This window comes from Oleomonas cavernae (assembly GCF_003590945.1).
Lineage (GTDB): Bacteria > Pseudomonadota > Alphaproteobacteria > Zavarziniales > Zavarziniaceae > Zavarzinia > Zavarzinia cavernae.
Genome location: NZ_QYUK01000016.1, coordinates 1 through 55572, shown reverse-complemented (window position 1 = coordinate 55572; position 55572 = coordinate 1). Strand labels below are relative to the sequence as shown.

The following is a 55572-nucleotide window of genomic DNA, read 5'->3' as shown; positions in this document are numbered from 1 at the left end:
TGGAAGACCTTCTTCGTCGGCGTGATCAAGGCGCCGTTCTTCGCGGTCACGATCGCGGTGGTGGGCTGCATGGAGGGCCTGCTGGTGGAAGGCAGTTCCGAGGCCGTCGGCCGCCGCACCACGGAATCGGTGGTGAAGGCTATTTTCCTGGTGATCGTGCTGGACGCCGTCTTCTCCATCTTCTTTGCGACGATCGGGATTTGACGCCGTGGCCAGCACCTCCACCGATCCGATCATCCGCCTGCGCGGCATCCGCAATGCCTTCGGCCCTCAGGTCGTTCACGACAAGCTCGACCTCGACGTCCGCCGGGGCGAGATCCTGGCGCTGGTCGGCGGCTCGGGTACCGGCAAATCGGTTCTCCTGCGCACCATCGTGGGCCTCAACCGCCCGGCTGCCGGCTCGATCGAGGTGTTTGGCCAGGATATCCTGAACCTGCCCGACGTGCAGCGCCGCGCGGCCGAGCAGCGCTGGGGCATCCTGTTCCAGAATGGCGCCCTGTTCTCCTCGCTGACCGTGGCGCAGAACGTCCAGGTGCCGCTGAAGGAGCACCTGGGCCTCAAGGGGCCGATCCTGGACGAGATCGCGGCGCTCAAGATCGCCCTGGCCGGCCTGCCCGCCGACGCGGGGGCCAAGTACCCATCCGAACTCTCGGGCGGGATGCGCAAGCGGGCGGGCCTGGCCCGCGCCCTGGCGCTCGATCCCGAGATCGTCTTCCTGGACGAGCCGACCGCGGGCCTCGACCCGATCGGGGCGGCGGCGTTCGATCAACTGATCGCCGACCTGCGCGATGCCGTGGGCTTTACCGTGTTCCTGGTGACCCACGATCTCGATACGCTCGCGACCGTCTGCGACCGGATCGGCGTGCTGGGGCAAAAGCGTGTTATGGTTGTCGGCACGATGGACGAGATGCTGCAGCAGACTGATCCCTGGATTGTCGAGTATTTCCATGGGCCACGCGGCCGTGCGGCGCTGGATGCGCAGGCGCGCAACGCCGCCGCCCATAGTGACGGAGCGGCCTGAGTCATGGAAACCAAGGCCAACTACCTGTTTATCGGGACCTTGACGCTGCTGCTGCTGATCGGCGGCTTCGTCTTCACCCTGTGGCTCAGCGGGGCCGGCCGGGCCCCCGTCTTCGACCGTTACCTGGTCTATTTTTCCGGTGCGGTCGACGGCCTGGGCGAGGGCTCGGACGTCCGCTACAACGGCATCAAGGTCGGGACGGTCGGCAAGATCACCCTGGACAGCAACGACCCCTCGCGGGTGAAGGTGGAAATCGACGTCGCCCGCGGCACCCCGGTGCGCGAGGACACGGTCGCCGCCCTCGAATCACAGGGCATCACCGGCGTTGCCTATGTCCAGATGACCGCCGGCCCCGGTGCCAGTCCGTTGCTCGACCCCAGTACCGAAAGCGGCCCGCCGGTCATCCCCAGCAAGACGGGCGGCCTCGCCCAGGTGATCGCCACCCTGCCCGAAGTATTGCGCAACAGTGCCGAAATCCTGGCCGAGGCCAAGAAGTTCGTCGGGCCGGAAAACCAGGAATCGGTGGCGCGCACGCTTGCCAACCTCGAGACGGTGACCGGGGCGGTCGCCGCCAAGTCGGAAGAGATCAAGCAGATCATCGACAATTTCAACACCGCCTCCAGTGCCGTGGCGGACGCCGCCCGTGCCATCCAGAGCATTACCGCCGATGCGCGGAAGGCGATGGATTCGATCGAGCAGTTCGCCCAGTCCCTGCGCGACCTCGTGGTCAGCAACCGCCGCTCGATCGATGAGTTCGCCTCCGAAGGCCTGACCCAGTTTGCCAAGTTCATCACCGAGGCGCGCAAGCTGGTCGCCACCCTGGAGCGGGTCGGCGAACGCCTCGACAGCGACCCCTCACGTTTCCTGCTTGGCACCCAGCGGCCGGAGTATGCGCCCAAATGATCGTGTCATCGCGTTCCCCGGCTTCCTCCAAGCTCAATCGACGTCATCTCCTCTCCGGGGCCGCCCTAGGGCCGTCGCGCTGGGGCTGGGCGGCTGCGGCGGGCTGTTCAAGGCGGCGACGACGACGCCCAATCTCTACGCCCTGACCCCAAGAATACTTTCGCCCCGGGGCCGGCGGTGAATTGGCAACTGGTGGTCGAGGAACCGCTGGCATCGCGCGCGCTCGACACCGACTACATCGCCTTGATGCCGTCGACGACCGAGGTCAAGTATTTCGACAGCGCCCGCTGGGCCGAACGGGCACCCCGCATGGTGCAGACCCTGCTGGTCGAATCCTTCGAGAACAGCGGCCGGATCATTGCCGTCGGCCGCCAGGCCGTGGGCCTGCGGGCCGATTTCAATGTCATCTCGGAACTGCGTGAGTTCCAGGCCGAGTACAAGCAGGGCCTGTCGGCGAACCCCACGGTCCATGTCCGCCTGAATGCCAAGCTGATCGTGCAGCCGCAGCAGGTCATCGTCGCTTCCAAGACCTTCGACGTCGAACAGGCGGTTGCGACCAACAAGATGCCGGAAATCATCACGGCCTTCGACGACGCCCTGGGCAAGACCATGAAGCAGCTCGTCGAATGGGTGCTGTCGCAGAACAACCCCAACCAGGGCAAGCAGCTTTGATGCTGGCATAGACCTGGACGGCCTTGGTTGCGTGGTTCGGCAGGCTCACCATGAAGATGGTCCTACCGCCATAGAGCTTCTCCACCCACAATCGTCATGGCCGGGACAAGCCCATGGCTGTCCGGTTAAGGAAATCGGGTTGTTTTTGAATGTTCTGACACCACTCTCAATCGTCATGACCGGGCTTGTCCCGGTTATCCACGTCGGGACGAGCCACCTTCGTTGAAGAAGGAGGCAGCTTGACGACGTGGATGGCCGGGACTTCGCCCGGCCATGACGATTGAGAGTGGTGAGGGTGGAAGGAAAACCACCCGAAGGAAGTGGCCTTCCACGCCCCTTTTCCTTAACCGGACAGCCGTAGGACAGGCCCGGTCATGACGACACTTACGGGTTACAGTGCGCTGTATGATGCACGAGGGTGGGCTGGTCTATTGGCAGGGCGGCATGTCGGCCTTGCCGATGCCGCCCATGCGGCCCTGGATGCGCGAGGCGTAACGGTTGATGTAGCCCGACGGCCGGGACGCCGAAAAGCGGATGGGGTTGGGCAGCACCGCCGCCAGCAGGGCCGCCTCGTGCGTGGTCAGATCGGCGGCGCTCTTGTTGAAATGGAAGCGGGCCGCGGCCTCGACGCCGTAGACGCCGGGGCCGAATTCGACCGAGTTGAGATAGACCTCGAGGATCCGCCGCTTGCTCCACAAAGCCTCGATCAACACGGTCAGATAGGCTTCCAGGCCCTTGCGCAGCCATGATCGTCCAGGCCACAGGAAGACGTTCTTGGCCGTCTGCTGGCTGATGGTCGAGCCGCCGCGAACGCGCCGGCCATCCTCGTTCGCCTCGATGGCGTCGTCGATCGCCGCCCAGTCGAAGCCGTGATGCTGGCAGAATTTGGCATCCTCGGCCGCGATCACCGCGCGCATGATGGCGGGGTCGATGCTGTCCCAGCCCACCCAATCGCGGGACCAGCCATGGCCCTCGACCAGGCGCAGGATCATCAGCGGGGTGGCCGGCGGCGGCAGCACCCGGTAAAGCAGAACCAGTGAAACCGGCACGATGGCGATGGCGATCAGAAGCGATGCGGTGAAACGCCGCCAGATGCGCCGGCGCCTTGCCCGTCCGGGGTCCATGCCGGATCGGCTCAGCGGTCACGCCCAAGGGCCGCGACCAGCAACCGATGCAGCTTGCCGATATCCGACGACCGCAGGGCGGCGGACAGGACATCCTCGTCGTCGACCTCGGTCGACAGGCGCATCAACTCGTCGAACTGGCGCATGTAGCGGTCGACATAGGTGCGGAATTCGCCGTCGTCGCGGTACTTGACGGCGATCTCGTTATGGCCTTCGCGGTTGCGGTTGCCGCCCAGCAGGCGGCGGGTGAAGACACCCTTCTCGCCGCCCAGATAGCGCCGCCACATATCGTCGGGCACGTCTTCCTCGAGCGTGCGGGCGAGGTCGACCGACAACCCGTTCAGGCCTTCGACCACGGCGGCCGAGGCCTTCACCGCGGCGCTGCGGCGCTGGCGCCGATCGGTGTCCTCCAGGCCCTGGCGGCGGCTCTCGATTTCGCCGGCGGTGACGCCCAGGGTTTCGACCTCGCGCGCCATGGCCTGGACCAGGTCGCCCATCAGGCGCCGGGCCTCGTCGGCCCGGCCTGACAGAATCTGGGTTTCGGCCGACAGGTTGCGCGCGATCTGGCCCAGCGACCCGGCGGTCTCGTCCGACAGGGCCTTGAGTTCGCTGCCGCGCTTGGTCGCCATGACGATGGCGGTTTCCAGCTCCTCGCGGCTCTTGGCCGAGGAGTCGACCATCGCCTGGCGCTCGGCGGCGATGGCGGCGGCCATCTCGCGCAGCTTGGCGGTGCTTTCGCCGGCCTGGGCCGCCAGGGTGGAATCGTCGCGTTCCAGGGTCTCGATCAGCAGGTTCAGGTTGCCGACGGCCCCTTGCGCTGCGGCATCCAGGCGGCTGGCGAAGGTGCCCAGCCGGCGTTCGGCATCGGCGACGCTCTCGCGCGCCCTTGTGATGCGCTCGTCGACGGCCATGCTGATGTTGTCCAGGTTCTGGCCGGCACGGCTGGCTTCCAGGGTCGCCCGCTCGGCAATGCCGGTGATCACTTCACCCTGGCGCTGCATGCCGCCCACCGCGGCGTCGATGCGGGCGCTGGCGCGCTCGGCGGCGCTCTCCAGGTCGCGGCCGCGGCGTTCGATCACGTCGGCGGCCTGCTCCACCCGGACCCCGGCGGCATCGGCCGTGACCGCCAGTTCGCGCGCCCGGCCGTCCAGCGAGGCGGCGGATTCGTTCAGGCGCCGCTCGGCGGTGGTGGCGCTTTCGCCCAGGGCGTCGGCGCGCTGGCGAAAGCCCGTGACCACGGTCGCCAGGCGTTGCACGGCGTTGTCGGCGGCGGCGATGACGTCGGTGCCCTGGCGCTGCAGGGCCTTGACGGCACCGTCGATGGTGGCGACGGAGCGGGCGGACTGCTCGTCGAGATCGCCGGCCTGGCCATCGAAGCGGCGGCCGGCTTCCTCGACGGTGCTGGCGGCCCGGGCGGCGGCCGTCTCGAGGGTGCGGGCGTGCTCGTCGATGGCACTCTCCATGCCCTTCAATTCGTCCTTCAGCTTCTCGCCGGCACGGGCCAGTTCGCGCGCCGTCTCGGCGGCGACGCGCCCGGCCTCGCCGCCACGGGCCTGGGCGTCGTCGACCGCCGTGCGCAGGCGCGCGGCCAGGGCGTCGAAGCCCTTGCCGACGTCGCCTAGCTTGGCCAGGGCGTTTTCGGCATTGGTCGACAGGGCGGTGGCGCTGGTCCGCAGGGCGTCGCCGGCGGCATGGCTGCGCGACGAGGCTTCGTTGCCGGCGGCGACGATTTCCTCGGCGACGCGGCGCAACTGGTCGCGGGCCGTCTGCGCCTTCTGGGTCGCGGCATTGGTGATTTCCGCATGTTCGCTGGCGCTGCGCCTCAAGGTCTCGCCCAGGGTGGCGAAATCACTGACGGCACGGCCGACCTCGCTCTGCATTGAGGTGATCAGGGCGCGCAGGTTGCGCTCGGTCTGCTGCAATTTGCTCAGCGCGGTATCGCTGGCCTCGCCCACCGCCTGGCCGGCCCGGGCGGTCGAGCCGGCCGCCATGGTGATGGCGGCCTGGCTGGCCTCGGCCAGATCCTTGAGGCGCAGGCCCTCGGTCGCAAGCTGGTCGGTGGCGCTGCCCAGGCGCCGGGCGATGCCGCCGGCGGCGTCTTCCAGGCTGATCATGCCGCCGCGGGTGGCATCGATGCTCTGGTCCAGGGTCTGGTTGATTTCGCCGACGCGCTGCAAGGCCTGCTCGATCGCCTCGATGCGCCGGTCCTGGGTGGCAAAGGCCTCCTCGGCGGCGCTCGCGACCCGGGTGGAGGCGAGGTCGAGATCGGTCGCCGTCTGGCGCAGGCGGGCGGTGGCGGCATCCGAGGTCTCGGCCGCGCGGTCGCCGGCGACCAGCATCGACTCGGCCTGGCGCTGCAGGTCGGCCGAGGCGGCGGCGGTGGTCGCGGCGGCCGAGCGGGCCGCATCGGCGACGCGTACCAGCCGCTGGTCCAGTTGCTGTTCGATGGCCGCCAGCGCGCCCGACAAGGTGTCCGAGGTCGAACGGGTGGCGCTGGACAGGGCATCGAGGGCGCCGCCGATGGTGCTGCGGGTCTCGCGCGCGTCCTGGGTCGCCTTGCGCAGATCCTCGATCCGCGCCGTCAGCAGCGAGACCAGGTCGCGGGTGGCCTCGCGGGTTTCCAGGCTGGCCAGGCGGATCGCATCGACCTCGGCCTTCAGGCGGGCACTGGTTTCCGGGTGCAGGGCAGCACTCGCCGCCGCCCCGGCCAGATCGAAGGCCTTGGCGGTGGGGCCGGGGCGGGCGCCCAGGGCCCGCATCACCGCGGCGCGCTGGTCGATCACCAGGGCGACCAGCCACAGCATGGCCACCGGGCCCAGCACGCCGGTCAGCACGGCGGCCAGTTCGTGCGGTGCCAGAGTGCCCAGGGCGCTCCAGCCGACCAGCCGCGACAGGTAGAAGCCCGCAGCCGCCAGCCAGCCGACCGAGAGTGCCACGACAAAGGCCCAGCCGATCAGGCCGGCCAACGAGCCGTCGGGCACCGGCGAGGGCCGGCTTGGCGACGGGGGCGTCTCGGTCGGGACGGGCAGATTGCTTTCGCGTGCGTTCGACATCGGTCTCTCTTAAGCGAATCAGGCCGTTTGCCTCTGCCCCGACTGTATCGCCAGGACTTGGCCCTGAGTAGGGCAGGGGTGGCCCCGGGAGTGCTATCATCGGCGAAACTGATCGGGAGAATCGGCATGAACGGGACGGTTGGCTTGGTGGTGTCGGTGATTTTCTTTGTCGGCATCCATCTGGGCCTGGCGGGGACGGGCCTGCGCGGCCGCCTGATCGGCGCCATCGGCGAGGGCCCCTACCGGGGCCTGTTCTCCCTGCTTTCGGCTATCGGCCTGGCCGGCATCATCTGGTTCTTCGACCCCTACGGCGCGGACAATGTCGCTTTCTGGGGGCCGATGATGGTGACTCGCTGGCTGGCCGTCGTCCTGATGCTGCCTGCCTTCATCCTGTTCGTCTGTGCCTTCACCATGAAGAGTCCCACGGTGATCGGCCAGGAGGGGGCGGCCGATGCCGGCGCCGCGGCGGCGGTCGGTATCCTGCGTGTGACCCGTCACCCCTTCCTGTGGGCGGTGGTGCTGTGGGCAACGGTGCATGTGCTGAACAACGGCGATGTGGTCTCGCTCGTGCTGTTCCTCGGCATGCTGGTCCTGGCGCTGACGGGGCCCGCCCAGATCGACCGGCGCAAGGCCGAGGCCAAGGGGGCGGGCTGGATCAGCTTCGCCGCCGTCACCTCGAACGTGCCTTTCGGCGCCATCCTCGATGGCCGCAACAATTTCAGCCTGCGCGAGATCGGCTGGTGGCGCATCGCCGTGGGCGTGCTGCTGTGGGCCGGCCTGCTGCATGCCCATGGCAAGGTCTTCGGCGTTCCCGCCCTGGTGTTCGGCTGAACGGGATTGCCGGCGCCTGCAGGTTCAGCGTTGCTGGGCCGGTTTCTGCGCCTCCAGCGCCTGAACCCCCAGCGTGGTCGTGAATCCGATCGCGAACAGAAGCTTGGCGCCCTGCTGGACGAAGCCGCCGGTGCAATTTTCGAGGCAATAGGCCTCCTGGATCACGCAATCCGTGATGCCCGTGTAGCCCAGCGTGTCGAGTTCGGCGAAAGATCGAAAGATCTTGCCGGTGGCCTCCGATTCGCGATCGATGAGGTACACCGTTCCGGCCGGGTCTTTCCATGCCACCAGCGCATGGGCCGCCGATTTGGTCTTTCCGCCGGTCTTCATGACCCACTGCACCGAAAACACAACCACGGTGCCCGCCGGCGTGTGCTTCATCAGGTCGAAGACCTCGTGCCCCTTCGTGGCCAGGCGCCTTACGCCGTTCAACTCGCACATGAAAACGCCGAATGACTGGAGGAAGGTCTTCACTTCGTGCAGCCAGGTGCCGAGCAGTTCGGGATTGAGCGCCTTCATGGCCCAGAAATTGTCGCCGTGCAGCCGTTCGAACAACTTGCCCACGGGCATCCAGAATTTGCCGCGCAATACCTGCATCGCGTTCACGGTGGCGACGGCCCAGCAGACGCCGCCGCCCGGATCTTTCGCCAACGGCCCGGGGAGGCTCGGCGCGACCCGCGGAGCCACGGGTGCCGGCGGACGCGGCATCGGCATCGGAGCGGGCACGGGCGCAAAGGGGCGCCTGCCGATTTCCGCCGTCGGCCGAACCAGGCCGGCCTCGGCAGCCGCGGTTTCCACCGCCGGCGCCACCCTGTTGGTTCCGCGCAGGGCCGAGATTCTGTTGGCCAGGGGCCGAACATTTTTGAACGCCGGCAGGAAATTCAGTGCCCGCAAAGCGTCTTTCCCGATTCCCCAGCCGCCCTCGTAGCAGCCCTCGCCCAGCCGCAGCGTGTCGACGAATGCCTGTCCCTGGTGCGCGACCACTGAATAGAGATCTCTCGCCGTATTGACCATGCCCACGGCAACCCAGGAGTCGGGATTGCGCCGGGCGAAATTGTTGCACAGCGACGTCAGCTCATGTTCGTTTTCCATGACCAGGCCGTCGAACCAGCGGGCAATGTCTCCGGCGCAATGGATCTGGCACCCGGCGGCGACGTCCTGGGCATTGACCGGCGCGCTCGGCACGCCTTCGAGCAAGCCTCGTACCGAGATCAATTGACCGTCGCAGGTTGTCTCGACGGTCCCGCCGCTGAACTCGACCTTCAGGCTTTGATCGCTTTGATAGGTCGCCTCCAACATGCCGTGGTGCGCGCCGACCTTGTATCGGGCCAGGAACACGCTGTCGCCGGGGCGGACCAGTACTTGCAGCAGGGGGAACGACTGGGTGTTCAGCGCCGCCGCGCCGCTCTTGTTGCGCAGGTCCACTTCGAGGATCGGGAAGGGGGATTGTCGCCGAACAGCGGGTGTTTCAGGCGCCATTTTCCATATTCAGGCAGTGGCATGTCCCTCTCCGATCGCCCCGCCGGGCGAGCCCAGGCCACGCGGCATCGTTGGGTGCTGGCTTCTCGTCCAGACCAAGAGGTGTCGTCAGCCGAAAGATGTTGGCACGGTGAGCAACGCAACGACCAAAGCCGGTCCCGCACGGCTTCGCCCCGATCGGGTCGCGTCCTTCAGTTCAGGCTACCACGATCCCGCATTTTGCGCCACGGCCGGGTCGGCACACAGCGGCGCCCCCGCGGCCTAGCTCGCCCAGGTCGCGGTGGTTCCCGACGCGAGGTCCACCAGCATCAGCGCGTGGTTGTTAGTGTCGGCCAGGATGAAGCGGCCGTCACCCTTGGGGCACAGGCCCGCCGCCTGGCCCGAGGGCAGGCACACGGGATCGGTGCACTCCAGCGCCAGGGTCGATACCTGCGCTGTTTCCCGGTCCAGGCGGCGCAGGGTGCCGTTGTAGCTGTCGGCGACCAGCAGGTGGCGGTCGTCTTCCCAGGCCAGGGCCAGCGGATGTTGCAGCAGGGCCTCGGCGAAGCCGCCGTCAAGGGCGCCGAAATCGAACAGGCCCTGGCCCGCCAGGGTCGTCACCGCACCGGTCGCCGGGTCGGCCAGGCGCACGGCCGAGGTTTCGGCGTCCAGGAAGGCAAGGCGGCGGCGATCGGGGCTGAAGGCGAGGGCGCTGGGCTGGGCCAGCACCGCGTTGAAGCCGGCGCCGTCGACCAGGCCTTCCGCGCCATTGCCGGCCCAAGGCGCCACCATGCCGGCGGCGAGGTCATAGGCCAGGATCTGGTGGGTGCCGGCATTGGCGATGTAGAGGCGGCGGCCGTCGATCTCCAGGTCGAGGGGCGAGGCCAGGACAGCGATCGGGCCGGGCAGGGGATCGTTCGCGATCGGCCCGCGCCGGCCCACACCCGCCACCGTGGTGACGGTGAAACCGCCAAGGTCGATGCGCCGGATCAGGTGGTTGCCGGTATCGGCGACCCAGATGGCGCCGGCATCGGCGATCACCCCTTGCGGCGAATGGAACCGCGCGCCGCCCCAGGGCCCGTCGCCCGGGCCGGCCTCGCCCGAACCGATGCGCGCGACCTCGCCCCCGGCCTCGTCCAGCAGCACGATCTGGTGATGCCCGGTGTCGGCGAGGACATGGCGCGCCCGGCCCAGGGGCAGGGGCAGGGGCTTGATCTTGGCTGGGAAGGCGAAGCGGCCGCCGGGTGTTGGCGCCGGCGCGAGGGGCAAGGCCGCGGGCACCAGGGTCCCGCCGGTGCGTGCCGCATTGACGATCTCAGCCACCGCGGCCAGCAGCCTGGCCGGGTCGGGTTCGCCCGATTGGGTGGCGATCACCCGGCCCTCGGGGCCGATGAAGACCAGGGTCGGCCAGGCCCGCACCGCATATTGGCGCCACAGGTGCATGCCGGGGTCATGCAACACCGGGTGGCGGATGCCCAGCCGGGCGATGGCGGCGGCGACAGTGGCCGGGTCGCGCTCGGCCGGGAACTTGGGGCTGTGGATGCCGATCACCGCGACCTCGCCGGGGAAACGCGCCTCGACCGCGGCCAGGCTGGGCTGCACGTGCAGGCAGTTGATGCAGCACTGGGTCCAGAAATCGAGAATGACCAGGCGCCCGCGCAGATCGGCCAGCCGCAGCGGCCCCGGCGTGTTCAGCCATACCCCGCCCGGTGCCTCCAGGGCAGGCGCCCGGGTGACGCCGAAGGGCGCGGGGGCTGGCTGGCGCGTCATCGCCGGAAGACGGGGCCGCCGTCGCCCAGGTGCCAATGGCTCAGGGTCCGGTCCATCAGGGCCATGCGCCAGGACAGCATCTTGCGGGCATAGCGGGCGGCGACCGGCGCCAGCGCCGGCTCGGCTGAAATGTCGTGGAACTCGTGGGGATCCGCCGCCCGGTCGAACAGCAGCGGCGGCAAGCCGGCGAAGTGGACATACTTGAAATGCTCGTCCGCCAGCACGGCGAGGTTCGAGGTCTCGACCGTCAGGCCCAGTTCGGTCTCGGGCGCGGCGCCGCGGATATCGCGGAAGTCGTATTCCCAGTGGACCGCGTCGCGCCATCCCGCGGGCGGACGGCCCGCCAGGAAGGGCATCAGGCTGGCGCCGTCGCACTGCATGGGGCTGTCGAGGCCCAGCCACGCCAGGATGGTCGGCATCACGTCCACCGCCTCGGTGTAATGCCTGACGATCATGCCGCGCGCGGCCTCGGCGCGGGGGTCGCGGATGATCAGCGGAATGTGGAAGCTCTGGTCGAAATAACCCGACTTGCCCAGCAGCCAGTGATCGCCCATCTGCTCGCCGTGATCGCTGGTGAAGACGATCAGGGTGCGTTCCCACTGGCCGCTGGCCTTCAGCCACGCGACGATGCGGCCCAGGTGATGGTCGACCTCGGTCATCAGGCCGTAGTAGGTCGCCTTGAACTGGCGCATGACCAGTTCCGATCCCGGTGCGCGATAGCCGGCGCGGCCGGCCTGGAAGGCCAGCCAGGGATGTTGCCGGCCCTCCTCCTCGCGGCTGTCGCGGCGGATGAAGCCGGGGACCGCGTCGGCATCGTAAAGCGTGTTGTAGGGCTCGGGCGCCACCCATGGCGGGTGCGGGCGCAGCCACGATAGGTGCGCGAACCACGGCCTGTCGCCCTGCTCGTCCAGGTGGGTGAGGAGTTCGTTGGTCAGGAAGGCGGTGTCGGAATGCTCGGCCGGGTAGACCGGCGGCGGGTAGCTGGGGCCCTTGCCCTCGGCACCCGGATAGCCGTCGACGGGGAAATAGATCCCCAGGTCCGGCGGCACGTCGTAGCCGATCGAGCGCAACCATTTCAGCCAGTTGCCCTCGTGACCCGGCAGGTGGCAGACGGGATCGAAGCCCCGCATGATCCCTTCATAGGTTTCCAGCGCCGGGTCCGTCAGGGCGAGCTCGCGCGGATCGGCCGAGGTATCGGTGTAACCGAACAGGCCCGGGGCATAGCCCAGCTTGCGCGCTTCGAGCGCGATATTGGTGAAACGCGCGTCGAGCGGCGTGCCGTTGGTGCCCGAGCGATGGTTCATCAGGTACATGCCGGTCAGCAGGCAGGCCCGGCTGGGCCCGCAGGGCGCGGCGTTGGCATAGTGCCGGGCAAACAGCGCGCCGTCGGCGGCCAGGGCATCGAGGTTGGGCGTCCGCACCATATGCCCCAAGACGCCGAGGCATTCACCCCGCCACTGGTCGGCCGTGATCAGCAGGACATTGGGGCGGTGGGGCAGGGTCATGGAGGCGCCGGTCTGCAACGGTCGTGGGGTACAGGTCGCCAGGAGTTGGCGATGGCGGGACTGTGCTCGTCAACCGCTATGATGTGCCCGGCAGGCCGGCATGCGCCCTACTTCTCGACGAAGGCCTTTTCGATGGCGTAGTGGCCGGCCTTGGAATGGCTGGCTTCGGTGAAGCCGCGCTCGTGGAAAATCTTGACCATGTCGCCCAGCATCTGCGGGCTGCCGCACAGCATCAGGCGGTCGTCGTCGAGGTCGAGCGGGGGCAGGCCGATATCGTCGAACAGCTTGCCCGAGGTGATCAGGTCGGTCAGGCGGCCCTGGTTGCGGAACGGCTCGCGCGTGACCGTCGGGTAGTAGATCAGCTTTTCCTTCACGAAATCGCCGAAGAATTCGTTCTGCGGCAGCTCGTGCTGGATCAGTTCCTCATAGGCCAGTTCGGCGACTTCGCGCACGCCGTGCACCAGGATCAGCTTGTCGAACTTCTCGTAGACCTCGGGGTCCTTGATGATCGACATGAAGGGGGCGAGGCCGGTGCCGGTCGAGAGCAGGTAGAGGTTCTTGCCCGGCAGCAGGTTGTCGGCGATCAGCGTCCCCGTGGGCTTGCGCCCGACCAGGATCGTATCGCCCACCTTGACGTGCTGCAGCCTCGAGGTCAGCGGCCCCTCCTGCACCTTGATCGACAGGAATTCGAGGTGCTCCTCGTAGTTGGCGCTGACCAGGCTGTAGGCCCGCAGCAGCGGGCGGCCGTTCACCTCGAGGCCGATCATGGTGAACTGCCCGTTCAGGAAGCGCAGCGAGGGGTCGCGGGTGGTGGTGAAGCTGAACAGCCGGTCCGTCCAATGGTGGACGCTGAGGACCCGTTCCTGATTGAGATTGCTCATGATGCTCGGCTCTCGGTCGCACGGCATCTAGGCATCAGCCCGCCCGCCGCCGCAAAGGGTGACATGGCATAGCCAGATCCGCGCCGCACCGCAACCTCGGCGCGGCCCGGGGGCGCCGCGTGCGACAACATAATCATCGCGGCGTGGTGCCCGGAGGGCCGTGATTCATCCCGGCGATGTCCAGTTTCACAGAAAAAAATCCTGCCATAAAATATACGATCAACAATTTTTATTGATTTTGCGCGTCCTTTCGGGAAGGTTGCGGATTGTCCGTATTCGTGGTGGATAAATGCTCGACGCAATTGATCATGCGCTGATTGCACGGCTGCAGGAGGATGGCCGCCTGGGCGTTGCCGAGTTGGGGCAGGCGGTCGGCCTGTCGCCCTCGGCCGCGAACGAGCGGGTGCGCAAGCTGATGGCCAAGGGCGCCATCCGCGCCGTGGTCGCGCTGGCCGATCCGGCGGCGCTGGGCCTGGGGATCACCGGCTTCGTCACCGTGACCCTGGTGCATGGCGCCGACGAGGCGGTTTTCGTCGCCGCCATCCAGGCCGATCCCTCGGTGCAGGAATGCCACCATGTGACCGGCGCGGCGAACTACCTGCTGAAGGTGCGCCTCGCCGATGTTGCCGGGCTGGAAGCGCTGCTCAAGCGCCTGAAGGCGACCGGCGTCGTCGCCCGGACCGAGACCATGCTGGCCCTGTCGACGCCCAAGGAGACGACCGCGCTGCCGGTCGGCGCGGTGCCATGACGGCGCAATACCTCGCCTTGTTCGCCAAGGCCTACATCCTGGGCTTCGTGATCGCCATGCCGGTTGGGCCGATCACCGCGCTGATCCTGCGCCGGACCATCACCGGCGGCCTGCCCGTCGGCGTCGCTACCGGCCTGGGCGCCGCCGTCGCCGATGCGCTCTATGGCGGCTGTGCCGCCTTCGGCCTGTCCGCCGTCACCACCTTTCTGGAGGGTGAGGCGCGCCTTCTGGGCTTGATCGGCGGCGCCATCCTGCTGTGGCTGGGGATCAGGGGCTTCGTCTCGGCCGGCCGGCGTGGTGGCGATGCCGGGGTGCCCCCGGTGCCGGCCGGCGACGGACGCGAGATAGGTGGCGTGGCCCCGGCCTTCGTCTCGTCGGTCGCGCTCACCTTGACCAACCCGCTCACCATCCTGTCCTACGCCGCCGCCTTCGCCGGCATTGGCCTGGCGGCCGCAGGCAGTGTCGGGGCGGCGACGGCGACGACCCTGGGCTTGGGCCTGGGCTCCGCCACCTGGCAGCTCGTGATCGTTGCCGCCGCCGGCGGCGCGCGCCGTTGGTTGAAGGGGCGGGTGCTGGCGACGGTCGATCGGCTCTCGGGCGTGGTGCTGGTGGGGTTCGGCATGGTGGCGCTGGTTCGTGCCGCCTATGGCTGATCACCGCTCCAGATGAGCCAGTTGCCGTGGGCGTGACAGCGCCCCAGCATCCGTTCCTCGCCGCCCGGCCACAAGGTCAGGCGCAGGTCGCAGGCGGCGCCGTCAGGGGCCAGTTCCATGCGTAGCCAGCCCAGCGGCGAGACGGCATCGGCCATCGCCCCCTGGGCCGCGATCAGGCGGGTCAGGGCTTCCTGCTCGGCGGCGGCGATATAGGGCCAGACATAGGAATGATAGACGATCGCGGTCACCCCCTTCGGCCGGGCGGCGAGTTGCCGGGGCAGCCAGTCGATGGCGCGCGCGGCGGTCAGGGACGGCGCCGGGCTTGCCAGCGCCGCGTCGATCGCCTGGCGCAGCCGGGCGATCCGGGCCGCCTGATCCGGCCAGACATAGGATAGCAGCCGTTGCCGCGCGGCGCGGTCGGCCAGGTCGATCGGGTGCGGGTCGCAGCCCGCCCGGGCAATGATCTCGACACCATCGGGCAGGGCCGGCTGCCGGCCGGTCCATTCCGCCGCCAGGGCAACCGGCGCGCCGTCGCGGCCCCATCGCCGCCAGCCCCAGTCATAGCGATAGGCGTCCCAGGCCAGGTTCAGGCCGGCGCTGGCGCCGATCTCGTAAAGCGCCAGGGGCCGGCCGGTCAACGCCGTCGCGGCCAGCAAGGCGGGGGCCAGCACGGCGGCGCGCTGAACCTCGTTGGTCTGCACCGCCCGGTCGAGATAGTCGGCCAGCAGATCGGGATGCTCGCCCAGTACTGCCAGGCCCCGGGGACAAGCCGCGGCCGCGTCGCCTGGGCCGCCGCCCGACGGCCAATGGGCGGCCAGCAGCGGGTCCAGATCGTCCAGCACGGCCCGGTGCAGGGCCCCCAGAACGCGCAGGGGCAGCAGTGCCTCCTTGGGATCCTGGCTGAAGCCTTCGACCATGCCGGCCAAGGCCCCGCCGGCCTCGATGTCGTCGGCCAGACAGCTGGCAAGGTCGGCATAGAAGGGGGATTCGAGGGCCCGGCTGGCAACGGCCTGCCAGCGGAAGGCGTGGATCTTGGCTGACTGGTCGTAGCTCGGGGCCATGCTATCGTCACCGTGTGAGGCAAGGTAAATGAATGATAGGGCGGACCTGCGTGCCGCGCGACTGGATGGGTGTCGAATGCGTCGGCTGGCTGTCGTTCTCCTGGTGCTGATCGTCGCCGTGCCGGTTCTGGGGGTCGGCCTGGGGCCTTTGGCCCTGCTGGCCGCGTTCCGCAAGGAGGTGCTGCCGCCGCCCCGCGACCTGCCCGTCAAGACGGTCAATTTCCGCTCGAGCGACGGCGTCGACCTGGTCGCCTGGTACGTCGAGGCGGAGGCGCCCAAGGCCACCGTCATCCTGGTGCACGGTGCCAGCGGCACCAGGGGGGATCCCTTCGTCGACCTGCCGGGCATGATGCGCGACCTGGTCGGGCGCAATTACGCTGTCTTGGCGCCGGACCTGCGCAACCACGGCGATTCGGCCGCCGGTCCGCGGCCGCCGCAATTCGGGCCTGACGAGGCCCAGGACGTGATCGCCGCGGTGAACTGGGTCAAGGAGCGCGATCCGACCCGCCGGGTTGCGGTCTACGGCATCTCGATGGGCGGCAACGCCGCGATCTATGCCGCGGTCGCCGATCCGCGGATCGAGGCGGTGATCACCCAGGAAACCTTCACCCAGGGCGCGCCGGTGATGCGCCGCGGGCTGCAGGCCGAGACAGGTTACCCCGATTTCGTGATCGACGGCCTGCTGTGGGGTGCGCGCCACCTCTGGGGACTGGGCGACAGCAATGGCCGGGCGATCGAGGTGGTCGGGCAACTGGGCACGCGACCCTACCTGATCATCCATTCCAGGAGCGATCCCATCGTGCCCTTCGCTGATGCTGAGGCCCTGGCCGCGGCCGATCCGGCGGCGCGCCTGTGGGCGACGCCGGCCCCGGATCCGGCCGACCCGCGCCTGCTCGAGGCCGGGGCCTGGGGTTCACACGGCCAGTCCTATGTGTTCTACCGGGAACTCTGGATCGACACGGTCGGGGGCTTCCTCGACAGTGTCTTTGCCACCATGTTCGGGTGATGCCCATGGCCGACGATTTCCTGCCCCCAGCCCTTGCCCGCGAACTGCCAGTCGCGCTGGGTTCCGTTGCCTTGGCGTCCAGGCGGTTCGGCCTGGTCGTCGTCGACGAGGTCAACGGCTTCGCCACGGTGGGCGCCGGCCCGCTCGCCCCGGCCGCGCCCAATGCCCAGGTAACGCAAATGGTGGCCGAAACCGATCGCCTGGCCAGGGCCTTCCTGAACCGCGGTGCGCCGGTCCTGGCCTTCCTCGACAGCCACGACGCCGACCGGCCCGAGCCGCCCTACCCGCCCCATTGCGTGATCGGCACGGGGCAGGAGGAACTGGTGCCGGCCCTGGCCTGGCTCGAGGGTGCGGCAGGGGTTACCTTGATGCGCAAGGATTGCATCAACGGCTTCGTCGGCGGCATCGGGGCCGACGGCCGCAACAAGGTGGTGGACTGGGTGAATGCCGCGCGGCTCGATACCGTGGTGGTGGTCGGCATCTGTACCGACATCTGCGTCATGGATTTCGTGTTGACCCTTCTGTCGGCCCGCAACCACGGCCTGATGCCGCCCCTGCGCGACATCGTCGTCTACGAGCCGGGCTGCGCCACCTATGATCTGCCGGCCAACGCCGTCGCCGGACTGGGGCTGCCGCCGACGGCGGCGCATCCGCAGGGGCCGGCCCACCACATGGGCCTGTACTTCATGGCATCACGCGGGGCCGTGCTCGCAAACCAGTTGAGCGGCCTGTGACAGCCATGCCGGCGACCGTCGCCCATGTCACGCTGTCGACGGGATTTGCCTCGCGCATCTTGGATGTCGACGAGGCTTTCGCGGCGATGACCGGGTGGCGGCCCGAGGAGGCGAACGGCCAGACCCTGGGCATCCTGTTCGGCCCCTGGAGCAACCAGCAGATGGTGGACCGCCTGCTGCGTGCGCTGGAACGGGGCGAGGGGACCGACCATCTCGCGCTCAAGCTCTACCGTCACGACGGGGCGACCTTCGACGCGGCGGTTTCGCTCGATGTCGCCGAGGGCGAGCCGGGCCAGCCCAGGCCTGCGACCTGCACCATCCGCAATCAAGGCGATGCCGTCGATGTCGCGGCACCGGCGCCGCGGGGCAGGCAGCCCTGGCCGCCGATCGCCTGCTGCCCGTCCTGCTGGGGACGTTGCGCGATGCGATCATCGTCATCGACGATCAGGATCGGATCTTGACGACCAACCGGGCCTTTCAGGAACTGCTGACCGACGAGGATACGCCGGTCGGCCGCCCGCTCGCCGAGTTTGTCGAGGTTCGCGCCGCGCAGGGGCTGGACGAGGACTCGATCGGGGCCGCGGCCATCCTGCAAGCGAACGGCCGTCATCGCCCCGCCAGCATGACCGTTGCCCGCGGTGTCGACCAGTTGGGCCGGATGTTTCGCGTGCTGACCCTGCGGCCGTCGCCCGCCGGCGCCGGCCGGCAGCCCGGCGTCCGCCTGGACACCCCGGCGGATGTATTCGAGCGCACCCTGCTCAAGCGCGTGGACGACGACCGCGCCCAGGTGGCGATCGGGCTGATCGAGATCATGGCCGATGATCTGCTCGAGGCAGACCTGGGATCGATCTGGGTTGAAACATTGGCGCGGGCCCGGACGGCGGCGGCGGCGGCGTTGGCGCCGGAACTGCAACCCGGCGAGTTGTTCATGATCGTCGAGGACGCCGCCTTTGCGGTGCTGGTCCTCGATGCTGCCACGACCGAGGATGCCGTCGGCCGCATTCAGGGCATTACCCAGGTGGTGCGTCAGCGCCTGGCCGCCGAAGGCGGCGCTCTGTCCGCGCTCGAAGCCTTCGGTGTCGCCATGCTGGTCGATCGGCGGGCGCCCGCCATCGCCCTGCCGCGCCCCAACCCGCCCGGCGAACTCACCCGTCGCCTGATCGGCGACGTGCGCCGAAGCCAGGATCCCGGCCATCAGATCGCCAGCATCGTTGCCGATCTGATCGATCGCGCGAGCGTCGCGATGCAGCCCGTGCGGGGCCGCGATCTGGCGCAGGCCCGCTTCGGCATCGCCGGCTTCGACAGTCGCTCGCGCCGCTGGCTGGCCTGGGCCGATCATCGCCGGGCGCTCGATCAGCGGCGCCTGGATGAACTCGATATCGCCCTGCTGGGCCGCGTGGTCGAACGCAGCTTCGGCGGGGGCGACTTTGTCTCGCTGATCGTGCCGCTGCGCTACGAAACCCTGGTGCATGCCGCCACGGCCGACCGGATGTCCGCCCTGGTGCGCGGGCTCGGCCAGGGCATAAAGGCGCGGCTCCAGGCCATGCTTCACGGTTCGCCGGCCGATCTGCGGGGCGAGCGCCTGCTGTCCTTCGTTCGCCGTCTCGCAGGCTTTGGCCGCGGCGTATGGCTGGTGCTCGACGGCTTCGATGCCCGCGGCATCGAAGGGCGCCACGAGGGCCTGGCCGGCGTCGCCTTCGACTATGCGCGGCTGGCGCCGCTGATCGACCGCGATCCCCTGGCGGTCAGGCAATTTGTCGAGCGCCTGCGCGCCAGCAACCAGCCGGTGCTGGTCTTCGGCGTCGAGGAGGCGGCACAGGCCACCCTCCTGTTCAACACCATCGGCGTTACCCTGACTGCCGGTGCGGGAGTCGAACGCCTGGCGAGCGTCAGCCGGGAATCGTGACCGTTGCCGTGGTGCCCTTGTCGGGCCCGGCGCTGCGGAATTCCACCTTGCCCTTGAGCTGGGTGGCGAGGCCGCGGATCAGGCGCATGCCCAGGCTCTTGGCCTTTTCGGGTGGCTCCGGGTCGCCGTCCAGGCCCTTGCCGTCATCGGCGATGGTCAGGGTGATCAGGCCGGCCTGGTGGGCCAGCGAGATGCGCACGGTACCGCTGCGTCCCTCGGGGAAACCGTGCTTGAGGGTATTGGTCAGCAATTCGTTGGTGATCAGGGCCAGCGGCACGGCGCGGTCCATCGGCATGCTGACGCTGGTCAGGTCGAGTTCCAGCGCAATGCGCCCGCGGTTGGTGCCCTCCCCGGTCAGGCTTTCGCCGATCGACTTCAAGAAGGCGCCGCAATCGACCATGGCGAATTCGCCGCCCTGGTAGAGCTGCTCGTGCAATTGCGCCATGGCCCGGATGCGGCTGACGGTATCGGTGAAGCCCTGGCGCAATTGCGGATCGCCATACTGCCCGGCCTGAAGCGACAAGAGACTGGAGACGATCTGCAGGTTGTTCTTGGTGCGGTGGTGCATTTCCTTGAACAGCAGGGTGCGCGAGGCGAGTGCCTCCTCCAGTTCCACGGTGCGGCCCGCCAGCTCGTTCTTGGTCATCTCCTCGCGGCCGATGGCGCGCAGGCCGAACACGGTCAGGCCGCCGATCAGGGCGGCGGCGAAGAGGACGAAGATCAGGCCGGTGCCGGCGTTCTCGCGCCAGTCCTGCAAGGCGGCGCTGCGATCGATCGAGGCCAGCGTCACCAGCGGCAAGCCGGCGATGCGGCGATAGGCGATGATCGCGGGTGTTTCGTCGACGATGGCCGGCGCTTCGACCGCGCCTTCCTCGCGCCCGCCCGACAGGTATTCGTGGAAAAACGGGGTGTAGAGGAAATCGCGCCCGACCATGTCGTCGTTGATCGGCCAGCGCACCACCAGGCGGCCGTCGGTGCGGAACAGTTCCAGCGCGGTGGTCGAGGGGACGCGCAGGCCGCCATGGAACTTGGCGAAATAGCGCATGTCGATCGCCGCCAGGACCACGCCGGCGAAACGCCCGCCGCGTTCCAACCGGCGGCTGACGCTGAAGTAGACCGAGTCGGTCAGCCGGCTGCGATTGGCCGGGGTGATGAAGAATTCCTCGCCGTTCTGGTGGCCCACGAAAAAGTCGCGATCGGCGAATTCGGCCGGCGGCGTGCGGCCCTGGCTGGTCGAATAGACCACGCGGCCCTTCTCGTCGAAGAACCACAGCGAGCCGATCTGGGGCAGCAGGCGGGCCATCCCGATCAGGCGCAGGCGCTTGCTTTCAGTCGAAAACAGCGCGTCGAGGCCGTCGTCGGTGACCATTTCCACGGCCTGGCGCAGCACGAGGTCCGAGCCCTTGATGGTCCACTGGAAATGCTCGTCGATGACCCGGCTCAGCAGGCGGGCCTCTCCTTGCGCTTGGGCCAGGGCCCGATTGTAGCTGGCCCAGGTCAGCGACAGCCAAGTCAGCAGGCCGGCGGCCAGGAACAGGATCACCAGCGACAGCAGGATGGTGCGCGGCTTGCGCCCCGCCTGTTCGAGATCGTCGAGCAGGGCCTGGCCGCGGCGAGCCACGCCATCGCGCAAACGTACCGGCTCGGGACCCTGATCGCCGGCAGGAGATATGCTCAATGTTCCTGTCCTTGCCGGTCTAGCTGACGACGATGCGCGGGGCGGGGCGTCGGGCGTCGGCTGCCCCGTCCAGGCGGGCGGCCACCGCGACCGCCAGGTTGAGATAGGCGGTCGATTGCGGGCTCTCCGGCGCCACGGCGACGATCGGCCGACCGGCATCGGAATGTTCGCGGATGGCGATATGCAGCGGGATTTCGCCCAGGAAGTCGACCCGCAGCGTGTTCGCGGTCTCGCGCGCGCCGCCATGGCTGAAGATGTCCGACCGACCGCCGCAATGGGGGCACAGGAAGTAGCTCATGTTCTCGACGATGCCGAGCACCGGCACCGCCACCTTCTCGAACATGGCAAGACCCTTGCGGGCATCGATCAGGGCGATGTCCTGGGGTGTCGAGACGATGACGGCGCCGGCCAGCGGGGCCCGCTGGCACAGGGTCAACTGGGCATCGCCGGTGCCCGGCGGTAGGTCGATCACCAGGATGTCGAGGGGCGCCCAGTCGACTTCCATCAAGAGTTGGCCGATCGCGCTCATCACCATGGGGCCGCGCCAGATCACCGCCTGCTCCTCGGGCACCAGGAAGCCGATCGACATGGTCTTGATGCCGTAAGCCTCCATCGGCACCAGTTTCTTCTGGGGCGTGGTGGTCGGCTTGCCCGAGAGGCCCAGCATGCGCGGGATCGACGGGCCGTAGATATCGGCATCCAGCAGGCCGACCTTCTTGCCCAGGCGGGCCAGCCCCAGGGCCAGGTTGACCGCTGTGGTCGACTTGCCCACCCCGCCCTTGCCGCTGGCGACCGCGATGACGCTGGCGACACCGGGAATCTCGGGCGGGCTGGCCTGGGTCTTGGGGGCGGGCCGGGCGGCGGCCGGCGCGCCGCGATGGGCGGTGAGAACGGCGGTGACCGACAGGGCGTCGGGCAGGGCCATCACCGCGCGCTCGCAAGCCAGGCGCAGGCTTTCCCGTTCGACCGCCTTTTCCGGCTCGACCGCGATCGAGAAGGCGACATGGCCGTCGCGCAGGACCAGGCCCTCGATTCGCCCCGTAGCGACGACATCGGTGCCGGAATCCGGGTCGGGCACATGGGCAAGGGCGGCCAGAACCTGTTCGCGGGAGATGGTTGTCATCGCTTCGTCCTTGAATTACCCGGCTTTTCGCCCACATTGCGGAGGGCAATCACCAACCGGCGGCCACAGGCTTCGCTTTGGCCGATCGTCCATATAACGTATCGCAGCCCGGCACCCAACCGTCGGGCTGGTTGTATCTTGCGGGGAGATCACGACAGCATGCCGTGGCAGAACAATGGCGGCCCTTGGGGTGGCGGGGGCAGCGGTGGCGGCGGCGGGCGCGGCCCGTGGGGTCAGGGCCCGCGGGGACCCGGCGGTCAGCCGCCGAATCTCGAGGATTTGCTGCGTCGCGGCCAGGACCGGTTCAAGGAAATCATTCCCGGCGGCGGCTGGGGCAAGCGCGGCGTCCTGCTCGCGGTGCTCGTCGTTGTCGGCCTGTGGCTGTTTACCGGCTTCTACCGGGTCGAGCCCGACGAGCTGGGCATTGTCACGCGCTTTGGCAAGTGGGTCGAGACGACCCAGCCCGGGCTGCACTACCACCTGCCGGCGCCGATCGAAAGCGCCGAGACTCCCTCGGTCACGACGCAGAACCGCGTCGATGTCGGCCTGCCTACGACCGACGTCGGCCGGCCGGTGCGCCGGGAATCGGCGGACGAGAGCCTGATCCTCACCGGTGACGAAAACATCGCCGATGTCGCCTTCTCGGTGTTCTGGGTCATCGACGATGCCGGCAAGTACCTGTTCAACATCCAGGACCCGGACGAAACCGTGCGCGACGTGGCCGTCTCGGCCATGCGCGAGGTGATCGGCCGCTCCCGCCTCCAGGATGCGCAGACCGAAGGCCGCGGCAAGATCGCCCAGGAAGCCCGCGACCTGATCCAGCAGGTGCTGAATTCCTACGGCGCCGGCATCCTGGTCACGCAGCTGCAGCTCCATCGGGTCGATCCGCCCAGCGCGGTCATCGACGCCTATCGCGACGTGCAGGCCGCCCGCGCGAACCAGGAGCAGTACCGCAACGAGGCCGAGGCCTATTACAACGACAAGGTGCCCCAGGCCCGCGGCCAGGCCCAGAAGATCCTCCAGGACGCTGAAGGCTACCGCCAGCAGGTGGTCGCCGACGCGCAAGGCCAGGCCTCGCGCTTCCTGGCGGTGCTGACGGCCTACAACGCGGCCAAGGACGTTACCGTCCAGCGCATCTATATCGAGACCATGGAAACCATCCTGCGCAACGTGAACAAGATGATCCTGGACGGCGGCAATACTCAGGGCGTGCTGCCCTACCTGCCGCTGCCCGAACTGGGCCGGGCGCCCGGCGCGCCTATCGAGGGAGGCCGGCCATGAACCGCCTCGTTGCCGGCGCCGTCGTCGCCGTCGTCCTGCTGATCGCCGCCCTGTCGTCCATGTTCACGGTCTCGATGACCCAGCAGGCGATGGTGCTGCAACTCGGCGATCCCAAGAAGATCATCACCGAGCCGGGCCTCTACTTCAAAATCCCGCTGTTCCAGAACGTGGTCTATATCGACAAGCGCGTGCTGCTGGTCAAAACCTCGGCCGAGGAATTGATCGCGGCCGACCAGAAGCGCGTGGTGATCGATGCCTTCGCGCGCTGGCGCATCATCGATCCGCTGCGCTACTACCAGCGCCTGCGGACCGAAGACATCGCCCAGCGCCAGCTTTCGGCCTTCATCTCGTCGACCTTGCGCGACGTGGTCGGCCGCGAGAAGCTGACCGCTCTGCTGCTGGACCCGCGCGAAGCCCAGGGCAGCAGCAAGCGCGCCCTGCTGATGCGCCGCATCAGCGAGCTGGTGAACGAAAAGGCCAAGGAAAACGGCATCGAAATCGTCGACGTCCGCATCCGCCGGGCCGACCTGCCCGAGGCCAACAGCCAGGCGATCTTCCAGCGCATGCGCACCGAGCGCGAGCAGGAAGCCAAGCTGATCCGCGCGACCGGCCAGGAAGCGGCCCAGAAGCGCCGGGCCGAGGCTGACCGCGATGTCACCGTGATCATCGCCAATGCCCAGCGTGACAGCCAGATCAAGCGCGGCGAAGGCGACAGCGACGCGATCAAGATCTTCGCCGATGCCTTCGGCAAGGATCCGGGCTTCTTCTCCTTCTACCGCTCGATGCAGGCCTATCGCGAAGCGCTGAACGACAAGACCACGACCATGGTGCTGTCGCCCGACAGCGATTTCTTCCGCTACCTCGACAATGTTGCCGGGGCCGTGGCGGGGCAGGCGCCGGCCAAGTGATCGGGTGCCCCATGCCGCCCGGCGGCGTGGGGCATTTCCCCCGGTCTCGCGGGCGCTCGGTCACAATGCCTCCACAATCCGCGCCTAAATCCCACTCGCCAGGCGGTTTCAAGCGCCGCCCCCGCGAATCGATTGCAGGAATTCGTTCGGCGGCCAATGCTTTGCGCCGCACTTCATGGAGCCGTCACAAGATGGACCTCGATCAATCGTCACTCCGGTCGCGCCGGACGGGCCAGGGCGGACCGGTCGCCGTTTCCGTCGCGCGCCAAGATGCGCTGCATCGCCGGCTGTTCATTTTCGTCACCGCCTTGCTGCTGCTCGCCGTCATGCTGGGCAGCCACGCCGCCCATGCCCGCGGTGCGCCCGAGAGCTTCGCCGATCTGGCCGAGAAGCTGAGCCCGGCCGTCGTCAACATCTCGACCACGCAGACCGTGAGCGGCGGCGAGGGCGAGGAAGGCGGCGAAGTGCCGATGCCGCAGTTCCCGCCCGGCTCGCCCTTCGAGGAGTTCTTCAAGGACTTCTTCGACCGCCAGGGCCGCGGCCAGGGCGGGGCCGAACCGCGCAAGGTGACCTCGCTGGGTTCGGGCTTCATCATCGATCCATCGGGCATCATCGTGACCAACAATCACGTCATCGCCGATGCCGAGGAAATCACCGTGACCCTGGCCGACGGTACCAAGCTGGCGGCCGAACTGCGCGGCAAGGATCCCAAGACCGACGTCGCCGTGCTGATCGTCAAGCCCTCCAAGCCGCTGCCCTATGTTAACTTCGGCGATTCCGACAAGGCGCGGGTCGGCGACTGGGTGATGGCCGTCGGCAACCCGTTCGGCCTGGGCGGTTCGGTGACCGCCGGCATCATCTCGGCGCGCAACCGCGACATCAACGCCGGCCCCTACGACGATTTCATCCAGACCGACGCCGCCATCAACCGCGGCAATTCCGGCGGCCCGCTGTTCAACATGGACGGCGAAGTCATCGGCATCAACACGGCGATCTACTCGCCCTCGGGCGGGTCGGTCGGCATCGGCTTCTCCGTGCCCTCGGCCCTGGCGGCCCAGGTGGTCGCCCAGTTGCGTGAATTCGGCGAGACCCGTCGCGGCTGGCTCGGCGTGCGCATCCAGAGCGTGACCGACGAGATCGCCGAAAGCCTCAACCTCGACCGGGCGCGCGGCGCCTTGGTGGCCGGGGTCGACGAAAAGGGCCCGGCGGCGGCGGCGGGCATTGCCGCCGGCGACATCATCCTGACCTTCGACGGCAAGCCGGTTAACGACATGCGCAGCCTGCCCCGCGTGGTGGCCGAGACCAAGATCGGCGAAACCGTGCCGGTGGTGATCTGGCACGACGGCAAGGAGAAGACCGTCGAGGTCAAGGTCGGCCAGCTCGACGAGGCCGAAGTGGCCGCGAGCGAGGGCGAGGGCGGCAAGGGCACCACGACGCCGGGCAAGGCCCAGGTGGTCTTGGGCATGGGCGTTGTCCCCCTGACCGACGAGTTGCGCGGCCGCTATTCGATCCCCGACGACGTCAACGGCGTGATCGTCAACGAAGTCGCCGGCACCAGCCAGGCGGCCGAGAAGGGCGTGAAGCCCGGCGACGTGATCGTCGAGGTGGCCCAGTCGAAGGTCGAGAACCCGGCCCAGGTCGCCGAAAAGGTGAAGGCCGAGAAGGAAGCCGGCAAGAAGTCGGTGCTGTTCCTGATCAGCCGCGCCGGCGACCTGCGCTTCGTCGCCCTGCGCGTCGACAAGTAGGCCGATAATCCCCTCTCCGCCGCTTGGCGGGGGAGAGGGAGGGGCCCGTCGCGTGAGCGACGGGCGGGTGAGGTGGTCGACGGGACAGATCCCGCTCTACGCCGACCACCCACCTCACCCCACCCTCTCCCCCTGAAGGGCGGAGAGGGCTTATCGTGACAACCCCAAGAACGTTGACAGAACAAGGCACTGCCTATTTACTCTCCCGCTTTCCAACGCCGGGAGCGATCCCGGCGTGCTCTGTCATTATCGGGAGCGTGGCCGTGACTTCTGCTGTTTTGCCGACCTATGCGCGTGCCGACCTTGCCTTCGAGAAGGGTGAAGGGGCTTGGCTGGTGTCGACCGACGGCCGACGGTTCCTCGACTTTGCCGCCGGCATCGCCGTCAACGCCCTGGGCCATGCCCATCCGCATCTGGTGAAGGCACTGACCGAGCAGGCGGGCAAGCTCTGGCACACGTCCAACATGTTCCGCATCCCGGGGCAGGAGCGGCTGGCCGAGCGCCTGACCCAGGCAACCTTCGCCGATCTCGCCTTCTTTACCAATTCGGGGGCGGAAGCGGTCGAATGCGCGATCAAGATGGCGCGCAAGTATCATTCCGCCACCGGCAACCCGCAGCGCTACCGCCTGATCACTTTCGAGGGCGCCTTCCACGGCCGCACCCTGGCGACCATCGCCGCGGGCGGCCAGAAGAAGCACCTCGACGGCTTCGGCCCGCCGGTCGACGGCTTCGACCAGGTGCCCTTCGGCGATCTCGAGGCGGTGAAGGCGGCGATCGGGCCACAGACCGCCGGCCTCCTGTTCGAGCCCATCCAGGGCGAGGGCGGCATCAACCCGATTCCCGACACGACCCTGCGCGCCCTGCGCCAGATCTGCGATGAGCACGGCATCCTCATGGTGCTGGACGAGGTCCAGTGCGGCATGGGCCGCACCGGCAAATTGTTCGCCCATGAATGGGCGGGCGAAGGTGCTGCGCCCGACATCATGGCGGTGGCCAAGGCGATCGGCGGCGGCTTCCCGCTGGGCGCCTGCCTCGCCACGGCCAAGGCCGCGGTCGGCATGGTGGCGGGCAGCCACGGCTCGACCTATGGCGGCAATCCGCTGGCCATGGCGGTGGGCAATGCCGTGCTGGACGTGATGCTGGCGCCTGATTTCCTGCCGCGCGTGAACGAGATCGCCGGCCGCCTGCGCCAGTCGCTGGCCATGATCGTCGACAGCCACCCCGATGTGGTCGAGGGCATCCGCGGCAAGGGCCTGATGCTGGGCCTCAAGGTGCGCGACGGCATCGAGAACCGCCTGCTGCTGAACGCCATGCGCGATGCGGGCTTGCTGGGCGTTGCCGGCGGCGACAATACGATCCGCCTGCTGCCGCCCCTGATCATCACCGACGAGGACGTGGCCGAGGCCACCAAGCTCCTCGACAGCGCCTGCGCGGCCGTCAGTGCCCAGGTGAAGGTAAAGGCTGCATCATGAGTGTTGCCGGTTCGAAGTCGCCACGGCATTTTCTCGATCTCGACGTTCTCGACAAGTCCACCCTGCGCGGCATTCTCGACCGGGCCAAACTCCTGAAGACCGCGCGCCGGGGCCTGCCCAAGGGCGTGCCGGACCAGGGCAAGCCGCTGGACGGCCGCATCCTGGCGATGATCTTCGAGAAGCAGTCGACCCGCACCCGCGTCTCCTTCGATGTCGGCATGCGCCAGTTGGGCGGCCAGACCCTGCTGCTGCTGGGCACCGAGCTGCAGCTCAACCGGGAAGAGACCATCGCCGATACGGCGCGGGTCCTCTCGCGTTACGTCGATGCCATCATGCTGCGCACCTCCGACCATTCGAACCTGACCGAGATGGCGGAAGCCGCGACCGTGCCGGTGATCAACGGCCTGACCCGCTGGTCGCACCCGTGCCAGATCATGGCCGACATCATGACCTACGAGGAACACCGCGGCTCGATCGCGGGGCGCACCGTGACCTGGCTGGGCGACGGCAACAATGTTGCGCGCAGCTTCATCCACGCCGCCGCCCGCTTCGACTTCTCGCTGCGCCTGGCCTGCCCCAAGGAGTTGGAGCCGCCGCGCAAGATTCTCGACTGGGCCAAGGCGCAGGGCGCCGACGTGGTCCTGACCAGCGACCCGGACGCGGCGACGCGCGGGGCCGACGCCATCGTCACCGACACCTGGGTCTCGATGGGCGATACCGAGGCCGAACGCCGCCACAACCTGCTGGCACCCTACCGCGTCGATACGCGGCGCATGAGCCTGGCGCACAAGGACGCCGTGTTCATGCACTGCCTGCCCGCCCACCGCGGCGAGGAGGTAACGTCGGAAGTCATCGACGGGCCGCAGTCGGTGGTGTGGGACGAGGCCGAGAACCGCCTGCATGCCCAGAAGGGCATCCTGGCTTGGTGTTTCTCGACGCCAGAGTGATGATAAGCTCGGACACGGTCATCCGTCCAAGGGCCATTGAGGCCCCGCGTAGCGCCAGCGAAGCGAGCCCAGGCCGCGGACGCGGCCGCCCGGCGTTTGAGGGCTTGCGTAGATGAATGACAACCAGAAGGGGCAGAACCGGGTTCTGCCGTTCCAGATCGACCGGCTCGATGTCCGCGGGCGCATCGTGCGCCTGGGCTCGGTCGTCGACACCATCCTGTCGCGCCACGACTATCCCGACGTGGTTTCCCAGCATCTGGCCGAACTGATCCTGGTCGCCACCCTGCTGGGCAACTCGGTGAAGTTCGACGGCACCTTCACGGTGCAGACCAAGGGCGACGGCCCGGTTTCCATGATGGTTTCCGACTTTGCCACGCCGGGCGCCTTGCGCGGTTTTGCCCAGGTCGATCGGGCGGCACTGGCGGCCCTGGGCCCCGACCGGCGCGGCGTGCGCGACGTGCTGGGCAAGGGCTATCTGGCGCTGACCATCGACCAGGGCCCGGATACCGACCGCTACCAGGGGATCGTCGCCCTGGAAGGCGACAGCCTGGCCGAATGCGCCGAGGCCTACTTCCGCGATTCCGAGCAGATCCCGACCCTGGTGCGCCTGGCCGCCAAGCGCGCCTGGCCGGGCGGGCCGTGGCTGGCCGGCGGGCTGATGATCCAGCACCTGCCCCATGGCGAGACCGGCCCGCGCGCCGACCGGGCCGGCCACCTGCCCGATGCGGTGGCCGAGGATCGCTGGACCACCGCCAAGGCCAAGGCATCGACGGTGACGGTCGACGAACTGGTCGGCCCCGACCTGCGGGCCGAGGAAGTGGCCTGGCGCCTGTTCCACGAGGATGGCGTGCGCGTCTATCCCACCCTGGCGCTGGCGGTGGGCTGCCGCTGCAACCGCGAGCGCATCGCCACGGTCCTGGCCCAGTTCCCGGCACAGGACCGCGCCGACATGGCGGTGGACGGCCGCATCGTCGTCACGTGCGAATTCTGCAACGCGGGCTTCGCCTTCGATCCCGACACGGTCGCCGTCTAGCAACCGTTCGGCCGGTGGTGGGTTTCCTTTCCGGGGAGAATCGGTCTCCACTCGACGTGATCATCGCAAGGACCCGCGTGCCATGCTCTCTCGCCGTCATTTCCTGGGGATCGGTGCCGCCGGCCTGGTGAGCGCCTGCGCCGGCAGCCGCGACCCGGCGCCGACCTTCCCGGCGTTCAGCTTCAAGGAGCGGCCGATCCTGCTCAATGTCGAGGAGATCACGGTCGACAACCGCTACACGCCGCTGGGCGAGGGGCATCTCGAGGTCGACTTCGACGTGCCGCCGGCCCAGGCCCTGGCGGATTGGGCCGGCGACCGGCTCCAGGCCGCCGGCACCTCGGGCCGGGCCAGCGTGCTGATCACGGAAGCCTCGGCGGTCCAGGAGTCGCTTGCCACCACCGGCGGCATCAGCGGCGCCTTCCAGACCGACCAGGCCTGGCGCATCATCGTGCGCCTGGCGGCCGAAATCGTCGCGCAAAGTGCCGACGGCCTCAACACCGCCCGCGCCAGCGCCCAGGTGGAACGCAGCACCACGCTGCCCGAGGACGTAACCTTCACCGAACGGCGACAGGCCTATTACACCCTGACCGGCGATGCGATCCGCGAGTTCGACAGGCTCGCCCAGGCCTCGATCGACCGCTACATGGGCGCCTTCCGGACGTAAGGCCCGGCGCAGGGTTTGGCCCAAGCGGCGCGTTAAGGGCAGATGAACCGAAAGCCTCGCCGATGACCAGGATCTACAGCCGCCGCCAGGCCTTTTCCCTGATCGCCGCCGCCGCAGCGGCACCCGTCCTGCTGCCGGGGGCCGCTGTGGCGCAGGCCGGCGATGTCTGCCGCTTGACGCCGCAGGTGACGGAGGGGCCGTTCTATACCGACCCCAGGCTGGTTCGCGCCGACATGCGCGAGGGGCGTCCCGGCGTGCCGCTTGCCTTGCGGCTCCAGGTCGTCGATGCCCGGTGCCAGGCGCTGGCAAAGGCCCGGGTCGATGTCTGGCATTGCGATGCCCTGGGCCTCTATTCCGGCTATCCCGGCCAGGGCGACGGCCGGGACATTTCGACCGTGGGCGAAACCTTCCTGCGCGCCACGCAGATCGCCGGCGCCGACGGCACGGTGCAGTTCACCACGCTCTATCCCGGCTGGTATCGCGGCCGCACCCCGCATATCCATTTCAAGGCCTTCATCGACCGGGCCAATGTCCTCACCGGCCAGATCTTCTTTCCCGACGCGCTCAGCGAGGCGGTCTACAGCAGCACGGCCCCCTATTCGGCCCGGGGCAGCAAGCCCGACACCACCAATGCCCAAGACGGCATCGCCCGCCGCGCCGGCGAGGCCTCCGTGGCCAGCATCAAGCAAGTGTCCGACGGCTATGAGGCGGCAATGGTGATCGGCATCGACCCGGCGGCGTCATAGGGGCAGGCTTCAAGTCGGCTTCCGTCAGGCCTGGAAATAGAGGCGGATCATTTCTTCGCGCTCGCTTTCGTCAAATTTGGCGGCGATACGGGCGAGTCCGCTTAGGCCTTTGCTCATGGCCATGACAGCGAGAATGCACGAGACGATTTCAAGCTTGTCCGTAAGCGGCAGGTCCCTCAGGGCAAGCTCGGCCAATTGCCGCCAGGCGGCTTCGTAGGGCTCGCGGAGATAGTCCGGCAGCGGCGGGTTATTGCCAGCGAGGCGGCATTCCTCGACCACTTCCACGATGGCGTAAGTGTCGTACCTCGCGGCACCGCCGGCGGCATAGATCCGGACAAGATGCGGGACAGCGGCATAGGAAGCTTCCCCCACGTCGCCTTGGTGATGCAACTCGTTCCAGAGTTCATCCCAGGCAGCGGCGACATTCTCGCCCCGTTCCAGCGCCAGCAGCGCCGGTCGCGGGTCGTATACAACCCGGTAGCCGCCCTCGAGCGTTTCCCAGATCGGGCTCTCCAGGTCCAGCATGGCGGCTCCCCCTAGCGGATCATCACCCCGGCACGTGGGCGACGATCTTGCCGAACAGGTCGCGGCTCTGCATCCGGCGCAGGGCGGTGCCGATGTCGCCCAGCTCGATTTCGCTGTCGATCACCGGCAGGACCGACTTGTCGGCCATCTTGGCCAGGCCCGAGCGGATGTTGCCGAAATTGGCGCCGAACGAGCCGAAGATGCGGATCTGGTTCTGGAACAGGGCGAACAGGTTGGTCTCGGCCGAGACGCCGGTGGTGGAACCGCAGGTGACCAGGCGGCCGCCGCGCTTGAGGCAGAACAGGGACTTGGCCCAGGTGTCGGGGCCGACATGCTCGAACACCACGTCGACGCCCTTCTTGTCGGTCTGGCGCCGGACGATCGATTCGAAGCGGTCCTTGTTGTAGTTGATCGCCACGTCGGCGCCCAAGGCCTTCACCTTGTCGATCTTCTCGTCCGAGCCGACGGTGGTGAAGATATAGGCGCCGGCCTTCTTGGCCATGCGGATCGCGGTGGTGCCTATCCCTGAGCCACCGGCCTGGATCAGGATGGTCTCGCCGGGTTCCAGCCTGGCATTCTCAAACAGCATGTGCTCGACCGTGCCGAAGGTGGTGGTGGCGCAGGCGGCGTCGACGTCGTTCACCCCGTCGGGGATGTGAATCGCCTGGCGCGGGTCGAGGTTCACATATTGCGCGGCCAGGCCGTCGATGTGGAAGCCCATGATCCCGGCGATGTTCTCGCACAGGTTCTCCTGGCCCCTCAGGCAGCGCTTGCAATGGCCGCAGGTGACGCCGGCATAGAGCGCCACGCGGTCGCCCACCTTGTGGCTGGTGACGCCGGCGCCGACCTCGACCACCACGCCGGCGCCTTCCACGGCGACGGTCAAGGGCAGCTTGCGCTTGGCGAAAGCCATGCCGCGCAGGCCCCAGACGTCGATGTGGTTGAGCGCCACGGTCTTCATCTGGACCTTGACCTGGCCGGCCGGCGGGGCCGGCGGGGTCTCCATCTCGACCAGTTCGGTACGGCCTTCCGCGATCAGGCGCAGCGCCAGCATGGGATTATCCTTCTTCAGTTCTTGGGCGCGGCGAGCATGCTGCCCAGGCCGCCGTCGACGGTCACCACCGTCCCGTTGATGTAACCGGCTTCTTCACGCAACAGGAAGGCGACGATGGCGGCGACATCCTCCGCCTTGCCCAGCCGCTGGGCCGGGATGGTTTTGGCCAGGGCGGCGCGGGCCTCGGCGGGCGCCGTAACCATGGCAGTATCGATCCAGCCCGGTGCCACCACATTGGCGGTGACGCCGCGGCGGGCGACCTCGGCCATCAAGGTCTTGATATAGGCTTCCAGCGCCGCCTTGGAGGCGGCATAGGCGGCATTGCCGGCCACGGCGCGCCGGGCCGCCAGGGCGCCGATGGCGACGATGCGGCCCCGGCGGGCCGCGGTCATGGCGCGCACGGCGCCGCGCACCAGGGCCATCAGCGAGAACAGGTTGACCTCGAACAGGGCGGCGGCAGCCTCGACATCGATGGTCGCGGCCAGGGCGTCATAGGTGCTGCCGGCATTGTGGACGAGGCCGTAGAGCGGCGCCTCGGCCGCGGCCAGGAAATCCGCGAACCCGGCGACGGCGAGACGGTCGGCCAGGTCGAGTTGCACCGACTGGGCGCCGGTCTCGGCGGCCAGGGCGGCCGCCGCGGCGGCATCGCCGCGCCAGGTGAAGGTCACCTTATGGCCGTCGGCGACCAGGCGGCGGACGATCGCGCCGCCGATGCCGCCGGTGCCGCCGGTGACGAGTACCGCCCCGGTCATCACGCCGGGTTGCGGCCGATCACGAGGCAGACATTCTGCCCGCCGAAGCCGAACGACGACGACAGGATCGTGTCGACCTTGGCCGGCCGGGCCACATTGGGCACCAGGTCGAGCGAGATCGTGGGATCGGGGACATCGCAATTGATGGTCGGCGGCAGGATCTGGTGCTGCAGGGTGAGGATCGAGATCGCCGCCTCGACCGCGCCGGCGGCGGTCAGGGTGTGGCCGATCATCGACTTGTTCGAGGAGGCGGGGACCTTGCTGGCGCGTTCACCGAATACCGCCTGGATGCCGAACGATTCCATCTTGTCGTTCTCAGGGGTCGAGGTGCCGTGGGCGTTGATGTAGTCGATGTCGGCGGGGGTGACGCCGGCATCGGCCAAGGCATTGTTCATCGCCCGGATGATCGCCTCGCCATTGGGGTTGGAGCGGGTGCGATGGAAGGTGTCCGCCGCCTCGCCCACGCCGCGGATGTAGCCCAGGATGGTTGCGCCGCGGGCCTGTGCCGCTTCCGCATCTTCCAGCACCAGGGCGCCGGCACCCTCGGCCATGATGAAGCCGTCGCGGCCCTTGGCGAAGGGGCGGGCGGCCTTAGTCGGGTCTTCGTTGTTGGTCGACAGGGCCGAGAGCAGGGTGAAGCGGATCAGCGCTTCCATGTGGATCGAGCCGTCGGTGCCGATCGCCAGGGCGGCCTTGGTCTGGCCCCGGCGGATCGCCTCGACGCCCAACTGGATCGCGGTGGCGCCGCTGGCGCAGGCGGTGGTCAGGGTGATCGGGCTGCCCTTGGTGCCGAACTCGTCGGCCAGCCGGTCGGCGATGGTGCCGTTCACGAAGTCGACATGCAGGTCCTCGCCCGCCTGGGCGGCGGCGGCCAGCATGCCCTTGTAGGTGTGAGGCGTGCCCGGCGCCTGGTTATCCAGGCGCTGGCGTTGCGGCCATTCATGCTCGACCGGGGGTGCTGCCAGGAACAACTCGCCGGGGAAGTCGCCGGGCCCGCCCAGGCCGGCCATCTCGACGGCTTCCGCCGCCGCCGTATGGGCCAGGGCGAAGGTCAGTTGGGTGGCCGAGAACGGCTCCTCCAGCAGGAAGTCGACCGAGCCGCCGATGGTGGTGCGCAGCTTGTCCGTGGGGAAACGGGTCAGGCGGTGGATGCCGGACTGGCCGGCCACCAACTTATCCCAGTTTACCGAGGCGCCTTTGCCCAGCGAGGTGACGATGCCGATACCGGTAACGGCGACGGGACGAGAGGCCATGGCTCCTACTCCGCTGTCAGGCGCGCTCGACGAGGGCCATTCCCTCGCCGCGACGGTGGCCCCAGGTGGTGATGACCGCCTGGTCGAATTCGCTGCCCGGCGCCTGTTCGATCGCATCGTCGGTCAGGGCCGGGAACAGTTTGCCCGCCTGCACGGCCGCGACCGAGAGGGCGAGATTGGTCAGGAAGGTGCATTCCATGCCGGAGCCCAGGGCCACCGCCGTCGGGCGAACCTGGGGGCGGGCCTCACCCTGCACCAGTTCATGCAGGAAGGCATGCTCCTCGGCGGTGATCGGGCCGATACCGGTGGCACCCGACAGCAGGGCAGCCCCCGGCCGGGGCGCCAGGGCCTGCCATTCACGCCGGGCATTCGCCGCCGCTTGGCCTGGTTCGCGGCGGCACCGGTCGTTGACCACGCCGGCCAGCCGGGCAAGGGGGTAACGCCACGCGCTTGCGCATGCTCCCGCGATTCCAGCACGACGAAGGCCCCGGCCGAGCCCAGGGCCATGCCGGCCCGCGGCCGGCGCCAGAAGGGCAGCCCGGGGTCTTGCAGCAGATAGCCGCCGGCATGATAGAGCAGCGAAATATCCTGGCGCACGGCATTGAAGGCACTGCCCACCAGGAACAGGTCGGCCTGGCCGCTGGCGATCCGCTCGTAGGCGACGCGCACGGCATCGATGCCGGCCGATTCCTCGCCCATGAAGGTGCGGCTGGAGCCTGAGACGCCCAGCACGATCGAGATATTGCCGGCGAACAGGTTGGGCAGTTGCGCCAGGAACAGGGTGGGGCGCAGTTCGGTCTGCAACTGTTCGGCCAGCAGGTTGCCGTCGCTGGCGCCGTTCAAGGCGGCCAGGATCGCCTCGTCGACCGCCTCGTCACGCTCGCCACCACCCACGCCGACCATCAGGTTGATCTGCTTGAGCAGGTCCTGGTTGCCCAGCAGGCCGGCCTGTTCCATGGCCATGCCGGCGGCAACGCAGCCTTGCAGCATGAAGGGGCCCATGGCCCGCTGGTCGCCACGCTTGGGCACGTATTTGTCGACCGGCGGCGGCGCCATCGGATAGACGGTGAAGGGCGGCATGACATCGGTCCGGGCAGCGGCGGCCACCGCGGCTGGATCGTGGAGGCCGGCCCAGGTCGCCGACAGATCCTGGCCCAGCGGCGACAGAAGGCCCTGGCCGGTGATCACAACCTCGCGCGTCATGCTGTTTTCCAATTCCAGGCGGGTGTCAGGCGACGTCGGGATGACCCAGGGTGCGCACAAAACCCAGCATTTGTTCTTTGAGCTCAAGGCTCGGGAAGGGCACGACCCGGTAGCGGATCTCGGCGTCCGCCACCGTCTTGCCGTCTTTCAGCAACCGGGCCTCGCACACGGCATAGCCGGATCCCTCGTGGGTCAGTTTGCTGTGCGCTTCGAGCACGTCGCCCGGCACGATGAAGCTGCGGAACTTCGCCCGGTCGGCCTGGGCGAGGAAGGCCATCTTCTCGTAGCCGTTGCGCGCCAGGATCAGGTGGCCGCCGGTCTGCGCCATGCACTCCAGCAGCAGGACGCCCGGCATCAGCGGGTGGCCAGGGAAATGCCCCTCGAACACCGGCGACTGCATAGGGACCACCGCCCGGCAGGTGATGGTCCCGGCGTCGAGATCCATCGCCTCGATCCGGTCGACCATCTGGAAATATTCAAGGCGCATGGCGAAGGGCCAGGCCCGCTCAGGCCTTGGCGGCGCGCAGTTCGTCGATGCGGGCGGCGAGGTTGGCCATGATGAAATAGTCGTCGGTCGTGGCGCGGCCCTCGTTGACTTCCTTCATCCAGGCTTCGACCGGCATCTTGATGCCGAATTTCTTGTCGATGCCGAAGGTGACGTCGAGGAAATCGAGGCTGTCGATGCCCAGATCGTCGATGGCGTGGCTCTCAGGGGTGATGGTCTCGCGCTCGATATTGCAGGTCTCGGCAATGATATCGGCGATCGAGTCGAAGGTATCGGACATGGAACGGGGGCCCTCAGGGGTCGAAAATCACGGCGCAAATTACGGATTGCGCCATGATAAAGCAATCATGCTCGGTGCAAGGCCGGATTGCGTGGGCTCAACGCCTGGGGGAAGTGGGCTTGATCCGGATCGCCATGGGGTGGCCGGCGGGCTTGGGACCGGCCTTGGCCAGGCGCATGGCCAGGGTTACCGCCCCGCCGCAATGGGGGCAGGTGGCATGCTTGCGGATCTCGACGAGGGGGAACTGGGCGCCCAATTGCCGGCACAGGCTGTCCAGATCGACATCGGCGCCGCGCCCGCACGGCGCACAGTCCAGCCGCGCGGCATAGCCATGCTCCATGAGCTGGCCAACGGTATTCAGACGAATGGCCGCAATAGTCTCAGTCATGGCTGGTTCCGATTGCCTATGGCATCCTCCGGCGCGACTCTACCGGCTGCTCCCTAGCGAAAGATTAATGATGGTCGGCGCGCAATGTATGGCCGCATAAAGTCGGTCGTGTTCGACCTGTTGCCCGGTGGTACCGAAGCCGGGCAGATCTATCTGGGGCTCCTGCTGTTTGCCCTCGTCCTGGTGGCCCTGCGCCGCGGCCTGTCGGATCTGGCGGCGATCGCGGTGCTGCTGCTGCTCGGGCTGGGCCTCGAGGTCGCGGACGTCATGTTCCTGGGGCAATCGGCCCGGGGTGCCCTGCCGGACCTGTTTCACTTCATGCTGGCGCCGGCCTTCCTGTTCGGCCTGGCCCGGGCCCGGCTGCTGAGGCCCTAGATGGAATTCCTGGCCAGCCCCGAGATCCTGGGCCTTCTGTTCCTGGTCGCCATTTTTGCCGGCTGTATCGATACCATCGCGGGCGGTGGCGGCCTGATCACGGTGCCGACCCTGCTGGCCGTGGGCCTGCCGCCGGCCGCGGCCCTGGCCACCAACAAGCTGCAGGGCAGCTTCGGCACGCTGACCGCGTCGGTCGCCTTCATCCGGCGGGGCGAGATCGACCTTGGCGCCTTTTGGCCGTTCATCCTGGCGACGCTGGTCGGCGCGGCCCTGGGCACCGTCGGCGTGCGCATGATCGATGCCTCGGCCCTAGCCGAGCTGATCCCGGTCTTGCTGATCGGGGTGGCCCTTTATGTCCTGCTGTCGCCCCGGGCCGGCGATCTCGAAGCCCACCAGCGGGTCTCCTTCGCCTTCTTCATCGGCGCGGTGGCGCCGGTGATCGGGGCCTATGACGGTTTCTTCGGGCCGGGCACCGGTTCGTTCTTCGCCATCGGCTTCGTCGCCCTGCTGGGTTTTTCCCTGCGCCGGGCGACCGCCCATGCCAAGGTCCTGAACTTCACCTCCAACGTCACCTCGCTCGCGGTCTTCGTCAGCGGCGGCCACGTGATCTGGCTGGTGGGCGGGGTGATGGCGGCCGGCGCCCTGGTCGGCGCCCAGATCGGTGCCCACCTGGTGGTCCGCGTCGGCGCCCGCATCGTCCGCCCGGTACTGGTCGTGGTGTCGGTCAGCATGGCGCTGAAGCTGTTGATCTGGGGGTAGGGGCTCATTATTTTATGTCAATCTTTGACATAGGTGTGCGATGGCCACAAACGTGCATTTGACGCCCGAGCTTGAGAATTTCGCCCGCGCCTGTGTCGAAAGCGGGCGTTACAACAACGTCAGCGAAGTCATGCGGGCCGGCTTGCGGTTGTTGCAGCGAGACGAGGAGGAGCGCCTTCGCTTTCTGGCCACACTTGATGAGGCCGAGGCCGAGGCTGACCGCGACGGCACCTTCGCCATCGAGGAAGTGTCGACTGAAATCGACGCCATCATCACCGGGTCGCGCTGATGGCGGTTGCCCGCCTCTCACCACGGGCGCGCCGAGAGTTGACTGAAGCCATCCGCCGGATCGCCAAGGATAATCCGCTGGCGGCGGAAGCGTTGCATCAGACGGTGATCAAGGCAGCGGCCTTGATCACCGACAATCCTCGAATTGGCTTCGTGCGGGAAGCTTGGGCGGGCACCTCCCGGCGATTTTTCGTCGTTTCCGGCTTTCCCTATCTTCTGGTCTACAACGCCGAGCGCCACCCGCCGCTGATCCTTCGCGTGGTCCATGGCGCGCACGACTTGCCCGCCGCGCTCCGCGACCGATGACTTGTCCAGTTCCTCCGCCTGCGCTGCTTGTGACGCCGGTCACTTGGGCAGCGGAATTGCCTGCCCGGGGCCGCCGCCTGCGTTGACACCCTCAACCGGCGGGTATCCCATCGTGGGGTCATCACAGCGTGGTCAACACGCAAGGATCCAACACATGGAGGATCGACCGTGGCATTGCTTCATATCTACGATTCCAGCGACGCGATGATCCGCCAGACGGCGGGGCGGCGGAACGTGGCCGACCAGTTGCCGATCGCCGATGGCAATGACCTCGACGACGGGATCAACGGCCTGCTGACGGCGGGGCGGTACTTCGACCGTGTCCTGTTCGAGACACACGGTTCCCCCGGGCAGATTTCCTTCGGTGGCGTGGGGATCGGCGCCTGCTACTGGAGTAGTGCCAAGACCAACAAGCTGGGCTGGTACCGGCTGGTCACCAACAATGCCCGCATCTATTTCAACGGCTGCAATGTCGCGGAGGGCGCCCAGGGCTGGGCCTTCCTCGAGGCGGCCGCGGATGTCTTCCTGAACCCCGGCGGGGCGAAGTCTTCGCCCAGACCTCGGTCGGCTTCGGCAATCCGTTCAACGGCCATGTCATCCATCTCTGGGGCGACACCCGCCGGCTCTTCGTCGCCGCCGACGGACGGATTCTGGAACGCTTCGAGCAGTAGCAGCGCCCTTCCTGGTCGGCGCGCGATACTCCAGCCGTCATGGCCGGGCTTGTCCCGGCCATCCACGTCGGCAAGCTGCCTCTTTCGTCGACGGGTGTGGCTCGTCCCGACGTGGATGCCCGGGACAAGCCCGGGCAGGACGATATTTGCAGGTTACGGTGCACTTCCCACTGAGTGCATGATGGCTCAGCCTTTGCCCAGCTTCTCGGCTAGCGCCTTGACGCCCTGCTGGTCGATCTTGCCCGAGCCGAGCAGGGGCAGTTCGGGGACGTGGATGATCTGTTTAGGCGCCATCAGCTCGGTCAGGCCCTGCTCGTGCAGGTGAGCGCTGAGCTTCGCGCGTTGGGCATCCGGGCAGGTGGTGAGCATGACCAGGCGCTCGCCCTTCGTCGGATCGGGCAGGTTGGTCACGGCATGGGCGAAGTCGGGCCACAGGATGGACGCTTCGTGTTCCACCGCGGCCAGGCTGACCATCTCGCCGGCGATCTTGGCGAAGCGCTTGGCTCTCCCTAAGATGGTGATGAAGCCCAGGTCGTCGATCTCGACGATGTCGCCGGTGTCGTACCAGCCGTCGTCGGGCGGGGCCAGTTCCGCCGGCTTGTCGGGCCAGTAGTAGCCCAGCATGATATTGGGCCCGGTGACCACCAGCCGGCCGCCGCGGGTGATGCCTTCGACCGGGTCGAGGCGGGCACGCATCGCCGGCAGCAGGCGGCCGACCGAGCCGGGCTTGAACTGCATCGCCGTGTTGACCGCGATCACCGGCGAGCATTCGGTGGTGCCGTAACCCTCAAGGATACGAACGCCGAATTTTTCGCCATAGATGCGGCGCGTCTCGTCCTTCACCCGTTCGGCCCCGGCGAAGATGTAGCGGGTCGAATAGAAGTCGTAAGGGTGGGCGGCGCGGGCATAGCCGTTCAGGAAGGTGTCGGTGCCGAACATGATGGTTGACGAGGTGGCATAGACCAACTCGGGGATCGCCTTGTAGTGCAGCGGCGAGGGATAGAGGAAGGTCTTCACCCCGGCCATGATCGGCAGCACCAGGCCACCCAGCAGGCCGAAGGAATGGAACACCGGCAGGGGGTTCAGCACCTTGTCCTGGCGGGTGATGTCGACGATGGTCGCGACCTGCAACTGATTGGCGTTCAGGTTGCGGTGGCTCAGCACCACGCCCTTGGGCAGGCCCTCGCTGCCCGAGGTGAACAGCACCACCGCCGGGTCGTCGGGCCTGGTGTGCAGGTCGCCGTGCAGGAAGCGCGGCAGGCGCGATGCCGCCAGGCCCCACAGCTTGTCACTGGTTTTCAGCGCGGTGCGCACGTCTTCGAGATAGACGACTTGCGCAACCTCGCTGATCGCCTTGATCGCATCCTCGAGCTTGGCCATGGCGACGAAACGGCGCGACGACAGCACGGTCTTGAGTTTGGCCGTGCGGCAGGCCGAGGCCATGGTCGACGGCCCGGCCGAGAAGTTCAGCATGGCCGGCACCCGGCCGAAGCCGATCAGGGCGAAGAAAGTGACCGCCACGCCCGCGGTATTGGGCAGCAGCACGCCGACCTTCTCGGCCGGCTGGGTCAGGCGGGCGATGGCCCGGCCCAGCACCAGGCAGGCCATGACCAGGCGGTTGTAGGTCAGCGGCTTGCGGTCCTGGTCCTCGACGATCTCGCTGCGGCTGCCGTGGGCCCGGCGCGCGTCGAGCAGGGCCTGCCACAGGTTGCGTTCCAGATCGGCGCTCTGGAACATCATCTCGATCATGACGTCGTAGAGCTTGTTGCCCACGGCGCGCCGCCGCCGCTGGCCGGCCAGCCCCGCCGGCACGTCGAGCCGGCGGGGTTCCAGCACGTGGATCGTGATCTTGGGGAACAGGCGGCGGTGCTGCTTGCCCGACAGGCGGGTGAACAGCGAGTATTCGGCGCCTTCGATGCGCACCGGCAGGATGGTGGCGCCGGCCCGGTCGGCGACCATGCCGGGCCCCTCGTAGACCTTCATCAGGCCGCCGGTCACGGTCACCCGGCCTTCGGGGAAGATGATCATCGGCGTGCCATGCTCGACCGCGGAAATCAGCGCCTTCACCGCCATCGGCTTGGACGTGTCGACCGGGAAGATCTTGATCAGCTTGCCCAGCAGGCGCGCCCAGAACCCTTCGGCATCCTTGGCGGTGGCGGCGAACTTGGGCGTGCCCGGCAGAAAGGCCGCCAGCAGCGGCGCATCGAGGGCCGAGGCATGGTTGGCGACGATCACCACCTTGTCCCCGGCCTTGGCGATATTCTCGACGCCCGTCACCTCGACCCGGAAGGCCAGGCGCAGCAGCCGCGCGGCGGCCGACTTGAACAGGTGATCGGGCCACAGGCTGAGGCCCGTGGGGATGGTGGCCAGGGCGATCAGGGTCAGGACCAGAAACAGGTCGGCGATCGACAGGCCGATCGTCCGCAGCAACAGGGCCAGCAGCAGCAGGGCGATGCCGCCCAGGCCCACCAGCAGGCCGGTGATCGAATAATAGTGGGCACTGGCCCGCTCGTCCTGCGGCGCGGCGATCAGGACCAGTAGCGGGGTGGCCAGGACGGCGCCCGCCGCCCCGAAGAAGAGGGCATCGATGAGCAGGCGGATCGCCCCTGCACCGGCGAAGACGCTGAAGACGGAGTGCAGTTGATCAGGTGCCGGCATGGCCGGGGCGATGCTGCCGGCGACCAGGAACAGGTCGAACACGGCCAGGGTCATGACGATCAGCGCCAGCGGCGTGAAGGCCGCGCTGGCAATGCCGCGGGTCAGCCGCACCGCCAGCACCGATCCCAGCACCACGCCCAGGCCGAAGCCCCCCAGGTAGGTGAACTCGACCAGGGCATCGCCCCCCAAGACCTGGCGCGCCAAGGCGGGCAGATAGGCGACGAACAGGATGGTGCCGGCACCGAACCAGGCGACACCCAGGGCGGCGGCCCAAGGTGTCTGGGCGGCCCGCATCTGGGCGATGATGCCGGGCAGGCCGCTGCGATCGAGCGCGGTCGCCCCCTGTTCCTCGGCCGGGGCAGGCCGCCCACGGTGGCCGCCGCCAGCTTGCGCGTCAGCCACCAGCCAAAGCCGGTGACGACCACCAGGACAAGTGCCAGCAGGACCTCGCCGCCGGGCAGGGCGCGCAGCAGGTGGGCGGCACCGATGCCGATGGCGCTGCCGGCGAAGGTGGCGATCAGCAGGGTGGCCACGCCCTGCAGCCGGGCGCCGGCGTCGAGCCGGCGGTGCACTGCCGACAGGACGAGCGGCGCCAGCACCGCCAGCACCAGGCCGTCGAGGGCCAGGGCCACCCAGGCGGCAGCGCCTTCGCGCGCGGTCAGGCCGGCAGCGGCGATCACCGCGGCCAGCAGGGCGACCGCCATGGACCAAGTGACCAGCGGCTGGCCCCGGCCGCGAATGGCAAGACCGGCACCGACCCGCGGCAGGAGCACCGGCGGCAGCAGCAGCAGGCCCGATGCCATGAAGCCGCGCAGCCCCAATTCCCGGTCGACCAGGCCGACATTGCTGCCAAAGCCCAGCACGATGACAAAGACCACCGCCGTGCTCAGGCTGAAGGCGAGCAGGGCGAGGGCGAGGCGCGGCAGCGGTCCCGACGTGAGCACGGCCATCAGGCGGCTCGTGCGGCCTTCCCGCGTGCTGCCTTCCCCGGCCTGGCCGGTGGTTGCGTCCGGCGGTACGTCCTGCGGCAGTTCGGTCATCGTGCTGTTTCCTGCTCTGTCCCCGGCGGAGTCTTGAGCCGCTCCGTCCCCTCAAGCTGCTTAACGCAACAATGGCTGCCCTGAGAAGGGACTGGGAGGAGTTTAGGCACGATTCCGGCGCTTGTTTGCCCCGATTGTGGCAAGCCTCCCGCTTCTGGCGTTGCCAGACCGGTTACCATTTGGTGATGTTCGATGGGTAAAGGATGCAGGGCGACGATCAACGCATGTCGTATCAGGTGTGACGTAGATCACAGACTGGGGCACCGGGCGCGGGGTCCGCTTGGGGAACGATCTCTCGGGAGTTTGGCGGCAAGATGCAGCCTTTCGATACATCTGGCCGTAGCCGCCGGCCGCGGCTGGGACATGCTCAGGCAATCGCAACTGGGGCAACCGCAACTGGGGTAACCGCAACGGGTCGGCCGCTCGATGACATGCCACATGGACCAACTCCTCGCCCAAGCCGGCCTTGACCTCAAAGCCGAGCCCTTTGTGGTGGTGCCCGGCCACACCGCGCGGCGTGCGGCCCGCTCGATCACCGAGGCCTATACGCGCCTGGAAGCCGTCTCCGGCGAGAAGCTCGGTCCGATCGTGCTGTGCCTGCTCGAGGGGTACGGCTTTGGCGAGAATCACCCTTATGCCAAGGCGGCGATGCCGATCGCCGCGGCGATCGAGGCGCGGGATACGCCCCAGCCGGTCAACCCCTACCACAATGCCCATCACACCCTGGAAGTGGTGCTGAATGCCCATTATCTGGCGGCGCGCAACGATGTCGTGGCGATCAATATCCGCCTGACCCAGCGCGAACACGCGCTGCTGTGCCTGGCGGCTCTGATCCACGATTTCGAGCATGACGGGACGATGAACGGCAAGCAGCGCTTCCGGTTGGAGCAACTGGCCAACGATACCGCTGCGCCTTATTTCCAGGCGGCTGGGATCAGCGGCGAGGACCAGGCGGCGATCAAGGTCATGGTCCTGGCGACCGATCCTGCCGGCCCCAACCTCTACATGAAGGCGTTGCACAGCCAGGCCTTCTACCAGGCGCCAGCGCCCGAGCCGGCGACCGCTTTTACAGAACTGGCGCCGCTGGCACAGGATCTGCGCCTGCTGCGCCTCGCCGGGCTGCTGAACGATGCCGACCTGATGTCGTCGGCGGGGCTGAGCCTCGACTACGCCCGCCGGCAATCGGACAAGCTGGGTGCCGAAGGCGGGCGCTACCTCGACTGCAACGACATGCTGCGCTTCCTCAACCACATCGTGGGCGGCAGCTTTACGACCGGGGCGGGCCGCTTCTTCAATCTCAACATGTCGCTGATCAAGTCGTTCTCGGAACTGGGCATGTCCAGTTCCAACGACGGCATCGATGCCCCGCTGATCAGGCCCTAGGCGATCAGACCCCGACGACGACACCGTCCCCGATGGCGACCCGGCCGCTTGCCAGGACACGGCAGGTGACGCCACCGCGCCAGTCGGGCGTCAGTGCCGCGGTCAGGCCGGGGAGCTGGGCGTCCATGCGCTCGCACGGCTCGGTCTCGCCGGTAACCTCGAGGGTCAGCGTGCCGATGGTCAGCACGGCGCCGGGCTGCCTGGGCAGATCGATGCCTTCGACCAGCAGGTTGGCGCGGCGCGTGGTCCAGGGGGTGGCCGGATCGGCACCGGGAACATCGGCCACGGCGGCCTTGAAAGCCTCGATCGCCAGGACGGTGACCTGACGGTCGCCCGGGCGGCCGCGAATGTCGCCCTCCACGCCGGCCTCGACGGTCACGGCCGCCGCGGTCAGGCTTTCCATGGGCAGCCGGGGCTTGGCCCGGCGGGCGATGGCGATCAGGCGACCGGTCATTTCCAACACTCCACGAGAACGGTGTACCGCTGCGCCACTTCGCCGACGTCGGCGGCGGAAAGCGGCGGCCCGGGATCGGTCGCGGTCAAGGTCATCTGGTGCTGGTTCAGGAACGCCGCGGCGACCCTGGCCTTGATCGCGAAATTCACATTCTGCGGAATGTCGCCGTAGGCATCGACCACCTCGAGCGCGTCGAGCTTGGCCGAGACCACCCCCACGACGAGGCCCGAACGGTCGAGCAGGGGGCCACCGGAATTGCCCGGCTGCACCGGCGCCGAGATCTGCAGGTAGTCCGGATCGTCGCGCAGGCCGGCATTGGCGCTGACCGTGCCGGTCGCGACGTTGGCCTCGGACGAGAGCAGGCCGCGCAAGGGATAGCCGACCGCGACCACGTCGTCGCCCGGGCGGATGTCGCGCCCCATGCGGAACACGGCGCGCGAGGGCGGTGTCGATGCCGATTGAAGCACCGCCAGATCGCGCGACGGGTCGCTGGCGATCACCGCGGCCGTGCCGATTTCCTCGCGCCCCAGGCGCAATTTGAGATCGGCGCAGCCGGAGACCACATGATTGTTGGTCAGTACCAGGCCGCCCATGGAGATGAAGAAGCCCGAACCGGTCGAGTCGAGCTCGGTCCGCATGCGCTCGGGCGGCGTGGTTTCGGGCGGGCCGGTATTGGCCACGCGCGGCGCCGTGCTGCCCGGGCCGTTGCGCTTCAGCCACTCTTCGGCCAGGCGGCGGCCTTCCTTGATCTCGGCCCGTTCCATGCGCTCGGCGACGTCGGCCCGCTCTTCGAGTGCGGTTTCGCGCTCGGGCCCCGATCCCATGGAGTCGATGGCGATCGAATACCATTTGTAGGCTTCGATCAGGTTCTGCGTGACGCCCTGGCCGTCGCGGTACAGCGCCGCCAGATTGCGCATGGCGCTGGTATTGCCGCGATCGGCCGCCTGCTCGTACCAATAGGCCGCCTCGGCCGGCGCGCGGGGCAGGCCGTCGCCGGAATCCAGCAGGACGGCCAGATTGTTCTGGGCCGCCGGATTGCCCTGTTCGGCGGCCTTGCGATACCACTTCGCCGCCTCGGCCTTGTCGACCGGCACGCCTTCGCCGGTGTCGAGCATCAAGGCAAGGTTGAATTGCGCCTCGAGATCGCCCTGTTCGGCGGCCCTGCGGTACCAGCCGGCCGCCTTGGCGTCGTCGAGCGGGACGCCGGTGCCGAAATCATACATGACGCCCAGATTGAACTGCGCCCGGGCAAAACCTTGTTCGGCGGCGGCGGCATACCATTTGGCGGCTTCGGCCTTGTCCTCGGCGACGCCGACGCCCTTGTCATAGAGGACGCCCAGGTTGTTCTGCGCCTTGGCGTGGCCCTGCTGGGCGGCCTTGCGATACCAGAAGGCGGCGATGGCCGGGTCGCGGTCGACGCCATCGCCACTCTCGTACATCAGGGCGAGGTTGTATTGCGCGCCAACGTGCCCGGTAACCGCCGCCTTGCGGTACCAGAAGGCGGCTTCCTCCTTGTTCTGCTCGATCCCCTTGCCGGAGTCATAGAGCAGGGCAAGATTGAACTGGGCGTCCGGGTTGCCGTGTTCGGCGGCTAGGCGATACCATTTCGCCGCTTCCGCGTCGTTTTCGGAGACGCCCTGGCCGTTGTCGAGAATAACGCCGACGCCGAACTGCGCATCGGAATCGCCGGCTTCGGCCAGCGGCAGCCAGATTTCGTAGGCACCGCCGAAGTCGCCGCGTTCATAGGCAGCGAAGCCTTCCTGATAACCTGCGGCCCAGGCCGGCGCGCCAACAAGGCCCCAGAGCAACAGGCCCGTGGTGGCAACGGCGCCGCCAACGGCAGATAGACGGCCAAAACGGCCGAGGGGCTTCATCGCGAGGATACCAATTGAGATTTTCGGCATCAATCCCATGCCGAGTTGTCCACAATATCTAGCAGAACCCCAACCTAATGCGCCATGATCCGAGTCGCGACACTTTTGCAAGCGCGAAATGCAGTTCGCGCGGCCGTGTGGCATTCCGACCGCGCCCCTGATGTCGCCTGTTCAGCCGCCGGCGATGGTGACGCCCCCGTCGACCGCCAGGGTCTGGCCGTTGGTGTAACGCCCGGCATCCGAGACCAGGAACAGGGCGGCGCCGGCGATGTCTTCCGGCTCGCCGATGCGGCCTGCCGGACAATTGCGCAGGATCTCGCGCTCGATGTCGGGATTTTCCCACAAGGCCCGGGCGAAGTCGGTGCGGATCAGGCCCGGCGCGATGCAATTGGTGCGGATGTTCGCCGGTCCCCATTCGACCGCCAGATTGCGCGCGAGCTGCATGTCGGCCGCCTTGGAGATGCAGTAGGCGCCCAGCAGGGCGGAACCGCGCAGGCCGCCGATCGACGAGATGATCAGGATCGAGCCGCCGCCCTGGGCTTCCATGGTCGGCTTGGCCAATTGGCACAGCCACAGGTTCGACTTGATGTTCGAGGCCATGATCTTGTCGAAGGCGGCATCGGGGACATCGATGATGGGGCCGAAATAGGGGTTCACGGCGGCATTGCAGACCAGCGCGTCGAGCCGGCTGTAGGTACTCAGGGTCTGGTGGATCAGGGCCTGGCAGTCGTCGCGCGAGGAGATGTTGCAGGGAACGACCATCGCCTCGCCGCCTTCGCCGCGGATGATCTGCGCGACGGCCTCGCAGGCATCGGCCTTGCGGCTGGAAACCACCACCTTGGCCCCGGCCCGGGCCAGCTCGATCGCGATGGCCTTGCCGATGCCCCGGCTCGACCCGGTAACGACGGCAACCTTGCCCTTCATGTCGAACAGTTTGGACGCCATGCCACTCTCCTCCGTCGCGTGTTTTTTTGGGTTATGAGACGCGCAGCCTACACGAATCACCGCCATAGTAAGGGTCATGCAGGACTGGGACGACTTGAAGATCGCGCTGGCCATTGCCCGTCACGGCACCTTGACCGCCGCCGGCCGGGCACTGGGCCTCAACCAGTCGACCATGGGGCGGCGGCTGGCGGCGTTGGAGGCCGCGGTGGGACGGCCCTTGTTCGAGCGCCAGGGCCAATCCCTGGTGGCGACGCAAACCGGCGCCCGCGTGGTCACCGCGGCCGAGCAGATGGCGGGCACCATGGCCGAACTGGCGGTCGAGATCGAAGGCGGGGCGGCCCCGCTGGAGGGCGTGCTGCGCGTCTCGGCGCCCGAGTTGTTGATCGCACCCTTCCTGGCGACCCGCCTGTCGCCGTTCATCGCCAGCCACCCCGGCCTGTCGCTGGAACTGGTTTCGGACGAGCGCCCGCCGGTCCTGGCACGCCGCGACAGCGACATCGCTTTGCGCTTCGCCCTGCCCGACCAGGCGGAATTGTTCGTGCGCCGGGTCGCCTTCGTCGCTTTTGCCGTCTATGCCGCGCCCCGCTATGTCCTGGCCGCCGGCCTCGATCCCGAGGAGCGGCGCGCGCCGGCCCCCGGCGCCTTTGCCGGCTGCGATGCGATCGGGCCGCCGCCGGAACTCTCGGGTGCCGCTGATGCCCAATGGTTTGCCCGGCTTGCCCGCGGCGCCCGGCCCGCCTTGCGCGTCGACGGCGCCGCCGGCCAGTTGGCGGCGGTCAAATCGGGCATGGGGGTGGCCCTGCTGCCCTGTTTCCTGGGCGATGCCGAAAGCCTCACCCGGCTGACCGCGCCGGGCGCCTGCCCCTTGCGCGAGGTCTGGCTGGCGGTCCACCGCGACCTGCGCCACGCCCCGCGCCTGCGCGCCACCATCGACCAGATCAGCGCCGTGATGAAGCGCGAGCGCGTCGCGCTGATGGGCGCCCTGGGCTGACAGGCCCAGCGAGCGCTGTTTTCTGATTTATCGAGTATCGTCATCCCGGCCGGAGCAGAGCGTAGAGCCGGGATCTCTTGATCAGAATTCTCGGTGCTCAAGCGTCACAAGATCCCGGCTCTTCGGCCGGGATGACGAGTTACTTCTAATTTGTCTGGAAATGGCGTTAGTCGCGTGGTGTTCGCCTGCCCAGGCCGGCCCGCCACACCTTGCGCATCGTCTCGACCACCTCGGCGAAAAGCCGGGGCGCGGATCGGGAAGCGCCATATCGGATTACATCACGCCTCGTCGAGCAGCGCGTTCAGATGATCGTGTTCGGGGTCCATGCGGCTGGCGGCGATCGCCTCGATTTCAGCCTCGGTCAGATCGGTGACCGCGATGGAGCGTCCCGCGCGTGCGCGCAGCCGCTGAAATTCCTCGTACTCAATAGCCGAGACGAAATAGCCGGTGGTGCGCCCGTGGCTGGTCACGGCAACGGGCTCGCGCTGGGCGATTTCACGATACTGCCCGAAATTACGGGTGAACTCGGTTGCCGGCACTTCGCGCATCAGGCGCCTCCTTGATTTCCACAATTTACGCGTTTTGCGGAAATTTTCAAGGAGGCGCGAGGCGCATGCCGGCGATCAGGCCTTGGCGAAGACGGCCTTCATGGCCGCGGCGCCCTCGACCAGGGCGGTGCGGCCGGCCTCGATGACGCCGGACATCGAGCAGAAGCCGTGGATCTGGCCCTTGTATTCGGCGGTGGTGACGGCGACGCCGGCCTCCTGCAGGGCCTGCGCATAGGCCAGGCCCTCGTCGCGCAGGGGATCGAAGCCGGCGACGATGACATGGGCCGGCGGCAGGCCGGCCAGCTTGGGATGGCGCATGGGCGACAGGCGGGGATCGCCCAGGTCGGCCTGGTCGGGGCTGCCGATATACTGGGTGAAGAACCAGGTCATCAGTTCCTGGTCCAGCATGTAACCTTCCGCGTTGGCAGTGCGCGACAGGCCTTCGTGCAGGGCATCGGTCGCGGGGTAGATCAGCAACTGGAAGGCCAGCGCCGGGCCGCCGGCATCGCGGGTAATCTGGGCAATTACGGCCGAGAGGTTGCCGCCGGCGGAATCGCCGCCGACGCCGATCCGGCTGATGTCGGCGCCGATCTCGGCCCCGTTGCGCGCCACCCAGTTGACCGCGGCCAGGCAGTCGTCGACCGCGGCCGGGAAGGGGTGTTCGGGGGCCAGGCGATACTCGACCGAGACCACCAGGCACCGGGCCTCGTTGGCGATGATGCGGCAGGGCGCGTCATGGGTTTCGATGCTGCCGATGACGAAGCCGCCGCCATGGAAGAAGACCAGCACGGGCAGGGTGCCCGAGGGGGCCGCGACGGGGGTGTAGACGCGGATGGCCAGGTCGCCGCCGGGGCCTGGAATGACGCGGTCCTCGACCTTGCCGATGGGCAGGTCCTTGGCGTCGAGCAGCTTGCACGAGATCTCGAACATCTGGCGCGCCACGCTGGCAGGCACCTGATGCAATTTGGGCAGGGGCGAGGCGGCAATCTGATCGAGGATCGCCTTGGCCTGGGGATCGAGGGTCATAGGGGTCTCCCGATTGAGGACTGTTATCGTTGTTCGAGGCTCGCAAGGAACCGGTCGATGGCCTCGACATACCAGATTCCGTCTCGCCCGTGGTGGCCGACGTGGCCACCGGTCCGGGTGAAGGCTGGTATCGTCCAGGGTAGGGCCCGCCAGTCAATAGCGGCGTAGGGCGCGAAGGGCACGATCGGATCGTCCTGCGCGGCGATGACCAGGGCCGGGACACGGATTCCGGCGACATGGTGGCGGGCGCCGTTGTCGTCGTAGAAGGCCTGGGCCGAGGCATAGCCGTTGCGCGGGGCGGTGACTGTCGCGTCGAATTCCGCGAAGTTGCGCGCCCGTTCCACCGCGGCGCGCAGGGCATCGCTCAGTTCGGCGCCGGGCGCCACATATTCGGCCTTGAAGGGTTTCAGCAGGACCTTTTGATAGACCTTGTTGCGGCGCCGGGCCAGGTTGGCGGTGGTCAGGCCGATGTCGATCGGGGCGCAGACGCTGGCGACCGCCACCACCGGCCCGCCGGCGCCCTGTTCGCCGGCCAGCTTCAACACCGTGTTGCCGCCCAGCGAGAAGCCCACCGCGACCGCGCCGTTGGCGGTCAAGGCCGTGGGCAGGGCGGCGATGGCATCGCGCAGGTCGCCCGAGCGGCCGGCATGGTAGTGGCGCTTGCAATCGATCCGGCTCGGCCCGGCGCCGCGCAGGTTGAGACGCACCACGTGGTAGCCGCGCTCGATCAGGCGCGCGGCCGTGGCCAGCATATAATAGCTGTCCTCGCTGCCCGAGACGCCGTGGGCGAACAGGGCCAGCGGCAAGCCTGGCCGCGGGGCGGCAGGCTCGTCCAGGGTTACATGCAGGCGGTCGCCGGTGCCGTCGGCCAGGGGCAGGATCAGCCGGCTGGAGCGTGCCGCCGGACGGGGCGGCACGGGCTTGGCCAGGGCATTGCGGACGGACTGGAGATCGCCGCCCAGCCAGGGCAGGCGGGCCCGGAACGGCGCCAGTTCCAAGCGCGGCGCCTGGTCAGAAAATGGCATAGCCGCCGTCGATCACGATGCTGTCGCCGGTGTGGAAGCGGCTGGCGTCGGAGGCGAGATAGACCGCGATGCCGGCGAAATCCTCCGGCTTGCCCCAGCGGCGCACGGGGACGCGCGGCATCACCCGGTCGTTGAAGCGGGGATTGTTGAACAGCAGCTCGGTCATGTCGGTCTCGATCCAGCCCGGCGTGACCGAGTTGCAGCGGATGCCGTCCTTGCCCAGTTCGGCCGCGATCGCCCGCATCATCGACAGGACGCCGCCCTTGCTGGCGCCGTAGTGCTCGTTGCGCGCCGCGCCCTCGATCCCGGCCAGCGAGCCGGTGACGACCAGCGAACCGCCGCCACCGCGCAGGGTCATGTGGCGCGCCGCCTCGCGCAGGGTCAGGAAGGCGCCGTCCAGGTTGACCGCCATGACCCGGCGCCATTCATCGAGGCCCAGTTCCATGAAGGACGGTGTCATGCCGCCGATGCCGGCATTGGCGAAGCAGGCATCGACCCGGCCCAGCGCCTGGATCGTGCGGGCAAAGCCGTCGGCCACCGCCGCCTCGTCGATCACCGAGACCTCGAAGGCCGCGACCTTGGTGCCGTGGGCGCGCAGCTTCTCGGCCGCCGCGGCGTTCTTGGCCGCATTGGTGCCCCAGATCGCCACGTCGGCGCCGGCCGCGGCGCAACCCGCCGCCATGGCGAGGCCGATGCCGCCATTGCCGCCGGTGACGAGAACCACCTTGCCGGTCAGATCGAAAGGCTTGAACGCCATGCTTGCTCTCCTCCGCTTATTGATTGGGCCGGAGTATAGGCACCACAAATATGGATGACGAGGGCGTCATGTTTGACGTCGCGTCAGCCAGTGGCGCTCAGGCGTCGATGTGGTGGGAGGCCGCGTCGGGCGCCTCGATCAGCGCGGCAAGCGCATCGAAGCGCGCGGCATCGGCCGTACCGGGGGCCGGCTCTCGCTCGAAATGACGCGCGATCTCAGTCAGGGCCCAATCGTAGTCGAACTCATCGCGGATCGATCGGATATCCATTTGTCGTCTTCCTCGTGCGTGCCGATAAATACGTCTTCGGGCCGGCGGCGGCACCCCAAAAATCGTCATCCCGGCCGTAGCGCAGCGTAGAGCCGGAATCTCGTGACGGCCCGGCGCCGGGAACACTGGTCCCGAGATCCCGGCTCTCCGGGCTTCGCCCTGCGGCCGGGATGACGCTTTGTGAGAGTTGTCGGCTGCTGCGCTCAACGGAAAAGCAATTTGGATCGATTATCCGTCCAGCGGCCGGCCGTCGAGCCAGCGGGCCATCAGGACGCGGGGTTGCTCGCCATAGCCCAGCGCCTCGTAGAAGGCGCGGACGGCGTGATTCTCGGGGCGGATCAGCAGGTGCATCTTGGCCATTCCCCGGGCCGCGATCCAGTCTTCCGCGGCCTTGACCAGGCGCCGGCCCAGGCCGGTGCGGCGCAGGGCGGGGGCGACGGCCAGATAGTACATCCAGCCGCGATGGCCCTCGTGGCCGACCATGACGCTGCCGACCACCGCCCCTGCCTCGGTCGCGACCAGGATGGTCGCCTCGGCCGAGCGGCGGGCCAGGGCGATGTCGCCCCGGGGATCGTTCCACGGCCGGGTCAGGCCGCAGGCGGTCCACAGGGAGACGAGGCCGTCGACATCACCGTCGCCGACGTCGCGGAACGTGCCGCTCAAGCCGGCCTCGCGATGTAACCCTGCTCGATCAGCCAGTCGGCGCAGTCGGCGACCATCACGGCCAGCGGTACGGTGCGATAGCCCAGTTCGCGCTGAGCCTTCAGGCTGGGGCAGGGATTGACCTTGGCCGCCATGGCCGCGGTCTCGGGGGTGAGCGCCGGCGGCTTGCCGGTGATCGCGGCCTTGAGCGCATAGAGCCGGCCGAACAGTTTCAGCAGGGGCAGGGGGATGACCGGTGGCGCCTTGGTCTTGCCCAGGCGCCGGGCGATCTCGCCGACGAAGTCCTTCATCGTCGCCTCGGTTCCGCCCAGGACATAATTCTCGCCGGTGCGGCCGCGGGCGACCGCTTCGATATGGGCGTTCACCACCTCGCGGACATGGGCGAAGGAGAGGCCGCCGGGCGGCACGCCGGGCAATTCGTCCTGCGCCACCATCAGGAACATGCGGGCCCAGGTATGGCTGTCCTGGGCGCCGACGATGGCGGCCGGGTTCATGATCACGGCGTCGAGGCCGCGCCCGACCGCGGCCGCCACTTCCCGCTCGGCCAGGTATTTCGACTTCTGGTAATTGATCCAGGACGAGCCGCCCCGCTGGGGCACCTCCTCGGTCACGGGGCCGTCGACTAGGCCCCAGACGGATACGGTCGAGGTGTGGATGAAGCGCTTGACGCCCTTTTCCAGGGCGACGGTGCACATGTTGCGGGTGCCGTCGACATTGTTGGCGGTCTGCTGCGGGTTGTTGCGCGACCACATGTTGGTGTCGCCGGCGACGTGGAAGACGGCGTCGAGGCCGGCCGGCATGGCCCGCCGCAGCGACTCGATGTCGGTAATCTCGCCCGTCACCTTGGCGACGGCGCGGCGGTCGAGGTATTTGGTGTTCGAGCCCGCCCGCACCAGGCAGGTGACGGTCCAGCCGCGCGCCAGCAGCTCGTCCACCAGATTGATGCCGACGAAGCCGGTGGCCCCGGTCACGAACGCACTGGGCATGCAGCCCTCCCCTTATGTTTTGCCCAGTGTGGCCTATCCTTCAGGGTCTGGGCAACTGGTCGCGCTCGGCGATGAACTTGGCGGTGAATTCCGGGTAGAGCTGGGGGAAGTCGGCCACATTGTGCTGGGCCACCCGGTCGGGCAGGGCGAGGCGGAAGTGGTGGGTCGTATCCGTCAGGTCGAGGGTCATGGCGCCCACGATCTTGGCGCCGATCGTCTCCTGCAGGGCGTCGGGGATGATGAAGGCGCAGGACGGCGCCCAGACATGCTCGACGCCGTCCACCTCGATCTGCCGTGTCTGATGGGTGTGGCCGGCGACGACGAAGCGCAAATCCCGGCGGGCCAGCAGCTCCAGCAACCGCCGCCGCGGTGCCGCCGGGACATAGCGCCCGTGGATCTCGTCGTCCGCCGGCCCGTTGCGGAACAGCGGCTTGTGCAGCATCACGCCCAACGGGCCCGCGGATGTTCCAAGCGCCGCCTCGATCCAGGCAAACTGCGCCTCCTCCTCGTCGAGGCCGGTGCCGAAAAGCTGGGCGTTGAGGCCCAGGATCTGCCAGGCACCGGCCCGAAGGACCAGCGATCGGGGCCGAAGACCCGCGGTAGCGCTGCAGATGCTCGAGGTCGACCAGTTGCTGTTCCGAGCCACGCCGGGCCCCGGCGGTTGTCACCCATGTCGTGATTGCCGGGCAGGAAGCGTTTCTCCCAGTCGCCGCTGTTGAGGGCCTGGAAGGCCTGGGCCAGCTCGGCGGGATCTTCATCGCCATAAGCCGTGATGTCGCCCAGGTGCACGACCATGTCGGGCCGCATGCTGGCGATCCAGGCCTTGATGGCCAGCCAGTTGTCGCCGAACGCGCCGACGACGGGGCTGGGTGGCTGTCGGAAACCAGAACGATTCTCATCTCTCCGCCTCCCTGCAAGCGGTCGGGATCGGCCGCGGGGGCCCCATTGTTCAACTTGTCTGTTGCCCGGTGATGACCTTGCCGGATTCATCAGGCCCTTGGGTCGAAAGCCTGCTTGATCCGGCGTTTCAGGTCCAGTTCCACCGTCGAGTGATAGCGGGTGATCTCGTCGACCTTCAGGCGGCCCAGGCCGTGCTCGGCCGAGATCGAGCCGCCGAACTGATGGGTCAGGTCGTGGACGATTTCCGCAAACTCCTGCGTGCGGGCCATGAAGGCGGCCGGATCCACCCCACCGGCTGGCTGAGTTGAAGTGCAGGTTGCCGTCGCCCAGGTGGCCGAAGCAGACGATGCGCACCTGGGCGTCGCGCGCCGTGATGGCGGCGTTGGCGCGGCAACGAACCGGTCCAGGCGCTGGACCGGGACCGAGATATCGTGCTTCAGGCTGGCGCCCTGGGGTTTCTGCGCGTCGGACATGTCTTCGCGCAGGTGCCACAGGGCCTGGCCTGGGCTTGCGAGGCGGCGATGGTGGCGTCCAGCACCAGGCCGTCTTCCATGGCCTGGGCCAGGGTCGCTCCAGCAGGGCCTGCCGGCCCTCGTCCTGGCCGCCGATCTCCATCAGGACATACCAGGCGCGACCGTCGCCAGGGGCGCTTGCGCCGGGCAAATGGTCCAGCACGAACCCGATGCCGATCTCGGGCAGCAGTTCGAAGGCGGTCAGCCTTCGCCCGCGGCCTGCGCAGGCGCCCAGCAGGGTGATGGCGCCGTCACATCGG

57 protein-coding genes and 2 pseudogenes (1 of these 59 only partly in view) are annotated in these 55572 nt (G+C 68.1%); 26 read left to right on the top strand and 33 right to left on the bottom strand.

Translation table 11 applies throughout. The features are described from left to right. The 4 genes from D3874_RS25530 to D3874_RS25515 all read left to right on the top strand — a co-directional run. Positions 1 to 204, top strand: the final stretch of a protein-coding gene (locus D3874_RS25530) for an MlaE family lipid ABC transporter permease subunit (protein ID WP_119782552.1). 945 nt of this gene lie to the left of the window's left edge; 204 of the gene's 1149 nt are visible here — the last part of the coding sequence; the start codon falls outside the window, past its left edge; it ends in the stop codon at positions 202 to 204. A gap of 4 nt (positions 205 to 208) precedes the next feature. Beyond that, positions 209 to 1021 carry an ABC transporter ATP-binding protein gene (locus tag D3874_RS25525; RefSeq protein ID WP_119782551.1) on the top strand — a complete coding sequence of 271 codons (813 nt, stop codon included), beginning with the start codon at positions 209 to 211 and terminating at the stop codon, positions 1019 to 1021. 3 nt (positions 1022 to 1024) lie between these two features. Beyond that, on the top strand, positions 1025 to 1924 hold the full coding sequence (locus D3874_RS25520; RefSeq protein ID WP_119782550.1) for an MlaD family protein: 900 nt from the start codon (positions 1025 to 1027) through the stop codon (positions 1922 to 1924). A 93-nt stretch (positions 1925 to 2017) separates the two neighbouring features. Beyond that, a complete protein-coding gene (locus tag D3874_RS25515; RefSeq protein ID WP_119782549.1) occupies positions 2018 to 2596 on the top strand; it encodes an ABC-type transport auxiliary lipoprotein family protein in 579 nt (192 codons plus the stop codon). 428 nt (positions 2597 to 3024) lie between these two features. Here the strand turns inward: D3874_RS25515 and mtgA are convergent, their stop codons facing one another. After that, the gene (mtgA, locus tag D3874_RS25510; RefSeq protein WP_119782548.1) at positions 3025 to 3720 is read right to left on the bottom strand and encodes a monofunctional biosynthetic peptidoglycan transglycosylase; all 696 of its coding nucleotides are present in this window, start codon (positions 3718 to 3720) and stop codon (positions 3025 to 3027) included. Positions 3721 to 3731: 11 nt separating this feature from the next. Next, on the bottom strand, positions 3732 to 6773 hold the full coding sequence (locus D3874_RS25505; protein ID WP_119782547.1) for a coiled-coil domain-containing protein: 3042 nt from the start codon (positions 6771 to 6773) through the stop codon (positions 3732 to 3734). A gap of 126 nt (positions 6774 to 6899) precedes the next feature. Here D3874_RS25505 and D3874_RS25500 point away from each other — a divergent pair, with 126 nt between their 5' ends. After that, on the top strand, positions 6900 to 7604 hold the full coding sequence (locus D3874_RS25500) for an NnrU family protein (protein WP_119782546.1): 705 nt from the start codon (positions 6900 to 6902) through the stop codon (positions 7602 to 7604). A 24-nt stretch (positions 7605 to 7628) separates the two neighbouring features. Here the strand turns inward: D3874_RS25500 and D3874_RS25495 are convergent, their stop codons facing one another. The 4 genes from D3874_RS25495 to D3874_RS25480 all read right to left on the bottom strand — a co-directional run bounded on the left by D3874_RS25495 (position 7629) and on the right by D3874_RS25480 (position 13218). Continuing rightward, on the bottom strand, positions 7629 to 9083 hold the full coding sequence (locus D3874_RS25495; protein ID WP_158596218.1) for a hypothetical protein: 1455 nt from the start codon (positions 9081 to 9083) through the stop codon (positions 7629 to 7631). Between the two features lie 261 nt (positions 9084 to 9344). After that, complete coding sequence (locus D3874_RS25490) at positions 9345 to 10832, bottom strand: redoxin domain-containing protein (protein WP_119782544.1); 1488 nt, start codon at positions 10830 to 10832, stop codon at positions 9345 to 9347. Next, entirely contained in the window at positions 10829 to 12337 is a 1509-nt protein-coding gene (locus D3874_RS25485; protein WP_119782867.1) for an alkaline phosphatase family protein, read from the bottom strand. Before D3874_RS25485 ends, D3874_RS25490 begins: the two co-directional genes overlap by 4 nt. Before the next feature lie 107 nt (positions 12338 to 12444). Then, on the bottom strand, positions 12445 to 13218 hold the full coding sequence (locus tag D3874_RS25480) for a ferredoxin--NADP reductase (protein WP_119782543.1): 774 nt from the start codon (positions 13216 to 13218) through the stop codon (positions 12445 to 12447). Positions 13219 to 13507: 289 nt separating this feature from the next. Here D3874_RS25480 and D3874_RS25475 point away from each other — a divergent pair, with 289 nt between their 5' ends. Further along, positions 13508 to 13966, top strand: coding sequence for an Lrp/AsnC family transcriptional regulator (locus D3874_RS25475; protein ID WP_119782542.1), 459 nt, complete (start codon positions 13508 to 13510; stop codon positions 13964 to 13966). Continuing rightward, complete coding sequence (locus D3874_RS25470; protein ID WP_119782541.1) at positions 13963 to 14619, top strand: LysE family translocator; 657 nt, start codon at positions 13963 to 13965, stop codon at positions 14617 to 14619. The genes D3874_RS25475 and D3874_RS25470 overlap by 4 nt, the downstream gene beginning before the upstream one ends. On the opposite strand, the gene D3874_RS25465 is transcribed toward D3874_RS25470, so the two are convergent. Further along, positions 14610 to 15680, bottom strand: coding sequence for a DUF2332 domain-containing protein (locus D3874_RS25465; protein ID WP_158596217.1), 1071 nt, complete (start codon positions 15678 to 15680; stop codon positions 14610 to 14612). The two genes, D3874_RS25470 and D3874_RS25465, sit on opposite strands and share 10 nt — an antisense overlap. A gap of 76 nt (positions 15681 to 15756) precedes the next feature. On the opposite strand from D3874_RS25465, the gene D3874_RS25460 reads away from it, so the two are divergent. Genes D3874_RS25460 through D3874_RS25445 form a run of 4 tightly spaced genes read left to right on the top strand, consistent with a single transcriptional unit; the run spans position 15757 to position 19326 of the window. Continuing rightward, positions 15757 to 16686 (top strand): alpha/beta hydrolase, encoded by a 930-nt coding sequence (locus D3874_RS25460; protein WP_158596216.1) that lies wholly within the window; start codon positions 15757 to 15759, stop codon positions 16684 to 16686. 5 nt (positions 16687 to 16691) lie between these two features. Further along, on the top strand, positions 16692 to 17420 hold the full coding sequence (locus D3874_RS25455; RefSeq protein ID WP_233560365.1) for an isochorismatase family protein: 729 nt from the start codon (positions 16692 to 16694) through the stop codon (positions 17418 to 17420). 5 nt (positions 17421 to 17425) lie between these two features. Beyond that, on the top strand, positions 17426 to 17881 hold the full coding sequence (locus D3874_RS25450) for a PAS domain-containing protein (protein ID WP_147385869.1): 456 nt from the start codon (positions 17426 to 17428) through the stop codon (positions 17879 to 17881). Then, positions 17878 to 19326 (top strand): hypothetical protein, encoded by a 1449-nt coding sequence (locus D3874_RS25445; protein WP_147385868.1) that lies wholly within the window; start codon positions 17878 to 17880, stop codon positions 19324 to 19326. Before D3874_RS25450 ends, D3874_RS25445 begins: the two co-directional genes overlap by 4 nt. Here the strand turns inward: D3874_RS25445 and D3874_RS25440 are convergent. Both D3874_RS25440 and apbC read right to left on the bottom strand, forming a co-directional pair. After that, a complete protein-coding gene (locus tag D3874_RS25440) occupies positions 19310 to 20947 on the bottom strand; it encodes a sensor histidine kinase (protein WP_147385867.1) in 1638 nt (545 codons plus the stop codon). The genes D3874_RS25445 and D3874_RS25440 overlap by 17 nt on opposite strands. A 76-nt stretch (positions 20948 to 21023) precedes the next feature. Beyond that, positions 21024 to 22127, bottom strand: a complete 1104-nt coding sequence (apbC, locus tag D3874_RS25435; protein ID WP_119782535.1) for an iron-sulfur cluster carrier protein ApbC — start codon at positions 22125 to 22127, stop codon at positions 21024 to 21026. Between the two features lie 159 nt (positions 22128 to 22286). On the opposite strand from apbC, the gene hflK reads away from it, so the two are divergent. From hflK to D3874_RS25395, 8 genes are all read left to right on the top strand, one after another. Next, on the top strand, positions 22287 to 23408 hold the full coding sequence (hflK, locus tag D3874_RS25430; RefSeq protein WP_119782534.1) for an FtsH protease activity modulator HflK: 1122 nt from the start codon (positions 22287 to 22289) through the stop codon (positions 23406 to 23408). Beyond that, on the top strand, positions 23405 to 24316 hold the full coding sequence (gene hflC / locus D3874_RS25425) for a protease modulator HflC (protein ID WP_119782533.1): 912 nt from the start codon (positions 23405 to 23407) through the stop codon (positions 24314 to 24316). Before hflK ends, hflC begins: the two co-directional genes overlap by 4 nt. 191 nt (positions 24317 to 24507) lie before the next feature. Beyond that, entirely contained in the window at positions 24508 to 26061 is a 1554-nt protein-coding gene (locus D3874_RS25420; protein ID WP_119782532.1) for a Do family serine endopeptidase, read from the top strand. A 263-nt stretch (positions 26062 to 26324) separates the two neighbouring features. After that, positions 26325 to 27533: an aspartate aminotransferase family protein gene (locus D3874_RS25415; protein WP_119782865.1), complete on the top strand. Its 1209-nt coding sequence runs from the start codon at positions 26325 to 26327 to the stop codon at positions 27531 to 27533. Continuing rightward, positions 27530 to 28480, top strand: a complete 951-nt coding sequence (gene argF / locus D3874_RS25410) for an ornithine carbamoyltransferase (protein WP_119782531.1) — start codon at positions 27530 to 27532, stop codon at positions 28478 to 28480. Before D3874_RS25415 ends, argF begins: the two co-directional genes overlap by 4 nt. 112 nt (positions 28481 to 28592) lie before the next feature. After that, positions 28593 to 29513, top strand: a complete 921-nt coding sequence (locus tag D3874_RS25405) for an Hsp33 family molecular chaperone (protein ID WP_119782530.1) — start codon at positions 28593 to 28595, stop codon at positions 29511 to 29513. Between the two features lie 82 nt (positions 29514 to 29595). Next, complete coding sequence (locus tag D3874_RS25400) at positions 29596 to 30177, top strand: hypothetical protein (RefSeq protein ID WP_119782529.1); 582 nt, start codon at positions 29596 to 29598, stop codon at positions 30175 to 30177. 62 nt (positions 30178 to 30239) lie between these two features. Further along, entirely contained in the window at positions 30240 to 30923 is a 684-nt protein-coding gene (locus D3874_RS25395) for an intradiol ring-cleavage dioxygenase (RefSeq protein ID WP_119782528.1), read from the top strand. A 24-nt stretch (positions 30924 to 30947) separates the two neighbouring features. Here D3874_RS25395 and D3874_RS25390 read toward each other — a convergent pair whose 3' ends face one another. From D3874_RS25390 to D3874_RS25350, 9 genes are all read right to left on the bottom strand, one after another. Continuing rightward, positions 30948 to 31448, bottom strand: coding sequence for a hypothetical protein (locus tag D3874_RS25390; protein WP_119782527.1), 501 nt, complete (start codon positions 31446 to 31448; stop codon positions 30948 to 30950). Positions 31449 to 31470: 22 nt separating this feature from the next. Beyond that, a complete protein-coding gene (locus tag D3874_RS25385) occupies positions 31471 to 32502 on the bottom strand; it encodes a zinc-binding dehydrogenase (protein ID WP_119782526.1) in 1032 nt (343 codons plus the stop codon). A 14-nt stretch (positions 32503 to 32516) separates the two neighbouring features. Further along, entirely contained in the window at positions 32517 to 33254 is a 738-nt protein-coding gene (locus D3874_RS25380; RefSeq protein WP_119782525.1) for an SDR family NAD(P)-dependent oxidoreductase, read from the bottom strand. Continuing rightward, entirely contained in the window at positions 33254 to 34507 is a 1254-nt protein-coding gene (locus tag D3874_RS25375; protein WP_119782524.1) for a beta-ketoacyl-ACP synthase, read from the bottom strand. Before D3874_RS25375 ends, D3874_RS25380 begins: the two co-directional genes overlap by 1 nt. 16 nt (positions 34508 to 34523) lie before the next feature. Beyond that, complete coding sequence (locus D3874_RS25370; RefSeq protein ID WP_119782523.1) at positions 34524 to 34706, bottom strand: hypothetical protein; 183 nt, start codon at positions 34704 to 34706, stop codon at positions 34524 to 34526. Then, on the bottom strand, positions 34688 to 35710 hold the full coding sequence (locus tag D3874_RS25365; RefSeq protein WP_147385866.1) for a beta-ketoacyl synthase N-terminal-like domain-containing protein: 1023 nt from the start codon (positions 35708 to 35710) through the stop codon (positions 34688 to 34690). Before D3874_RS25365 ends, D3874_RS25370 begins: the two co-directional genes overlap by 19 nt. 25 nt (positions 35711 to 35735) lie before the next feature. Beyond that, a complete protein-coding gene (locus D3874_RS25360) occupies positions 35736 to 36197 on the bottom strand; it encodes a 3-hydroxyacyl-ACP dehydratase FabZ family protein (protein ID WP_119782521.1) in 462 nt (153 codons plus the stop codon). Between the two features lie 19 nt (positions 36198 to 36216). Next, on the bottom strand, positions 36217 to 36495 hold the full coding sequence (locus D3874_RS25355) for an acyl carrier protein (RefSeq protein ID WP_119782520.1): 279 nt from the start codon (positions 36493 to 36495) through the stop codon (positions 36217 to 36219). Between the two features lie 97 nt (positions 36496 to 36592). Beyond that, a complete protein-coding gene (locus D3874_RS25350) occupies positions 36593 to 36883 on the bottom strand; it encodes a hypothetical protein (protein ID WP_147385865.1) in 291 nt (96 codons plus the stop codon). A gap of 108 nt (positions 36884 to 36991) precedes the next feature. Here D3874_RS25350 and D3874_RS25345 point away from each other — a divergent pair, with 108 nt between their 5' ends. The 5 genes and pseudogenes from D3874_RS25345 to D3874_RS32275 form a co-directional block, all read left to right on the top strand. After that, complete coding sequence (locus D3874_RS25345; RefSeq protein ID WP_147385864.1) at positions 36992 to 37258, top strand: hypothetical protein; 267 nt, start codon at positions 36992 to 36994, stop codon at positions 37256 to 37258. After that, on the top strand, positions 37259 to 38017 hold the full coding sequence (locus D3874_RS25340) for a TSUP family transporter (protein WP_119782517.1): 759 nt from the start codon (positions 37259 to 37261) through the stop codon (positions 38015 to 38017). A gap of 40 nt (positions 38018 to 38057) precedes the next feature. Then, a complete protein-coding gene (locus tag D3874_RS25335; protein WP_119782516.1) occupies positions 38058 to 38306 on the top strand; it encodes a type II toxin-antitoxin system ParD family antitoxin in 249 nt (82 codons plus the stop codon). After that, positions 38306 to 38611: a type II toxin-antitoxin system RelE/ParE family toxin gene (locus D3874_RS25330; protein WP_119782515.1), complete on the top strand. Its 306-nt coding sequence runs from the start codon at positions 38306 to 38308 to the stop codon at positions 38609 to 38611. Before D3874_RS25335 ends, D3874_RS25330 begins: the two co-directional genes overlap by 1 nt. A 204-nt stretch (positions 38612 to 38815) precedes the next feature. Then, positions 38816 to 39115: pseudogene (locus D3874_RS32275) on the top strand (DUF4347 domain-containing protein); the annotation flags it as partial. 353 nt (positions 39116 to 39468) lie between these two features. Here D3874_RS32275 and D3874_RS25320 read toward each other — a convergent pair. Both D3874_RS25320 and D3874_RS30880 read right to left on the bottom strand, forming a co-directional pair. Then, complete coding sequence (locus D3874_RS25320; RefSeq protein ID WP_233560413.1) at positions 39469 to 41940, bottom strand: AMP-binding protein; 2472 nt, start codon at positions 41938 to 41940, stop codon at positions 39469 to 39471. A gap of 101 nt (positions 41941 to 42041) precedes the next feature. Then, on the bottom strand, positions 42042 to 42980 hold the full coding sequence (locus D3874_RS30880; RefSeq protein ID WP_233560364.1) for a hypothetical protein: 939 nt from the start codon (positions 42978 to 42980) through the stop codon (positions 42042 to 42044). A 438-nt stretch (positions 42981 to 43418) separates the two neighbouring features. Here D3874_RS30880 and D3874_RS25315 point away from each other — a divergent pair, with 438 nt between their 5' ends. Then, on the top strand, positions 43419 to 44363 hold the full coding sequence (locus D3874_RS25315; RefSeq protein ID WP_158596215.1) for an HD domain-containing protein: 945 nt from the start codon (positions 43419 to 43421) through the stop codon (positions 44361 to 44363). A 4-nt stretch (positions 44364 to 44367) separates the two neighbouring features. On the opposite strand, the gene D3874_RS25310 is transcribed toward D3874_RS25315, so the two are convergent. The 3 genes from D3874_RS25310 to D3874_RS25300 all read right to left on the bottom strand — a co-directional run bounded on the left by D3874_RS25310 (position 44368) and on the right by D3874_RS25300 (position 47636). Next, positions 44368 to 44817, bottom strand: a complete 450-nt coding sequence (locus D3874_RS25310) for an MOSC domain-containing protein (RefSeq protein WP_119782512.1) — start codon at positions 44815 to 44817, stop codon at positions 44368 to 44370. After that, complete coding sequence (locus tag D3874_RS25305) at positions 44814 to 46691, bottom strand: trypsin-like peptidase domain-containing protein (RefSeq protein ID WP_158596214.1); 1878 nt, start codon at positions 46689 to 46691, stop codon at positions 44814 to 44816. Before D3874_RS25305 ends, D3874_RS25310 begins: the two co-directional genes overlap by 4 nt. A 171-nt stretch (positions 46692 to 46862) precedes the next feature. Further along, positions 46863 to 47636: an SDR family NAD(P)-dependent oxidoreductase gene (locus tag D3874_RS25300; RefSeq protein WP_119782510.1), complete on the bottom strand. Its 774-nt coding sequence runs from the start codon at positions 47634 to 47636 to the stop codon at positions 46863 to 46865. A gap of 76 nt (positions 47637 to 47712) precedes the next feature. On the opposite strand from D3874_RS25300, the gene D3874_RS25295 reads away from it, so the two are divergent. Then, positions 47713 to 48627, top strand: a complete 915-nt coding sequence (locus tag D3874_RS25295; protein ID WP_119782509.1) for a LysR family transcriptional regulator — start codon at positions 47713 to 47715, stop codon at positions 48625 to 48627. A 278-nt stretch (positions 48628 to 48905) separates the two neighbouring features. Here the strand turns inward: D3874_RS25295 and D3874_RS25290 are convergent, their stop codons facing one another. The 10 genes and pseudogenes from D3874_RS25290 to D3874_RS25245 form a co-directional block, all read right to left on the bottom strand. Beyond that, positions 48906 to 49175 carry a type II toxin-antitoxin system prevent-host-death family antitoxin gene (locus tag D3874_RS25290; protein WP_119782508.1) on the bottom strand — a complete coding sequence of 90 codons (270 nt, stop codon included), beginning with the start codon at positions 49173 to 49175 and terminating at the stop codon, positions 48906 to 48908. 75 nt (positions 49176 to 49250) lie between these two features. Then, complete coding sequence (locus D3874_RS25285) at positions 49251 to 50201, bottom strand: alpha/beta hydrolase (RefSeq protein WP_119782507.1); 951 nt, start codon at positions 50199 to 50201, stop codon at positions 49251 to 49253. A 23-nt stretch (positions 50202 to 50224) separates the two neighbouring features. Beyond that, positions 50225 to 51226: a YheT family hydrolase gene (locus tag D3874_RS25280; RefSeq protein ID WP_119782506.1), complete on the bottom strand. Its 1002-nt coding sequence runs from the start codon at positions 51224 to 51226 to the stop codon at positions 50225 to 50227. Then, positions 51213 to 51983, bottom strand: coding sequence for an SDR family NAD(P)-dependent oxidoreductase (locus tag D3874_RS25275; protein ID WP_119782505.1), 771 nt, complete (start codon positions 51981 to 51983; stop codon positions 51213 to 51215). Before D3874_RS25275 ends, D3874_RS25280 begins: the two co-directional genes overlap by 14 nt. Before the next feature lie 97 nt (positions 51984 to 52080). Beyond that, positions 52081 to 52251, bottom strand: coding sequence for a transcriptional regulator (locus D3874_RS25270; protein ID WP_119782504.1), 171 nt, complete (start codon positions 52249 to 52251; stop codon positions 52081 to 52083). Between the two features lie 228 nt (positions 52252 to 52479). Beyond that, positions 52480 to 52914 carry a GNAT family acetyltransferase gene (locus D3874_RS25265; protein WP_119782503.1) on the bottom strand — a complete coding sequence of 145 codons (435 nt, stop codon included), beginning with the start codon at positions 52912 to 52914 and terminating at the stop codon, positions 52480 to 52482. After that, positions 52911 to 53900 carry an SDR family oxidoreductase gene (locus D3874_RS25260; protein WP_119782502.1) on the bottom strand — a complete coding sequence of 330 codons (990 nt, stop codon included), beginning with the start codon at positions 53898 to 53900 and terminating at the stop codon, positions 52911 to 52913. Before D3874_RS25260 ends, D3874_RS25265 begins: the two co-directional genes overlap by 4 nt. A 40-nt stretch (positions 53901 to 53940) precedes the next feature. Next, on the bottom strand, positions 53941 to 54546 hold the full coding sequence (locus D3874_RS25255; RefSeq protein WP_233560363.1) for a metallophosphoesterase family protein: 606 nt from the start codon (positions 54544 to 54546) through the stop codon (positions 53941 to 53943). A 23-nt stretch (positions 54547 to 54569) separates the two neighbouring features. After that, positions 54570 to 54890 (bottom strand): annotated as a pseudogene (locus tag D3874_RS32270) (metallophosphoesterase); the annotation flags it as partial. Beyond that, positions 54890 to 55294 (bottom strand): FAD-binding oxidoreductase, encoded by a 405-nt coding sequence (locus D3874_RS25245; RefSeq protein ID WP_274380658.1) that lies wholly within the window; start codon positions 55292 to 55294, stop codon positions 54890 to 54892. The gene D3874_RS25245 and the pseudogene D3874_RS32270, both read right to left, overlap by 1 nt. Positions 55295 to 55572 lie beyond the last annotated feature (278 nt).

Bases quoted from the DNA above. Each gene is read 5' to 3' on its own strand.
- D3874_RS25495 (WP_158596218.1), bottom strand. From the start codon at position 9,083: ATGGCGCCTGAAACACCCGCTGTTCGGCGACAATCCCCCTTCCCGATC.
- mtgA (WP_119782548.1), bottom strand. From the start codon at position 3,720: ATGGACCCCGGACGGGCAAGGCGCCGGCGCATCTGGCGGCGTTTCACC.
- hflK (WP_119782534.1), top strand. From the start codon at position 22,287: ATGCCGTGGCAGAACAATGGCGGCCCTTGGGGTGGCGGGGGCAGCGGT.
- D3874_RS25285 (WP_119782507.1), bottom strand. From the start codon at position 50,201: ATGACCCTCGATCCCCAGGCCAAGGCGATCCTCGATCAGATTGCCGCC.
- D3874_RS25485 (WP_119782867.1), bottom strand. From the start codon at position 12,337: ATGACCCTGCCCCACCGCCCCAATGTCCTGCTGATCACGGCCGACCAG.
- D3874_RS25355 (WP_119782520.1), bottom strand. From the start codon at position 36,495: ATGTCCGATACCTTCGACTCGATCGCCGATATCATTGCCGAGACCTGC.
- D3874_RS25405 (WP_119782530.1), top strand. From the start codon at position 28,593: ATGAATGACAACCAGAAGGGGCAGAACCGGGTTCTGCCGTTCCAGATC.
- D3874_RS25365 (WP_147385866.1), bottom strand. From the start codon at position 35,710: ATGACGCGCGAGGTTGTGATCACCGGCCAGGGCCTTCTGTCGCCGCTG.
- D3874_RS25350 (WP_147385865.1), bottom strand. From the start codon at position 36,883: ATGACTGAGACTATTGCGGCCATTCGTCTGAATACCGTTGGCCAGCTC.
- argF (WP_119782531.1), top strand. From the start codon at position 27,530: ATGAGTGTTGCCGGTTCGAAGTCGCCACGGCATTTTCTCGATCTCGAC.
- D3874_RS25340 (WP_119782517.1), top strand. From the start codon at position 37,259: ATGGAATTCCTGGCCAGCCCCGAGATCCTGGGCCTTCTGTTCCTGGTC.
- D3874_RS25390 (WP_119782527.1), bottom strand. From the start codon at position 31,448: ATGCTGGACCTGGAGAGCCCGATCTGGGAAACGCTCGAGGGCGGCTAC.
- hflC (WP_119782533.1), top strand. From the start codon at position 23,405: ATGAACCGCCTCGTTGCCGGCGCCGTCGTCGCCGTCGTCCTGCTGATC.
- D3874_RS25370 (WP_119782523.1), bottom strand. From the start codon at position 34,706: ATGGAATGCACCTTCCTGACCAATCTCGCCCTCTCGGTCGCGGCCGTG.
- D3874_RS25360 (WP_119782521.1), bottom strand. From the start codon at position 36,197: ATGCGCCTTGAATATTTCCAGATGGTCGACCGGATCGAGGCGATGGAT.
- apbC (WP_119782535.1), bottom strand. From the start codon at position 22,127: ATGACAACCATCTCCCGCGAACAGGTTCTGGCCGCCCTTGCCCATGTG.
- D3874_RS25395 (WP_119782528.1), top strand. From the start codon at position 30,240: ATGACCAGGATCTACAGCCGCCGCCAGGCCTTTTCCCTGATCGCCGCC.
- D3874_RS25460 (WP_158596216.1), top strand. From the start codon at position 15,757: ATGCGTCGGCTGGCTGTCGTTCTCCTGGTGCTGATCGTCGCCGTGCCG.
- D3874_RS25290 (WP_119782508.1), bottom strand. From the start codon at position 49,175: ATGCGCGAAGTGCCGGCAACCGAGTTCACCCGTAATTTCGGGCAGTAT.
- D3874_RS25335 (WP_119782516.1), top strand. From the start codon at position 38,058: ATGGCCACAAACGTGCATTTGACGCCCGAGCTTGAGAATTTCGCCCGC.
- D3874_RS25260 (WP_119782502.1), bottom strand. From the start codon at position 53,900: ATGCCCAGTGCGTTCGTGACCGGGGCCACCGGCTTCGTCGGCATCAAT.
- D3874_RS25270 (WP_119782504.1), bottom strand. From the start codon at position 52,251: ATGGATATCCGATCGATCCGCGATGAGTTCGACTACGATTGGGCCCTG.
- D3874_RS25310 (WP_119782512.1), bottom strand. From the start codon at position 44,817: ATGACCGGTCGCCTGATCGCCATCGCCCGCCGGGCCAAGCCCCGGCTG.
- D3874_RS25475 (WP_119782542.1), top strand. From the start codon at position 13,508: ATGCTCGACGCAATTGATCATGCGCTGATTGCACGGCTGCAGGAGGAT.
- D3874_RS25280 (WP_119782506.1), bottom strand. From the start codon at position 51,226: ATGCCATTTTCTGACCAGGCGCCGCGCTTGGAACTGGCGCCGTTCCGG.
- D3874_RS25480 (WP_119782543.1), bottom strand. From the start codon at position 13,218: ATGAGCAATCTCAATCAGGAACGGGTCCTCAGCGTCCACCATTGGACG.
- D3874_RS25380 (WP_119782525.1), bottom strand. From the start codon at position 33,254: ATGACCGGGGCGGTACTCGTCACCGGCGGCACCGGCGGCATCGGCGGC.
- D3874_RS25330 (WP_119782515.1), top strand. From the start codon at position 38,306: ATGGCGGTTGCCCGCCTCTCACCACGGGCGCGCCGAGAGTTGACTGAA.
- D3874_RS25490 (WP_119782544.1), bottom strand. From the start codon at position 10,832: ATGACGCGCCAGCCAGCCCCCGCGCCCTTCGGCGTCACCCGGGCGCCT.
- D3874_RS25295 (WP_119782509.1), top strand. From the start codon at position 47,713: ATGCAGGACTGGGACGACTTGAAGATCGCGCTGGCCATTGCCCGTCAC.
- D3874_RS25320 (WP_233560413.1), bottom strand. From the start codon at position 41,940: ATGCCGGCACCTGATCAACTGCACTCCGTCTTCAGCGTCTTCGCCGGT.
- D3874_RS25275 (WP_119782505.1), bottom strand. From the start codon at position 51,983: ATGGCGTTCAAGCCTTTCGATCTGACCGGCAAGGTGGTTCTCGTCACC.
- D3874_RS25300 (WP_119782510.1), bottom strand. From the start codon at position 47,636: ATGGCGTCCAAACTGTTCGACATGAAGGGCAAGGTTGCCGTCGTTACC.
- D3874_RS25315 (WP_158596215.1), top strand. From the start codon at position 43,419: ATGGACCAACTCCTCGCCCAAGCCGGCCTTGACCTCAAAGCCGAGCCC.
- D3874_RS25505 (WP_119782547.1), bottom strand. From the start codon at position 6,773: ATGTCGAACGCACGCGAAAGCAATCTGCCCGTCCCGACCGAGACGCCC.
- D3874_RS25450 (WP_147385869.1), top strand. From the start codon at position 17,426: ATGCCGGCGACCGTCGCCCATGTCACGCTGTCGACGGGATTTGCCTCG.
- D3874_RS25420 (WP_119782532.1), top strand. From the start codon at position 24,508: ATGGACCTCGATCAATCGTCACTCCGGTCGCGCCGGACGGGCCAGGGC.
- D3874_RS25520 (WP_119782550.1), top strand. From the start codon at position 1,025: ATGGAAACCAAGGCCAACTACCTGTTTATCGGGACCTTGACGCTGCTG.
- D3874_RS25455 (WP_233560365.1), top strand. From the start codon at position 16,692: ATGGCCGACGATTTCCTGCCCCCAGCCCTTGCCCGCGAACTGCCAGTC.
- D3874_RS25470 (WP_119782541.1), top strand. From the start codon at position 13,963: ATGACGGCGCAATACCTCGCCTTGTTCGCCAAGGCCTACATCCTGGGC.
- D3874_RS25500 (WP_119782546.1), top strand. From the start codon at position 6,900: ATGAACGGGACGGTTGGCTTGGTGGTGTCGGTGATTTTCTTTGTCGGC.
- D3874_RS30880 (WP_233560364.1), bottom strand. From the start codon at position 42,980: ATGACCGAACTGCCGCAGGACGTACCGCCGGACGCAACCACCGGCCAG.
- D3874_RS25385 (WP_119782526.1), bottom strand. From the start codon at position 32,502: ATGCTGGCGCTGCGCCTGATCGCGGAAGGCCGTACCGAACTGGTCGAG.
- D3874_RS25375 (WP_119782524.1), bottom strand. From the start codon at position 34,507: ATGGCCTCTCGTCCCGTCGCCGTTACCGGTATCGGCATCGTCACCTCG.
- D3874_RS25305 (WP_158596214.1), bottom strand. From the start codon at position 46,691: ATGAAGCCCCTCGGCCGTTTTGGCCGTCTATCTGCCGTTGGCGGCGCC.
- D3874_RS25465 (WP_158596217.1), bottom strand. From the start codon at position 15,680: ATGGCCCCGAGCTACGACCAGTCAGCCAAGATCCACGCCTTCCGCTGG.
- D3874_RS25400 (WP_119782529.1), top strand. From the start codon at position 29,596: ATGCTCTCTCGCCGTCATTTCCTGGGGATCGGTGCCGCCGGCCTGGTG.